Source organism: Variovorax sp. CCNWLW186 (assembly GCF_037203865.1).
Taxonomy (GTDB): Bacteria; Pseudomonadota; Gammaproteobacteria; order Burkholderiales; family Burkholderiaceae_C; genus Variovorax.
Genome location: NZ_JBBCBO010000006.1, coordinates 1 through 56,035 on the forward strand (window position 1 = coordinate 1; position 56,035 = coordinate 56,035).

Sequence of the window (56,035 nt, forward strand, 5' to 3'; positions counted from 1 at the left end):
TCGCCAGCCGCCGCAAACGTGCCGCTGTCGACGATCGCGGACAGCACGCTGATCCCGTTTGTCACCCGATCGTCAAAGCCTGCCATGCATGCCAACTTGTCACTGGTCGCCTAGTTTGCTGTAGCAAACGCCGGTGACCTTGATAGCGCTTCCATCTAAGGTGCAGCCAATGACTTGATCGAACCAATAGTCGATTGAACCTCGACCGGCCCGCGCCCGAGGGGCGAAAAGTTCGTTGAACAGGTAGCGACCCATCACGAGCTCGAGAAGTGATGGAGAGTTGAGGACTAGATCAAAGCTAGGATAGCCCGCCTTCGCCAACTCGTCCTGCGGTGCGCCACATTGTTCATCGTCCTTCTTGGAGTCAATCACCCAAGCCGCATAAATTGGATCGAGATGCGCGTCGACCTCGGCGGCTTGGAATGAAAGGACGAAGGTCCGCTTCTCCATCTGGCTTCGCGCAGAGCTGAGGCTCATCTCGGGTACCGCAAATGAGGAAGGCGCTCGCGGTACTCCGTCTATCAACAGAGTAAATCTGGGAGGCATAAGTAAACTCACATAAATGTAGACCGTGCCAATTGCTTTTTCGAGAACCTACTTCAGCCGATTTCAAGCGCGCTTTCAGCGTCCGGTCCTGGCCGCATTTTGTCCTTGCTGGCGAGGTCAGGAGAAGACGAATGTCAGAACCGCGAACATGGCCAAGATGAATATGAAAGCCAGCCCGTCGAAAAGCATGATGCTACGGGCGACAAGGCGAGGCAGGCGCGCGGCGAACGTTCGCAATCGGTCTGCGGACGGATGGCCGCGAGGATACATCGCCGCTACGACCAAGCAGCCAATGAGGACCAGTGCGCCGAGCGACAGTGCCACGGCCGCGAAGGCCAGCAGAAACCCAAACGCAGGAAAGTTGTTCATCAGTTGGTGCACCCTGAGTGCTTGCGAAGGTCCGGTTTTGGCCGTCAGCGGAAAATTCTAGTGAGTGGCGCGGTGCGCCTGCGCCTGCGCCAACTTATCCAAATGACGCCCGGTGCGCCAACCCGTCCAGGCGAGAAGCGCTATCAGCAGAGCAGCGGCTCCCAAGGCCAATCCCGTGGTAGCTCTATTGGCATTTTGATAGCTTACAAGCGCTTGAGCCGAGGCTCCGTAGGAACAAGCCACGGTGCCAGCCCTAGATACTTCGAACAGCGTCTTCTCCATTCGCAGTACGCTGATCTCTTCTCCAAGCGGCAGACGTTTCAGGTCCGAAATGCATGCCCACATGTGCAGGCGCTCGTTCTCTCCGTTGATTCGTATCAACAGGTACTCATAACTCGAATAGCGACTGTGCCGTGTCTCGAAGCCAAGCAGCGTCCCATTTTCGTTTGCGAGACTTTCCCGACGGGGGACGTCCTGTTGCCAGACGAACAGACTAGCGACGCCCCCAAATGCCAAAAGCAGGATGGCGATGGACGCGACGCCGATTACGTTTTTAATGCCGGTTTTCACGGAACGCATTCTGCCTAGCATGACGCGCGTTGGATCGACGAAGCCGTGGCGCCCGAAGCGACCAGAGACGCTGATCCAGATTTCGTGACGAATGCCAGCCTATGGTGGTCAGGCATGAGGGCGATACGGTGCGCCGCGACAGATTGGTCGAAGGTGAATCATTGCTTGGATTTTGAATGGACAGTTCTCCGAAGACGTTCTGATCTGGGTCACATTACGCCCGACGGACGGGGGACTGCTCTTGGCCGATTCTGTGGAAAAACTCGAGTGGCGCTCTCTTGGGCACATTTGCAGGGGTGGTCAAACCATTCCCTGGGCCGCGATCGTCGATCCTGGGTCGATCTGAGAGGTCGATTTTCGCCACGGTGCAGCGGTGAACGCTGCGACCGAGTTTTTCAACAGAATCGGCCGAAACCGGTCACTTAGGGGCGAGCGAAAGGTATTGGCCAGTTGCTCAGGCCGCCGCGAACGTGTCGTAGGCCTTGCCGGATCTGACCTGTGACGGCCTGTGAGCCGCGCCCGATCGGCACGCGACGCGTCATGGGGCCGGCGAACTGAAACGCCTTTGTAAAAAGGGCAATCGCCCTCGTCGCTCTCAAAAGACGCCGAATACCTTCAACAAGATGATGACGCCAATAGGCACGCCGCATAGCCAAAGGATGATGCTTTTCATGTGACTTCCTCGGTGGTGGGTATGCCGTCACGGTAGCCAGCATCACCTCGATCGGCGAAGGGAAAAAACGACCCTTGCAGTAGGAAAACGTCCGCGCCGGTGATCGCCGACGGTTTGCGCGGGATAGTGCAGATGCTTTGTCCGGATGTGTCTAGCGAGTCACGTAATGGCGCTCCGCCCGCCGCTGTTGCGGATTCGGCCAACCCCTACAAGCCTCGTCACTAGCAGACGACGCCGGAAGCCCTGAGGCGCGCGACCATAGTTCGCAAGGCTGCGCCGCGGCGGCCCCGGCGGTTTTAGTTCTGTTCCGCGTCAAGCAACACCAAGGAGCAAATCATGGCCAATGGCAGCGTTTTGGGTCGCGCCGACCAAGCTTGTGCTGATCGCGTTCCTTTTGCCGATGTGCCCGCCGATGAGCAGGCGGTCGATGTGTTGAGCGAACTGCTCGAACACGCGCGCGACAGCGAATACGGCTTTCGCACCTGCGCCCGAGAGGTGCCTTCTGCATCAAGCCTGAGGCAGTCGTTCAACCGGCGCGCTTCGCAGTACCACGAGGCCTGCGATGAGTTGGAGCGAATGATACGGCGCCACGGTGGGACGCCCATCGAGTGTGGTACGACCGGGGCGACCATCCATCGGGGGTGGGTCCGGGTGAAAGGAGCGATCGGCGCGAACAGTGAGTTGTCGCTGCTTGAAGACTGTGAACGTGGCGAAGAGGCAGCCGTCGCGCTCTACCGCGAGGCGATGCAGCGAAATCTGCCACCCGACGCCCGCGACTTGGTCGAGCGCCAGGCCGCAAGCGCGCAGCAAAGCCATGAACAGCTCCGGGTGCTGCGCGACGCAACCGCCTAGGCGCGTGACGAAGATAGTCCGTTGCCGGTCCTGCTGCCGCTACATGGCGCGGAACAGGTGCCCGAACGCCCGGCTGACCTTGAGAGATCTCTGGAGGCCCCGCACGCACAGGCTGTAGCGCCCGTTCTCGTCGCGCGTGGCGCTCACGATGCAGTGCGTGTTGACCAGCACGCCGCGATGCACCTGCGTGAAGTCGGCAGCGTCGATCCGCGACACGAGATCGCGCAGGCTCATGCGCACCAGCGCCTCGCCATCGGCCGTGACGACATTGACGTATTTCTCGGCGGCTTCCAGGCAGATCACCTCCGAGACCGGGATCATCCGCACGGTGTTGCCGACGCCGGCGCGGATGATCTTGATCTTCTCGGGCGCGTCAGCCGCATCCGTGATCGACTGGACGCGCTGCATCAGGGCCGCCATGCCACCGGCAACTGGTGTCCGGGCGCGCTCGTGCAACCTTTGCTTCAGCCGTTGCACGCAGACCTCCAAGCGTTCAAGCGTCGCCGGCTTGAGCATGTAGTCCATCGCCGCATGCTCGAATGCCGAGATCGCGAAATTGTCATATGCGGTGATGAAGACGAAGAGCGGTTCGGCCTTGTCATCGGGCCACTCGTCAGCGACAGCCTCTGCGACTTCCAGGCCTGTCTTGCCCGGCATCTTGATGTCCAGGAACATCACATCGGGCACCAGCGTCTGGGCGAGTTCGATCGCCTTCATGCCATCGTCGGCAACGCCCGCGATCTTCAGCTCGGGCCAGGCTTCGAACAGCAATCGCTGCAGCGTTCTCGACAACACCGGTTCATCTTCGGCAATCACCGCGCGCCATGCGTTCACGACGGAATCCTCACAACCGCGTGAACGCCGCATGGTGATCGAGTTTGCAGAGTCAGGGACGCACGCAAGCCATAGAGGGCCTGGAGGCGGTCACGCACATTCTTCAGTCCGGAGCCGCAAACCTCGCCCGCATCATCGCCACTCAAAGTGGGCTGTTGCGGCGGCAAGCCCAGACCGGAATCGTCTACCGCGACTTCGATGCTCCCTTCGATCGACCGTGCCCGTACTTCGATGTTCCCTGCGCCCAACTTCGGTTCCAGGCCGTGCTTGATGGCATTCTCGACCAGCGGCTGCAACAGCATCGGCGGGATGGCGCTCCGCTCCAGTTCGGCGGGCAAGTCGAGTCGATAGGCCAGCCTGGGGCCCATGCGCAAGGACATGATGTCGAGGTACGCCCTCAGCTGGGAGAACTCCGACTGCAGCGTCGTCACTTCGTCGCGCGACGCTGCATGCGTGCTGCGCAGGTAGACGATCAGCTGGTCGATCATGCGCTCGGCCTGTCGCGGGTCTTCGTCGACGAGGGAGCGCAGATTCGCCAGCGTGTTGAACAACATGTGGGGCTCGAGTTGGGCGCGCAGCAGCCGCAGTTCCGATTCGGTGGCAAGGCGCTGGGCATCGGATCGCGCGATCGCTTCTTTGGCAAGCTGGTCACGCGCCGCAGCGGCGTAGAGGACGAACGCGGCCAGCACCAGGCCGAATGCAAACGCCACCATGTAGTCGCGTCCATGACCCACAAGGCGGCTGATCGGCTCGTCCAGGATCAGGAGCGCGATCAGGTGACCTCCAAAGTACCCCGTCGGGATGGCGATCGCGCCGGTGAGAAGCCAACGGGGCAGCGCCTGCATTCGCAGCAGCCGTTCCGAGCGGCCAAGCACCGCAATGCACGCGATAAACACCATGCCGACACATTCGACGAAGACGAACAGGCGAGGCAGCGTCTCGAGTGCGGGAGCGGCCCAGAAGAGCAGCCCGGCCGCGATTGCGCACAGCAGAAACGAGCCGGCCGTCAGCCGTGCTGCGCCGAGCCAGCGGGCCGGAATCGATGAATCAACGCTGATCACTGGCGGAAGTCGGATGCATCGAGGAACTGTAAAGGTTGGAACGCCATGCCGCTACGGATGCAGGGCGTTGAGGGCGAATTTGTCCTCGAGCCGTCGGTTTGGTCGACCGAACGGCGACCGCTCGATGCCGCCTTACGACCGTTGACGCCCCCAACCGAGCGTTTGGGAGTCAAACCAGATGCGCCTGTGGCAGCGGCCGCCGAAAGTGCGGGCCTCACCACTCGGGAGTTCTTATGCAACGGTCTTTTCTTTCCAACACGCTGCTTTGCGCCGCGGCCGCCCTCTGTTCAGCCATCGTCACGACGAACGCGCAGGCCTTCGACGGCATCGTCGAAAAGCAGGTGTTCAACCTGCCTGCCTACACGACCGTGAACGGCCAGGTCATCAAGGGAGTGCGCATCGGCTATGAAACCTATGGCCGTTTGAATGCTGCCCGAGACAACGTGATCCTCATCAACCATTTCATCACCGGCACTTCGCACGCCGCCGGCCGGTATGCGGCGAGCGACGCCGCGCCGGGTTACTGGGACACGATCATCGGCGCCGGCCTGCCGATCGACACCGAGCGGTTCTTCGTCATCGCGACCGACGCGCTGGCCAATCCCAATCGTGCATCGGCCACCGCCGTCAGTACCGGCCCGGCCAGCATCGACGCCGCCACCGGCAAACCGTATGGCATGCGCTTTCCGGTGCTGGCCGCGCGGGACACGGTGGAGGTGCAGAAGGCACTGCTCGATTCGATGGGTATTCGAACCCTCTACGCCGTGGCTGGCGCTTCGGCTGGGGCCTGGATGTCGGTGGAATGGGCCTCGGCCTATCCGGAGCGTGTGCAGCGCCTGTTGTCCGTCGTGGGACCTGGCGTCGACAGCCCGGCCTACGCCGTCGCCAAGATGAGCTCGTGGGGCGCGGCCGTGAGGCTGGATCCGAACTGGGCCAACGGCGACTACCATGGCAAGGCCGAGCCGCTGGCAGGCATGACGCAGGCCATGCGGCAGGTCACGCTCGACGCCCTCAGCTTCGCCTGGGCGGACAAGGCTTTCGGACAGAAGTGGGCCGACCCGGGCAAAAACCCCGGCGATGCGACCGCCAATCAGTTTGCGGTCGATGCCACCCTCGAGAAGATCGGCGAAGCGCGCGCCAAGGGCATGGACGCCAACAGCTGGCTGTACACGCTGAAGGCCTTGCAGTTGCCGAGCGCCAAACCAGACCGCATCAAGGCCAAGTCGCTGTTCGTGGGCATCAGCTCGGATCAGATCTTTCCGCCGCACTTGTCAAAACGCGCAGTGGAGACCCTCAAGGCGCAAGGCACCCCGGCAGAGTACGTTGAGTTGAACAGTCCCAATGGTCATGCCGATGCTCTGGGTGCCACAGTCGGTCAGGCCGGGCCGGCGATTGCGTCATTTCTTGCGAAGTAGGCTCGCCGGACTCGTCTGAGTTGTTAGCACGCATCGGAAAATGTAAACAAACTGTTCAACGGATTGCTGCGGCATTACATTCTTGTGACCCCCGAGGATGCACATGAAAGTAGATGGCCGAGAGGCGAAGCGTTCGGCAATTTATCTGCCGGTGTCAGCCAAATTTTTGATCGCATTGATCGGGGCGATCGCGTGGATGGTTTTTTCGATTTGGGCCGCCGGGCCGTGGCTGGCCGATCTGAAAAGCTACGTAGGAACCGCGTTTGCCATTTTCCTGGTGTATGGCATTGCCATCATTCCGGGGTTCATGAATGCGTTCATGGCAATCAGCCTCATTCTGGATAAAAGGCCGCCGCATCGCCCGCTGTCGGTCTATCCGCCGATATCGATATTGATTGCCGCGTACAACGAAGAAGCTTCCATCGAAGAGACGCTGGTCAGCATCGACCAGCAGAAGTACCCGGGCGAGTTGCAGGTCATCGTGATCAATGACGGCTCGGCGGATGGCACTGCGCAGGTGGTTCAGCGCGCCCTGGAGCGATATAGCTGGCTCAGCTTTGTCGACCTGAAAAAGAATGGTGGCAAAGCCCGCGCCTTGAACATCGGGTTCAAGGAGGTTCTGCACGATCTGGTCGTGACCGTCGATGCGGATTCCTTTTTGTACCGCGGCGCGCTCACCAGCATTGTCGAGCGCTATCACGCCGACCCGCCCAATACGCGCGCGGTTGCGGGAAAAATCCTGGTTCGAAACTCGCGGCAGAACTGGATCACCCGTTGCCAGGAGTGGGACTACTTTCACGGTATTTCCGCGGTCAAGCGAGTTCAGTCGCTTTTCCAGGGCACCTTGGTTGCGCAAGGCGCATTTTCCGTTTACGACCGGGCCGCGCTGACCCAGGTTGGCGGATGGCCCGAGTGCGTGGGAGAAGACATCGTGCTCACATGGGCGCTCTTGAACGCCGGGTACAGGGTGGGGCACTGCGAAGACGCCTGCCTCTTCACCAATGTGCCCAGTACCCTCAAGCAGCTGGTCAAGCAGCGCCAGCGTTGGGCGCGGGGCATGACGGAGGCCTTTGTCAAACACCCCCGCATTCTTTTCAAGATGCGGCTGTCGACCTTTTTCATTCACTGGAACCTGTTGTTCCCGTGGCTGGACCTGGCATTCACCATCGGCTTCATCCCCGGAATAATATTTGCCTTGTTCGGCTATTACTGGATCGTGGGGCCAATGACCTTGGCGCTGATACCGGCGGCATTTGCGCTGAGTTTCCTGATGTTCTCGATCGAGCGCCGGATGTTCAAGAAAACCGGCTTGGTCGTGCGAAAAAATATCCAGGGCTTCTTTGTCTACGTGCTGCTGTACAGCTTGCTTTTGCAACCGGCCAGTGTGCTCGGCTATCTGGACGAACTGTTCAGAAAGCCCAAAGCCTGGGGCACCAAATGACCAGGAAGCCGGCATATGCAGCGGCCGCCATTTCGGGCCTCATGGTGTTGAGTGCCTCCTGCCATGCGCAGGAAGAAGCGGCCGAGAAAAAAACGTCCGGCACGGCTTTCGGGACGGAAGCCCTGCTGACCAGCGACAGCGACAACTTTGAATCCCGCCGGGTATCGGTCGAGTTTTTTCCCGCTTTTGAAAACGCCGACCGCTACCTCGGATTCCGGCTCGGCGACTACAAGTACCAGCAAGACAGCTGGCGAAGGGCAGGAAAAAAGATCTCGTTCCTCGCGCGTTCAATCGAAACCAGAACGGCCAATGGCGGACAGATGGAGGCCGGCGTGTTCGAGCAGGGCGGTCATACACTGCTGACGCTCGACGGCAGCTACCGCATAGCGCCGACAAAAAGCACGGCGGTGGAGTTTCTGCTTACGCGCGACTGGGTCGAAACACCGAAGTCCCTCGACCGAGGAATCGATTTTTCGTTCGTCGGTGTTGCGGTCGACCAAGGCTTGGGAAGCCATGTCACGCTGGTGGGGCTGCTGGCACAGCAGTACTTCTCCGATGGGAATCGACGGGATCACGGGCGCATCCGCTTCATCTATCAACCCTCGCTCGACCTGGGGCTGACCCTGCAAGCGCGCTACCGCACGTACCGCAGCACCCACGAAGATGTCGACAGGGCCTACTTCAATCCGAAGAGCTACAGCGAATCGATGCTGGCGGTCAGCTGGCGGCAGCGTTTCCGGGGCTGGACCGCCGCGGTAACGGCCGGGCTGGGCAACGAGAAGATCAACCACGACCTGAGCCAGCCCACGAGACTGCTGGACGTGAGCCTGCAGAGCCCTGTGAGGGGATCGCAGGTGTTCCGCTTCAATGCCGGCTACAGCCGCAGCACCACCTTTTCGGGGCCCAGCTACCAGTACCGGTACATACGCGGCGAGTGGATCATTCTTTTCTAAGGATGCCGGGGCCGCTTCTTCACCGCGCCTACTCGCGTCGGCGGTCGGCCTTGCTTTCGCGGTAGTAGCGGGCCTTCTCTTCGTACATTGCACGGTCCGCACGCTGCAGGGCCGCGTCGAGCTGGTCGCCGGCCTCGCAGGTGGCCACGCCCATCGCAAGGTTCAGCATCCGTCCGCTTTGCCCGGCGTAGAACTGGTTGTTCAGCTCAAGCATGGAAACGATGCGGTCACGCATCGCCTCCGCCCCGCGCTCGTCCGTCTTGGGGAGCACGACGGCAAATTCGTCGCCGCCGATCCGCGCCGGCCAGCCGGGCTCATCGACGGCCTTGCTCAGCACCTCGCCCACGCGCCGGAGCAGTGCGTCGCCGGCGGCATGGCCTTCCTCGTCGTTGACGGGTTTCAGGCCGTTCATGTCGATCACCAGCACCGACACCGGCCATGGCCCCTTGCGCGTCAACCGATTCACTTCTTCCGTGAAGAAGGTGCGGTTGCGCAATTGGGTCAGCACGTCGTGCTTGCCCAGGTACTCGAGGTAGGCCTCGGCTTTCTTGCGGGCCGTGATGTCGATCAGCGACACCAGCACCAGGTCCCAGGTGGCGAGCCGGTCTTCGAGCACTGCAAACTGCATGTGGATGTTCAGCAGGTCGCCCGTCAATGCGTAGTTGATCACCTCCCGCTGCTGCAGCATCTTTCCGTTCCAGAGGTCCTGCAGCTGCTCGGCGAAGGAGTCTTGCATCTCGTCGCGGAAGATGTCCGAGAGGTTGTCCAGCAGCGTTGCCTTGTCGGCCGCACCGAACATGCGCAGGGTTTCGCGGTTGACGTCGATCACGCGAATCTCGCTCATGCAGCGGGTGACGAACTCCGGGTGCACCTTGATGAAGGTCGTGAAGTCGGTGATGCCCCGTTTTCGTATGTCGTCGAGCAGGGCCTTCACCGCACTGAAGTCTTCCACCCACAACGAAACGGGTGACCGTTCGAACAGTTCGCGCGCGTAGCGTTCGCTCTCCAGGCGCAGCTCTTCGGCGCGAACGCGCGCGGTAATGTCGTCGAGCGACACCAGCACACGGTCCCAAGACTTTTCATAGCCGGGCAGCACCTGCACCCGCACGTGCACGTCGAGCCTTCGGCCGTCGAGCGCGTAGTTGACCGTCTGGTTGTCGAAGGAGAGATTTCCACGCCAGAGCTGGTCCAGCTCGTAGATCACGGGCGCGGTCATGTCGTCCCGAAAGATGCTGTCCAGCCGCGAGAGCAGCTCGGCCTGGCTTTGCGCACCAAAGAGGTTGAGCGTGCTCTGGTTGACGCTCAACACCCGCAGTTGCGCCATGCATTCGCTCACCCGGCTCGGCTCGGCATTCAGGTGGGCCACCAAATCCACCACGCCCGCATTGCGCCACGATTCGAACAGCCGGAGCAGGCCGCTGTAGTCTTCGATCCAGAGCGACATGGGTGCAAACTCGAACATCGACTCGTAGTCGGTGGAAGACGGCATGTACAGCTCCTGGGCGGGTGGGATCTTGCTCCGGATGATGCACCATTTGGCAGTAGGCGTTTTCCAGTCGTTGGACAATGGCCGGGGCACGAAACACAAGGAATTCCGCATGACCACGCTGCAGCAACTTCTAGGTACCGAACTCCCGCTGATCCAGGCGCCCATGGCGGGCATTCAAGGCAGCGCAATGGCCATTGCCGTCAGCAACGCGGGCGGGCTCGGCTCGCTGCCGTGCGCCATGCTGGGCAACGACGCCATTCGCACCGAAATAGGCGCCATCCGCGCGGGCACAGGCAAGCCCTACAACGTCAACTTCTTCTGCCACGTGTCGCCGCAGCCAAGCGCCGAACGCGAGGCGACATGGCGCAACGCGCTGGCGCCGTATTACCGCGAGCACGACATCGATGCGGCATCCATTCCCGCTGGCCCCGGGCGCAACCCCTTCAGCGAGGCGGTGGCCGAGGTGCTGGCCGAGTTCCGTCCGCCGGTGGTGAGCTTTCATTTCGGGTTGCCGCCTGAGCCGCTGCTTGCCCAAGTGCGCGGATGGGGCTCGAAGATCCTCGCCTCCGCCACCACGGTCGACGAGGCGCTGTGGCTGGAGGCGCAGGGTGTCGACGCCATCATTGCCCAGGGGCTGGAGGCCGGCGGCCATCGCGGGCACTTTCTCTCGCACGACTTGACGGCGCAGCTCGGCACCTTTGCGTTGCTGCCGCAAGTGGTGCGTGCGGTTCGCGTGCCGGTCATCGCGGCTGGCGGCATTGCCGATGCAAACGGTGTGGCCGCCGCCATGGCGCTGGGCGCCGCGGGGGTGCAGATCGGCACCGCCTACATGCTCGCGCCCGAAGCCTTCACCAGCGCCTTGCACCGTGCGGCGCTGACAAGCGATGCAGCGCGGCATACCGCGCTGACCAACCTTTTTACCGGCCGCCCGGCGCGGGGCATCATGAACCGCCTGATGCGCGACCTGGGGCCGATCACCGCGGTGGCGCCGGAGTTTCCGCTTGCCACGTCAGCCATTGCACCGCTGCGCGCCAAGGCCGAGGCACAGGGCCGCGGCGACTTTTCACCGCTGTGGTCGGGGCAGAACGCGACGGGCTGCCGCGAGCTCCCGTCCGCCGAGATCACCCGCGCGCTGGCGCAGGGCTTTCACCTCACCGCCTGAACCCTCGCCAGACCCATGCCGCAACTCCATCTGCCCTTCAAGTTTCTCGAACAGCCCTCCAACGCCGGCGTGCGCGAGCCGTGGCTGCTGGTGCTGATGCACGGTGTCGGCAGCAACGAGCAAGACCTGTTCGGCCTGGCGCGGCTCATGCCGCCGCAGTTTCACGTGCTGAGCCTGCGCGCGCCCTATGTGCTGTCGCCCGATGCCTATGCGTGGTTCGAGTTCCAGGTGCTGGCAAACGGCGAGCGCCACATCAATGAAGAGCAGGAGCGCGAAAGCCGCTTTCTCGTCGGCGAGATGATCGCCTCGGCATCGCAGCAGCTCGGCGTGCCGCCGGAGCGCGTGGTGGTCGGCGGTTTCAGCCAGGGCGGCATCATGGCGCTGTCGCTTCTGCTGACGCAGCCCGCGAAGGTGCGCGCCGCGATGGTGTGGCACAGCCGCCTGCTGCCGCAGGTGGTGCCGCACATTGCGCCGCCGGAGGCCTTCGAGGGCAAGGCGCTGTGGGTGAGCCATGGCAGCGCCGACAACGTGATTGCGCCAAGCGCGGCACAAGCCACGCGCGAATTGGCGCGTGGCTTGCCGCTGGCGCTCTCGGGTGCGGACTTTCCCGGCGGGCATGAAATCCGGCCGGCCGAGCTGCAAGGCACGCTGGCGTGGCTTCAGGCGCTCAGCACCTCAGCGGGTACGCCCCAGTCGCGGCCATAGAAGCCTTTTTTCGCTTGGCCGGCGCGTCACAGTGCGTTACGGGATGACGAGGGATGACACCGGGGAGGGCCGCAGAACTGGTGCACCATAGCCGTTCGCCTCCCACTGCAATCCTCGCAAAAGGAATATTGCCGACATGTCCGACAGCGACACCTCCGAATTCAGGCCGCGCCGCGAGAGCTCGGCCGGCACCATCATCATCGGCCTGCTGGCGATAGCGGCCGCTCTCCTGGGCTGGCGCTGGTACCAGCAGCAACAGCCGCAGCCAGTCGAGCCGGCGCCCACCGCGGCCACCGCGCCGAACGACGGGCCCGTGCCCGCACCGCCGCCAGCCCCATTGCCCGAATCGCTGGAGCCCAAGAACCCCATCGATGCGATCGCGCTGCCCGCCTCGGGCCTGCCCACGGTGGCCGATTCCGACACGCGCGTGATGTCGGCGCTGGTCGATCTGCTGGGCAGCCAGAACGTGGCGGAATTCGTGCAGTTCGACGGCGTGGTGCGCCGCTTCGTGGCCACCATCGACAACCTGTCGCGCGAGCAGGCGCCAGCGAGTGCATGGCCGGTGCAGCCCACCAAGCAGCGCTTTGCCACCGAAGGCAAGGGCGAGGCGCAGACCATCGCGGCCAACAATGCCGCGCGCTACAACCCCATTGTGCTGCTTGCGGGGTCGGTCGACCCGGCCAAGGCCGCCAAGACGTATGCGCGGCTCTATCCGCTCTTTCAGAAAGCGTATGAAGAGCTTGGCTATCCAGGCCGCTATTTCAACGACCGGCTCATTGCCGTGATCGACCATCTGCTGCAGGCGCCCGAACCCGCCGGCCCGGTGCAGGTCCGGCTCGTCGAGGTCAAGGGCAACGTGTCGTCGCAGCGGCCCTGGGTGCGCTATGAATACGCCGATCCGCAGCTCGAGTCGCTCTCGTCCGGCCAGAAGATCATGGTGCGGGTGGGGCTGGAAAACGAGCGCAAGCTCAAGGCCAGCCTGCGCGGCTTCCGCGAGCAGATTGCCACGGGCGACATGGCCAAGAAGAAGCAGCGCTGACCCATCGCGCCGTTGACGCGTGCCGATCGCGCGCCGTGTAGGCGCGGGCCGATTGCGCGCGCTGCGGATGCCGTGGATGATTTGTCCTCACGATTTCGAGGACAACCGTATGAACCTGATGAGCGTCGACCTCTACCAGAGTGCTACCGATCCCGAGAAGTTTCTGGCGCTGCCCGCCGGCACCGACCCCGCCGACCTCATGGGGCCGATGACCTTCGACCGGGACTACGCGCACATCAAGCGCTACCAGGAAGCCTTCGAATTCGATCCGTCCGTTCCTTACGCGGGCGTGAACGCCGCGAAGATCGCCGCGGACATCCTCACCGTGAAGTGGGCGATGTACCGCCGCGAAGGCTAGCGAAGCGAAGAAGGCCCCCTGATCAGGCCTCTTCGGTTTCCTGGTATTCGCCCACTGGCACGCAGCTGCAGAACAGGTTGCGGTCACCGTACACGTTGTCGACCCGGCCGATGGGCGGCCAGTACTTGGCCTGCTTGAGTTCGGCCAGCGGAAACGCGCCGAGCTCACGCGAGTAGGGGTGCGACCATTCGGTGCCGAGCAGGCTCGCGGCGGTGTGGGGCGCGTGCTTCAGCGGGTTGTCGTCCTTGGGCCAGACGCCTTCTTCCACGCGGCGGATCTCGCCGCGAATGGCGATCATCGCTTCGACGAAGCGGTCCAGCTCGGCCAGCGGCTCGCTCTCGGTGGGCTCGACCATCAGCGTGCCCGGCACCGGAAAGCTCAAGGTCGGCGCATGAAAGCCGTAGTCGATCAGGCGCTTGGCCACGTCTTCGGCGGTGACGCCGCTGGTGTCCTTGAGCGGGCGCAGGTCCAGGATGCATTCGTGCGCAACGTGGCCGTTGGGGCTTGCGTACAGCGTGGGGTAGTGGTCCTTCAGCCGCGCGCTGATGTAGTTGGCGCTCAGGATGGCGGTTTCGGTTGCGGCCTGCAGCCCCTTGGCGCCCATCATGCGGCAGTACATCCAGCTGATCGGCAGCACGGCCGCATTGCCCAGCGGCGCCGCGGAAACCGCACCGACGCCGTTCGACGCGATGCCGGCCGTCGCATGGCCCGGCAGGTACGGCACCAGGTCTTCGACCACGCACACCGGGCCCACGCCCGGCCCGCCGCCGCCGTGCGGAATGCAGAAGGTCTTGTGCAGGTTCAGGTGGCTCACGTCGCCGCCGAATTCGCCCGGCGCGGCCACGCCGACCAGCGCATTCATGTTGGCGCCATCGACATACACGCGGCCGCCGTGTTCGTGCACCAGCTCGCAGAGCTCTTTCACGCGGGTTTCGAACACGCCGTGCGTGCTGGGGTAGGTGATCATTACCGCGGCCAGCTTGTCGCTGTGCTTTTCGCAGGCGCGCTTCAGGTCGTCCATGTCGACGTTGCCCTGCGCGTCGCAGGCGGTCACCACCACCTGCAGGCCGACCATTTGCGCGCTTGCGGGGTTGGTGCCGTGCGCCGACGAGGGAATCAGGCAGATGTTGCGATGGCCCTGGCCCTTGGCCTCATGGAAGGACTTGATCGCCAGCAGGCCCGCGTACTCGCCCTGCGAGCCGGCATTGGGCTGCAGGCTGATGCCCGCGTAGCCGGTGGCTTCGCAAAGCCACGCGCGCAGCTGCGCGTCGAGCTGCGCATAGCCTTGCTGCTGCTCGGCGGGCGCGAAGGGGTGGATGTTCGCGAACTCGGGCCAGGTGATGGGGATCATCTCGCTGGTCGCGTTGAGCTTCATCGTGCAACTGCCCAGCGGAATCATGCTGCGGTCGAGCGCCAGGTCCTTGTCCGAGAGGCTGCGGATGTAGCGCAGCATCGCCGTCTCGCTCTTGTGCGTGTTGAACACCGGGTGCGTCAGAAAGGCGCTGGTGCGGCGCAGGTCTTCGGGCAGGCGCGGCGCGGTGTTGGCCAGGTCGTCGAAACGCGGCATCGGCGTGCCCGCGGGCACGAACAGGGCCCAGAGCGTTTCGATGTCGGCGCGCGTCGTGGTTTCGTCGAGCGAAATGCCCAGGTGCTGCTGCAGCCGCTGGCGCAAGTTGACGCCGGCCGCGGTGGCGCGCTCGATGATCTTCGGCGTGTCTTCGCCTGTGCGGATGGTCAGCGAATCAAAGGCGGTGCCGTTGACCGGCTCGCGGCCCATTTGCGCCAGGCCCTGCGCAAGGATGGCGGTGAGCGCCGCCACGCGCTGCGCGATGCGGGTAAGTCCGTCGGGCCCGTGGTACACGGCGTACATGCTGGCCACAACGGCCGGCAGCACCTGCGCGGTGCAGATGTTCGAAGTGGCCTTCTCACGGCGAATGTGCTGCTCGCGCGTTTGCAGCGCGAGGCGGTAGGCGGGTTGGCCGTGCGTGTCGACGCTCACGCCGACGAGACGGCCCGGCAGCGAGCGCTTGAATTCGTCGCGGCAGGCCAGGTAGGCGGCGTGCGGGCCGCCGTTGCACAGCGGCATGCCGAAGCGCTGCGTGGTGCCGCAGACGATGTCCGCGTCCCATTCGCCCGGCGGCGCGAGCAGGGTGAGCGCGAGCAGGTCGGCCGCCACGCAGAAGGCGGCGTCGCACTGGTGCGCATGGCCCGCGAGCGGGCGCAGGTCATGCACGTGGCCGGTGGTGGCGGGGTACTGCGCGAGCACGCCGAAGAATTCGCAGCTCGCCATCAAGTGCGGCAGCGTCTCCGACACGGTGCTCACTTTCACCTCGATGCCCAGCGGCGCGGCGCGCGTCTTGATGACCTCGATGGTCTGCGGGTGGCAGTCGCCCGACACCAGGAACACGTTGCTCTTGCTCTTCACGCTGCGCTTGGCGAGCGTCATCGCCTCGGCGGCGGCCGTGGCTTCGTCGAGCATCGAGGCGTTGGCAATGGCCATGCCCGTCAGGTCGCACACCATGGTCTGGAAGTTGAGCAGCGCTTCCATGCGGCCCTGCGAAATCTCGGCCTGGTAGGGCGTGTAGGCGGTGTACCAGGCGGGGTTCTCGAGCACGTTGCGCAAGATCACGCCCGGCGTGTGCGTGCCGTAGTAGCCCTGGCCGATGAAGCTCTTGAACACCTTGTTCTTCGCCGCAATGGCCTTCAGTTCGGCCAGCGCGTCCGCCTCGGTCACCGGCGCGGGCAGCCGCATCGGCCTGGCGCGTCGAATGGCCGCGGGCACGATGCCGTCGATGAGCTCCGCCCGCGTTTCCGAGCCGATCACCGGCAGCATGCGCGCCTCGTCTTCCGCATCGATGCCGATGTGGCGGGCGAGAAATTCTTCGGCGTTCTCTAGTTGTTGCAGGGAAGGCTGGGCGGGAATCGGCATGGCGGTAAAGGCTCGGGGAATGAGGAAGGGCGGCTGAAGAACCCGGCGGATCAGGATTCGGCGGCGAACTTGTCGTAGCTGGCGGCGTCGAGCAGCGCGTCGAGTTGCGACGGCTCGCTGAGCTTGACCTTGAAGAACCAGCCGGCGGCCAGCGGGTCGGTGTTGGCGAGCGAGGGATCGGCGCGCAGGGCTTCGTTCACTTCGGTGATCTCGCCCGACACGGGCATGAACACATCGGCCGCGGCCTTGACCGATTCGACGACACCGGCCACTTCACCTTGCGCAAAGGTCTTGCCCACTTCAGGCAGATCGACAAAGACCACGTCGCCCAGCGCATCCTGCGCGTGCACGGTAATGCCGACAGTGGCTGCGTCGCCTTCGGCCGAGACCCATTCGTGGTCCTTGGTGTACTTGATGCTCATGGTGAAAAACTCCTCGTGGAAAAAATGATCTGATTCAGGCAGCGCAGAGCCTAGCCGCGGTAGTAGCGCGTCGGCACGAAAGGCAGGGTCGAGACTTCCATCGGCACCGGCTTGCCGCGCACGATCGCCTGCACGCGCGTGCCAGGCTCTGAAAACGCGGTGGCCACGTAGCCCATGGCAACCGGGCGATCGGCCGTCGGGCCGAGCAGGCCGCTGGTCACAATGCCGATGTCCCGGCCTTCGAAAGATTGCAGGAGCGTGCCGTCGCGTACCGGAACGCGTTCCAGCGCCACAAGGCCGACGCGCTTGCGCTTCAGGGTGTCGTGGTCGGTGCGGCCCGCGGCGCCGGCCGTAGCGGCGGCCAGTTGCGCCAGCACCTTGGCCGCACCCGGAAAGCCGCCTTCGCGCGCGCCGCCCGTGCGGCGCACCTTCTGGATCGCCCAGTTGAGCGAGGCCTCGACTGGCGTGGTGGTGGTGTCGATGTCGTTGCCGTACAGGCAGAGCCCGGCTTCGAGCCGTAGCGAATTGCGCGCGCCCAGGCCGATGGGCTTGACCTCGGGCTGCGCCAGCAGCAAGCGGGCGAGGGCGTCGGCATCCTTGCCGGCCACCGAAATCTCGAAGCCGTCTTCGCCCGTGTAGCCGCTGCGCGTGGCAAAGGCCGGAATGCCGCCGATCTGCACCGCGCCGCCGGTCATGAACACAAAGCGCTCGATGCCGGGCGACAAGCGGGCCAGCACCGTGGCGGCCTGCGGGCCCTGCAGCGCGAGCAGCGCATGGTCGGGCATGGGCTGCACGTCGCAGCGGGCGCCGATCTTCTGCTGGATATGGGCGAGGTCGGCCACCTTGCAGGCGCCGTTCACGATCACGAAGATCGAGCCGTGCCCTTCGTTGAAGAACATCAGGTCGTCGAGGATGCCGCCTTCGTCGTTCAGCAGCAGCCCGTAGCGCTGCTTGCCGGGCGCCAGGTCGATCACGTCGACCGGCATGAGGGTCTCGAATGCGGCGGCGGCATCGGGCCCCACCAGGCGCAGCTGGCCCATGTGGGAAATGTCGAACAGGCCGGCCGCGTCGCGCGTGTGCTTGTGCTCGGCCATGAGGCCGGCCGGGTATTGCACGGGCATGGAATAGCCGGCAAACGGCACCATGCGGGCACCCAGTTCCACATGCAGGTCGTGCAGGGGCGTCTTGAGCAATGGGGCGTCGGATGATGATGAAGCGGAAGCGGCCACGGGGCACTCCAAAGGGGCAGTCGAATTCCATGGCGCAAGCCATGGGCCACCCCTGCTGTCCGCTTTACCTGAGAGATTCGCCCCACGATCGGGGTTTGCTCCTTCGGTGGGCCGCCGCATCGTCAAGATGCAACGGCCTCTCTCCAGCAAGGAAACGCCGGCATGCGCCAGCGCCTTGTCAGTCCTTTTGCCTGAGCGTTCGGGAAACCCCTGCGCCTTCGGCGGCCTCGCGTGGCGAAGCTCTCTCCTGACCCTTTGAAGTGTAGTGGATCGCGGAAGGCCTCAGTGCACGGTTTCCGAAGCGGGCGGCAGCAACCTTTCGATACGCTCGCGCAGCGATTCGGCCCGCTCGGCGCCTGCGGCTTTCTCGACTTCATTGAGCATCAGCGCGGCAATCGTCAGCATGGCGTCGCGGTCGCGGGCTTCGCGTAGCGCATCGCGCATCTGCAGCGCAAACTTGGGATCGCGCCGCACGAACATGCGCTCGCAGATGTCGAACAGGAACATGCGCGTGGTGGCCAGGGAACGTTTGCCGTCGAAGTTGTCGGTCGAGGTCTCTACACGGATGGGCTCCGCCGCAGGAGCCGGAATCGGCGTGTGTGCCGGGCCCGCCGAAACGGGTAGGGCGGCTTTGGGCTCGGCGACCTGCGCGTCGTGCAGGTACCCACGGTTCATGAGCGCCCGCAGCGTCTGTTCGGCTTCGTCGCGGCTTGCGAACAGTGGGCTGAAGTCGGTCAGCGAACGCCGGCCGTCGGCCATCAGCAGCAACGCGCGCTCGCGCTGGCTGAGCGTGCGCTGCCCGCCTTGCAGTTCGTCGCGTGCCTTGTCGGTCTTGGTGGGAAACATGGCGCCACAGCTTTCGGAATCGAAGGCTGCAGCATCGTTGGGGCTGGTGACATCTTTGTGAAACGTTTTCCTTACAGGGGCATTTGCCGCATAAAAAAGGGCAGCCCGCGAAGGCTGCCCTTTTTAAATCTGGTTTTCCCGTCGCCTGCTACTTGGCGTACACCAGGTCGCGCAGCGCGAGCGATATCCACGGCACGTAGGTAATCACCATCAGGCAGGCCAGGATCACCAGCACGAAGGGAATGAGGTACTTCACGATCCGGTCGAGCGAGATGCGGGCCACCGTGCACGCCGCGAACAGGTTCACGCCGAAGGGCGGGGTGATCATGCCGAGCGCGAGGTTCACCACCATGATGAGCCCGAAGTGCACCGGGTCGACGCCGAAATGCACCGCCACAGGCGCCAGGATGGGCGCGAGCACGATGATGGCCGCGCTGGTCTCGATGAACATGCCGATGACGAAGAGCGCAGCGTTCACGCCCAAAAGGAACATGGTCGGCGACTTCAGCACCTCCTGCAGCCAATGGCCAATGGCGTCGGGCACGCCCGCGCGCGTGATCAGGAAGGCGAACAGGCCCGCGTTGGCGATGATGAACATGATCACCGCCGACGACAGCACCGACTTGCGCAGGATGAGGTACAGGTCCTTGAGCTTGATCTCCCGGTAGATCACCATGCCGACCACCAGCGCATAGAACACCGCCACCGCCGAAGCCTCGGTGGGGGTAAAGATGCCGCCGTAGATGCCGCCCAGGATGATCACCGGCATCAGCAGTGCCCAGCCGGCCTGCCAGGTCGCCTTGCCGAAGGACATGCGGCCGTCGCCGTCGTTCTTGCCCCAGCCCTTCCACTTGCAATACACCCAGACGAACAGCATCAGCGCCAGGCTGATGAGAATGCCGGGGCCGAAGCCCGCAATGAACAGCTCGCCGATGGACACTTCGGCGCTCACGCCGTACAGAATCATCGGAATGGAAGGCGGAATGATCACGCCCAGCTCGGCGCTGGTGGCCTGAAGCGCCGCCGCGTACGCGGTGGGGTAGCCGTGCTTGATGAGCGCCGGAATCAGGATGGCGCCGATGGCAAAGGTGGTGGCCACCGAAGAGCCCGACACCGCCGCAAAGATCATGCAGGTGAGCACGCAGGTCATGGGCAAGCCGCCCTGCACGCCGCCTACGATGCTCTTGGCAAATTCGACCAGCCGGCGCGAGATGCCGCCGGTTTCCATCAGGTTGCCGGCCAGGATGAAGAACGGAATGGCCGCCAGCGGAAACTTGTTGATCGAATTGAACATCTCCTTCACGGAGATGAGCATGTTCACGTTGGCCACCTGGATACCCAGGATCGATGCGAGCCCGATGGACACCGCCACTGAAACCGACAGTGCAAAACACAGCACCATCGTTGCAACCATCACGGGGGTCATTGCGCGGTCTCCAGTTCGAGCCGCTTGGGATCGAGAAAATTACCAACGATGCCGAACAGGCAAAAAACGGAACCGACCGGCAGCGCCAGGTACGACCACATCATCGACACGCTTTCGAGCCCGGCCATCGATTGCACGCGCCCGCGCATGGCGTAATCCCAGCCCCACCACAGAATGACCAGCATCAGCGCCAGTGCCGCGATGCTGACCGCGGCGTCTAGCACGCGCTTGACGCGCGGCGGGCTCCAGCGGTAGAGCACGTCCACGCTCACCATCGCGCCTTGCCGGAATGCCATCGGAATGCCGAGGAACACCATCCAGATCAGGCTCATGCGGATCAGGATCTCGCTCCATTCGGCCGGTTGCTCGAGCACGAAGCGCGTGACGATCTGGAACACGCCCAACCCCGAGGCGATGACCAGCATCACGCAGGCGGCAATCATCGAGAAGCCGGTGGTCCAGCGCTCGATGCCGAGAAATTTTTCTTTCATCTGCAGTCGTGATGTTGAAAACAAAAAAGCCCGCCAGATGGAACTGAGCGGGCGCCCGATGCTATCTAAAAGATAGCATCATGAAAATCACTTGAAGTCGCGGATCTTGTCGAGGTTGGCCTTGCCGAAGTCCTTTTCGAACTGGGCATTCACCGGCGCCAGCGCGGCGACGAACTTGGTCTTGTCGACGTTGTCGATCACGGTCATGCCCTTGGCGCGCAGGTCGGCCACGCCCTTGGCATCGTCTTCGTCCACGCGCGCGCGGTTGGCCTTGGTGCCTTCCTTGGCGGCCTCGAGGAAGGCCTGCTTGTCGGCCGCGCTCAGCTTGTCGAACGCTGCCTTGTTCATCACGAAGATGCAAGGCGAGTAGACGTGCCCGGTAAGCGACAGGTGCTTTTGCACCTGGTCGAACTTGGCCGCGATGATGACCGACAGCGGGTTTTCCTGGCCGTCGACCGTACCCTGCTGCAAGGCGGTGAACACTTCGGGGAAAGCCATGGGCGTGGTGACGATGCCGAAGGTCTTGTAGGCCGCAATGTGCACCGGGTTTTCCATGGTGCGCATCTTCAGGCCCTTGAGGTCTTCCGGCGCCTTCACGTCGCGCTTGCTGTTGGTCATGTGGCGGAAGCCGTTCTCGGCCCATGCCAGCGCCTTGAAGCCCTTGGCGTCGAACTTGGTCAGCAGGTCCTGGCCGATGGGGCTGTCGAGCACGGCGCGCGCGTGGGCCTTGTCGCGGAACAGGAACGGCACGTCAAGGATCTTGGTCTCCGGCACGAAATTGGGCACCGGCCCGGTGGAGGAGAGCGCCAGTTCCTGGGTGCCCAGCTGCACGGCCTCGATCGACTCGCGCTCGCCGCCCAATGAGCCGTTGTAGAAGGTCTGAACCTTGTAGCGGCCCCCGGTGCGCTTTTCGACTTCCTTGGCAAAGACGTCGATCGCCACGCCCTGGTGCGAGTTCTGCGCGGTCGAAATGCTGATCTTCATGGTGGTCTGCGCGAAGGCGGCGCACGCCATGCCCATGCCCAGAACCAGGCCGGCGGCCAGTCGGGTCAATTTCATTGTGTTGTCTCCAGAGAAAAGAAGTCGCGAAGAAAAGGCGGGAACCAAGAGAACTCCGCGGGCAGCCGCCGACTATGCCGTAACAGGGAGCTTCACCGCGTCGGGATTTTCACGGACGTAGTCACGAATAACTACTTCGAAATCGGCGTCCGCCGAAAGCCCCAGGCGTTTGGCGCGGGCGGTTTCGATGCGTCCGGGCCAGGTTTTCACGATGCGCTGGATGGCCGGATCGGGTGTGCGGTCGAGCAGGGCGGTGGCTGCCTTGCCGGCCACGCGTTCGAGCGCGGCCGCCATTTCACCCACCGTGGTGGAAAGCGAAGGCAGGTTCAGTGCGGTGCGCGGGCCCCAGTCGGCGTCGCTTGCCTCCGCCGCCCGGATGATGCCTTCGACGGTGCGGGCCGGCGACGCGATGGCCACGGGTGTTTCGTCAGGCACCGGGCAGGCGGCGCGAATGCCCGCGAGCGGCTCGCGGATCATGCCGCTGAAAAAGCCCGATGCCGCGCCGTTGGGCTTGCCGGGGCGCACGCTCACGGTCATCAGGCGCACGCTGCGCCCGCGGATGAAGCCCTTGCGCGTGTAGTCGGCCACCAGCTGCTCGCCGATGAATTTCTGGATGCCGTAGCTGGTCTGCGGCGTGGGCAGCGTGTGGTCTTCGATCACCGGCGGCAGCGGCTGCTCGGGTGAATCGCCGAACACCGCGAGCGAGCTGGCAAACACCACCAGCGGCCGGGTGCTCACGGCGCGCGCCTTCTCGAGCAGCGCGTTCGTGGCGGCAAAGTTGCTGCGCATGCCCAGGTCGAAATCGGCCTCGCATTCGCCGCTGACCGCGGCGGCCAGGTGAAAGATGGCATCCGCTTCGCGCCAGAGCGCCGTGTCGGGCGATGCCAGCTGCTCGTTCAAGTCGCCAAGCGCGGCGGCAATGCGCGGGTCGGCCGCGAGGTCGGCTGGCGGCGCGACGCGGTCGACCAGGGTGATGCGGGAAATGTCGCGGGCCGGGGCACCCGCAAGCGAGAGCTGGCCCTGCTTCAGCAGCGTGCGGGCAAGGCGTGCGCCAACGAAGCCGGCACCGCCGGTAATGACGATCTGCATGGTTGTCTTGTCTCCTTCGCAATGAGCATAGCGCAGCGGAGCCCCTGCTCAGGCGACACTCGCCGCTCGCACAAACAAGAAACCGGACGATCGGAAAACGATGAACCTGCGATTCGTTGAAGCCTTTCACTGGGCCGTGGCGCTCAAGAGCGTGACCCGTGCGGCCGAGAAGCTGCACCTCACCCAATCGGCGCTCTCCAGCCGCATTGCGGCGCTCGAGCGCGAGCTGGGCGTGCTGCTGCTCGACCGGCGCGACAAGCAGTTTCGCCTCACGGTGGCGGGGCAGCGCTTTCATGCTTTCGCGCAGAAGCTGCTCGAGATGCAGATGCACATCAAGGCCGAGATGGGCTCGGGCGCCGTGCGCGAGGCCGTGCTGCGCGTGGGCGCCATCGAGTCGGTGGTGCACAGCTGGCTCACCGGTTGGCTCAAGCACATGCGGGCGACGCACCCGGACTTCGAACTGGAGCTCACCGTCGAAACCACGCCGGTGCTGGTCGACCAGCTTCAGCGCGGCAAGCAGGATCTGGTGTTTGCCGCACTGCCCGCTGCCGGCGACGGCGTGCGCACTCGCGCCGTGCCGCCGATGCCCATGTGCTTCGTCGGCCACCGGGAGCTGCACCTGAAGCGGCGCTATCGCCTGCCGGACCTGCTCTCGCTCGACCTGTTGACCTTTCAACGCGGATCGCAGCCGCACGTGGCGCTGCTCGAGCTGTTCCGCGATGCCGGCAGCCCGCCGCCGCGCGTGCATGCGATCTCTTCAATTTCGGCGATGGCGCAGTTGGTGGAAGCGGGCTTTGGCGTGGCCACGCTGCCGCGTGCGGTGGTCGAGCCGCTGGCGCGGCGCCTGCCGCTGCGCGTGCTGCCCTGCGACGACACGCTGGAGCCGCTGCCCATCTACGCGAGCTACCGCGACGATCCGTCTTCGCCGCTGCCGGAGGCCGCGCTCGGCTCCGCCGTGGTGCATGCATCGCACCGCATGGGGTCATCGAAAAAATCGATGGACTGAGCGAGAAAATTTGCGTTGGCGTTCGTGAGCGCGGATTCCCACAATCCGTCGCATCACACCACAGCGATGCATCGGGCATCGAAAACGCCAAATGTCGAACCGCCAATCCTTCGTAGAACAACCCGGCGCGGCGAGCAGCGCACTGGCCGTGCGTCAGGCCTGCCGCAGCGGCTCGCTGGCCGCCCACACCAGCGGCCTCGCCAGTGCCCATGTGCAGGGCAACCTGGTCGTCCTGCCCAAGGCGCACGCCGCCGACTTCCTGCGCTTTTGCCAGGCCAACCCCAAGCCGTGCCCGTTGCTCGGCGTATCGGAAGCCGGTGACCCGGCATTGCCGGCGCTCGGCGAGGACATCGACATTCGCACCGACCTGCCGCGCTACCGCGTGTGGCGAAACGGCGTGCTGGTGGATGAGCCCACCGACGTGCGTGCGCTGTGGAGCGACGACATGGTGAGCTTCGTCATCGGTTGCTCCTTTACCTTCGAACACGCGCTGATGGCCGAAGGCATCGTGCTGCGCCACGTGGAGCAAGGGCGCAACGTGGCGATGTACCGCACGTCGGTGGCTACCACGCCGGCAGGGGCCTTTCACGGCCCGATGGTGGTGTCGATGCGCCCGCTGCGCGCGGCCGATGCCATTCGTGCGGTGCAGATCACCTCGCGCTTTCCGGCGGTGCACGGCGCGCCGGTGCACATCGGCGATCCGGCGCTGATCGGCATCCGGTCGATTGCCGATCCCGACTACGGCGTTGCGGTCGAGGTCATGCCGGACGAGCTGCCTGTGTTCTGGGCCTGCGGCGTCACGCCGCAGGCCGCGCTGGCCGCCGCCAGGCTGCCGTTCGCCATCACGCATGCGCCGGGCTCGATGCTTGTGACCGACCTGCTGCACCACCGCCTGGCCGCGTTCTAGGCCTCCGTTCTTTTCCCCAAATCTCATACCTGGAGACAACCGATGAAGACCACCCTCGACGCCGCGCAGACGGCCGACGACGCACAAGCCGAAGGCAGTTGGCTGCGCACGCTCAACCCGAACGAAAAACGCACGCTCACCGCGTCGTTCAGCGGCTATGCGGTCGATGCGTTCGACTATTACACGCTGCCGCTGGTCACGCCCATCCTGCTGTCGCTGTGGGGCATGAGCAAGACCGAGATGGGCCTGATCGGCACGGCCACGCTCGTGGCTTCCGCCATCGGTGGCTGGGGCGCGGGCATCCTGGCCGATAAATACGGGCGGGTGCGCATCCTGCAGCTCACCATCCTGGTGTTCGCGATCTTCACCTTTGCCTGCGGCCTGGCGCAAACGCCTGAGCAGTTGCTGATTGCGCGCACGCTGCAGGGCTTGGGCTTTGGCGGCGAATGGGCGGTGGGCTCGGTGCTCATTGCCGAGATGATCCGGCCGGCCTACCGGGGCAAGGCAGTAGGGCTGGTGCAGAGCAGCTGGGCGGTAGGGTGGGGCGCGGCGGTGCTGGTGTCGATGGCGCTGTTCTCGTTCTTGCCGCCGGAGTATTCGTGGCGCGTGATGTTCATGCTGGGGCTGCTGCCGGCGGTGCTGATCGTGTTCATCCGCCGCTCGATCCGTGATCCGGAGATCTATGTGCAAAGCCGCGCGGCCGTCGAACGCGGCGAGCGCAGCGGCAACTTCCTCGCGATCTTCAAGCCGGGGATGCTGCGCACCACCGTGCTCGCGAGCCTGCTTTTCACGGGCATGCAGGGCGGCTACTACGCCATTGGCGTGTGGTTGCCGACCTTCCTGAAGAACGAGCGGCATCTCACGGTGCTGGGTTCGGGCGGCTACCAGTTCATGTTCATCGTCGGCGCCTTCATCGGCTACCTGTGCGGCGCCTATCTCTCGGACCGCCTGGGCCGGCGCCGTGCCTTCATCCTGTTCGCCATCGGGGCGGGGTCGCTGGTCTATGCGTACACGCTGCTGCCGATTACCGACAGCCTGATGCTGCTGCTCGGCTTTCCGCTCGGCTTCTTCATGTCGGGCATTTTCAGCGGCGCGGGCGCCTTCCTGTCCGAGCTGTTTCCCAATGAACTGCGCGGCTCGGGGCAAGGTTTTTGCTACAACTTCGGGCGCGGCATCGGCGCCACCTTTCCGGCCCTGGTGGGCGTGTTGAGCGACCGCATGCATCTTTCGCTCGGTACCTCCATCGGCATCTGCGCGGCGGTGGCCTATGCCATGGTGGTGATCGTGGCGCTCTGTCTTCCGGAGACGCGCGGACGCGACCTGCGCCAGAACTGATCCGAAGCATTTTTCTCTTTTCCCTGCGAAGCCCTTTCTCTCATGACCACGCATTCCCTTCTTCCGTCACGCTGGCAGTTCTGGATCGACCGCGGCGGCACATTCACCGACCTGGTGGGCCGCGACCCCGAGGGCGGCCTGCACACGCTCAAGCTGCTGTCCGAAAACCCCGAGCAGTACAAGGATGCCGCGGTCGAAGGCATCCGCCGCCTGCTGAAGCTGAAGCCCGGCGAACCCGTGACCCCCGAGCGCGTGGAGTGCGTGAAGATGGGCACCACGGTGGCCACCAATGCACTGCTGGAGCGCAAGGGCGAGCCCACGGTGCTGGTCACCACGGCGGGATTTCGCGATGCGCTGCGCATCGCCACGCAGGCGCGGCCGCGCCTGTTCGACCGCCGCATCGTGCTGCCGGAGCTGCTGTACGAGCGCGTGATCGAGGCTGGCGAGCGCATGGATGCGCAAGGCGCCGTCGTGCAACCGCTCGACGAAGGTGCGCTGCGCTCGGCGCTGCAACAGGCCTTCGATGCCGGGCTGCGGGCCTGCGCCATCGTCTTCATGCATGGCTGGCGCCACACCGCACACGAACTCGCGGCCGAGCGCATTGCCAGGGCGATCGGCTTCACGCAGGTGTCGGTGTCGCACAAGACCAGCCCGCTCATGAAGCTGGTGCCGCGCGGCGATACCACGGTGGTCGATGCCTACCTGAGCCCGATTCTTCGGCGCTACGTGGAGCAGGTGTCGCGGCAGATGCCGGGCGTGCCGCTGTTCTTCATGCAGAGTTCGGGCGGACTCACGCAGGCCGATCGCTTCCAGGGCAAGGACGCCATCCTTTCGGGCCCCGCGGGCGGCATCGTCGGCATGGTGCGCACCGCGCTCGATGCCGGCCATGCACGCGTGATCGGCTTCGACATGGGGGGCACTTCCACCGACGTGTCGCACTATGCCGGCGAGTTCGAGCGTTCGTTCGAAACCCAGGTGGCCGGCGTGCGCATGCGCGCGCCGATGATGAGCATCCACACGGTGGCAGCGGGCGGCGGCTCGGTCATCGCCTTCGACGGCGCGCGGCTGCGCGTGGGCCCGGAATCGGCCGGCGCCAACCCGGGGCCGGCCAGCTACAGGCGCGGCGGGCCGCTCACCACCACCGACGCGAACGTGCTGCTCGGCAAGATCCAACCCACGCACTTTCCGCATGTGTTCGGCCCCAATGCCGATGAACCGCTGGACCTGGTTGCCGCACGGCGAGGTTTCGACGCGATGGCGCGCCGTATGTCGGAGGCCACGGGCCGCGCAGTGAGCGCGGAAGAAGTGGCGAGCGGCGCCTTGCGCATTGCCGTGGCCAGCATGGCCAATGCCATCAAGCGGATTTCGGTGGCGCGCGGCTACGACGTCACGCAGTACACGCTGCAGTGCTTCGGCGGCGCGGGCGGGCAGCACGCCTGCCTGGTGGCCGACGCGCTGGGCATGCGCAGCGTCTACCTGCATCCGCTGGCGGGCGTGCTCTCGGCGTTCGGCATGGGGCTGGCCGACCAACTGGCCATGCGTGAATTGGCGCTGGAGCGCAGGCTCGACGCACAAGGGCTGGCTGCGGCGCGCGATGCGGCAGGCACTCTGGCGGCGCAGGCAAAAGGAGAACTGCGCGAGCAGGGCGTGGCGGATGCGGCCATTGCCGCGGTGCACCGCGTGCAGCTGCGCTACGAAGGCACCGACACCGCGATGGCCTGCGCGCTGCCCATGAAGGAGTCGGCCGAAGAAGCCATCGCCGCGATGCGTGAGGAGTTCGAGGCCGGCTATCGACGCCGCTTCGCCTTCCTGATGGCGGAACGCGCGCTCGTCATCGAGGCCGTGACGGTCGAAGCCGTAGGTGCCGGCGAGCGCCGCGCACCGCCGGCCGCCCCGGCCGATGCAGCGTCATACGCACCCGAGCCGCTGGCGGCGGTGCGCATGTACTGCGAGGCCGACGAAGAGGCCGCCGGCTGGCGCAACGCCGCGCTGTTCGACGAGGCAGCCCTCCGCCCCGGCGCGTCCGTCGACGGCCCCGCCATCCTCGCGGGCCGCAACGCCACCACGGTGATCGAACCCGGCTGGCAGGCGCGCGCCACCCCGGCCGGCATCGAGCTGCACCGCGTTCGGCCACGCGTGGCCACGCAGGCCATGGGCACCAGTGCCGACCCGGTAATGCTCGAGGTGTTCAACAACCTCTTCATGAACATCGCCGAGCAGATGGGCCTGCGGCTGCAGAACACGGCCTACTCGGTCAACATCAAGGAGCGGCTCGATTTTTCTTGCGCGCTGTTCGATGTGCAAGGCAACCTTATCGCCAATGCGCCGCACATGCCGGTGCACCTGGGCTCGATGAGCGAATCGATCAAGACCGTGATCGACGGCAACCCCGGCATGAAGCCCGGCGACGTCTTCGTGCTGAACGACCCGTACCACGGCGGCACGCACCTGCCCGACATCACGGTGGTCACGCCCGTGTATCTGGCGGCAGCCGATGCGCGGCCCTCGTTCTACGTCGCCTCGCGCGGCCACCACGCCGACGTGGGCGGCATCACACCCGGCTCGATGCCGCCGTTCTCCAGAAGCATCGAAGACGAAGGCGTACTGATCGACAACTTCAAGCTGGTAGAGGGCGGCCGCCTGCGCGAAGCCGAGCTTCGCGCGCTGCTGGGAAGCGGGCCTCATCCGTCGCGCAACATCGAGCAGAACCTCGCCGACCTGCGCGCGCAGATCGCCGCCAACGAGAAGGGCGTTCAGGAGCTGCAGGCCATGGTGGCGCAATTCGGCCGAGAAACCGTGGCCGCCTACATGGGCCACGTGCAGGACAACGCCGAGGAGTCGGTGCGACGCGTCATCACCGCACTGAAGAACGGCGAGTTCACGCTGCCGCTGGACAACGGTGCGCAGATTTGCGTGCGCGTCACGGTCGATGCGATCAAGCGCTCGGCCACCGTCGACTTCACCGGTACCAGCGCGCAACTGCCCAACAACTTCAACGCCCCGCGCGCCATCACCATGGCGGCCGTGCTCTACGTGTTCCGCACGCTGGTCGACGACGACATTCCGCTCAACGCGGGCTGCCTCAAGCCCATCGAAGTGATCGTGCCGAGCGGGTGCATGCTCAACCCGCTGCCGCCGGCCGCGGTGGTGGCGGGCAATGTCGAAACCTCGAGCTGCGTAACCAACGCGCTCTACGGTGCACTGGGCGTCATGGCGGCGAGCCAGTGCACCATGAACAACTTCACCTTCGGCGACGGCGAGCACCAGTACTACGAAACCATTTCGGGCGGCTCTGGCGCCGGCCCCGGCTTCGACGGCACGAGCGTGGTGCAGACCCACATGACCAACTCGCGGCTTACCGACCCCGAGGTGCTCGAATTCCGCTACCCGGTGCGGCTCGACAGCTACCGGCTGCGCGCCGGCTCAGGCGGGGCAGGGCGCTGGCGAGGCGGCGACGGCGGCGTGCGGCGCGTGCGCTTCCTGGCGCCCATGACGGCATCGATTCTCAGCAATGGCCGGCTCTACGGAGCGTTCGGCGGGTCGGGTGGCGAAGCCGGCGCGGTGGGTGTCAACCGCGTGGAGCGGGTCGACGGCACGGTCGAGACGCTGGACCACATCGGGCAGGTGCAGATGGCAGCGGGGGACGTGTTTGTGATCGAGACGCCTGGCGGGGGCGGTTGGGGCGAAGGCGGCCGTTGAATTGCGTGCTGTCTCGGTGGGCGCGATCCCGCCGACGGGGTACCTTGCTCCGCGAATGTCCCCCGGCCTGCGGCCTCCTCCTTTATTTCGCTGCGCAAGGCACCCCATCGACGGGATCGTTATTCGCGCCGGTCGTTGATCGAGCGGAACAAGCGCAGCGCCCGGTGGCCTTTGCACGCGCCCTGAACAAGAGCGCCTAAAGCAACAACCCGGAGGAGTTACATCCCCACGTAGTTAGGCCCGCCGCCCCCCTCAGGCGTAACCCACACGATGTTCTGCGTCGGGTCCTTGATGTCGCAGGTCTTGCAGTGCACGCAGTTCTGCGCGTTGATCTGCAGGCGCTGCTTGCCGTCATCGGTGCCCACGAACTCGTACACACCCGCCGGGCAATAGCGGCTTTCAGGACCTGCGAACTTCGAGAGGTTGATGTTCACCGGAACCGACGCATCCTTGAGCGTCAGGTGGGCCGGCTGCTGCTCCTCGTGGTTGGTGTTGCTGATGAACACGCTCGACAGCCGGTCGAACGTGAGCTTGCCGTCCGGCTTCGGGTAGACGATGGGCTTGCACTCCGCCGCCGGCTTGAGATACATGTGGTCGGGCTTGTTGCGGTGCAGGGTCCACGGAATGTTGCCCTTCAGCAGCCACTGTTCGATGCCGTTCATGAGCGTGGCAATGCCCAGCCCCTTCTTGAACCAGGCCTTGAAGTTGCGTGCCTTCTTCAGCTCCGTATAGAGCCAACTCTTCTCGAACGCGGCCGGGTAGGCCGTGAGCTCGTCGTGCTGGCGACCGGCCTGCACTGCGTCGAAAGCGGCTTCGGCCGCCAGCATGCCCGTCTTGATGGCAGCGTGGCTGCCCTTGATGCGGCTCACGTTCAGGTAGCCCGCCTCGCAGCCGACCAGCGCACCGCCCGGGAACACCGTCTTGGGCAGCGACATCAGCCCGCCGGCCGTGATGGCGCGCGCGCCGTAGCCGATGCGCTTGGCCGGCTTGATGCCCTTGGCCTCGTCGCCTTCAAGGTACCAGCGGATGTTGGGATGCAGCTTCCAGCGCTGCATTTCGTCGAACGGGCTCAGGTAGGGGTTGCTGTAGTCCAGGCCCGTGATGAAGCCCATGGAAATCTTGTTGTCCTCCATGTGATAGAGGAATGCGCCGCCGTAGGTGTCGCTCTTCATCGGCCAGCCGGCGGTGTGCAGCACAAAGCCCGGCTGGTGGCGCTTGGGGTCGATCTCCCACACTTCCTTCACGCCCAGGCCATAGGTCTGCGGATCGCGGCCTTCGTCGAGCTTGAACCTGGCGATGAGCTGGCGGCCCAGGTGGCCGCGCGCGCCTTCGGCAAACACCGTGTACTTGCCCAGCAGCTCCATGCCCAGCTGGAAGTTTTCGGTCGGCTCGCCGTCCTTGCCTACGCCCATGTTGCCGGTGGCCACGCCGCGCACCGAGCCGTTCTCGTTGTAGAGCACCTCGGCCGCCGGAAAGCCCGGAAAAATTTCGACACCCAGGTTTTCGGCCTGCTGCGCCAGCCACTTGGTGAAGGCACCCAGGCTGATGATGTAGTTGCCGTGGTTCTGGAAGCAGGCCGGCAGAAAGGCGTTGGGGGTGCGCAGGCCCGATTTTTCGCCCAGGAACACCATTGCGTCGTCGGTGACGGGTTGGTTCAGCGGGGCGCCTTGCTCCTTCCAGTCGGGCAGCAGCTCGTTCAGCGCGCGCGGGTCCATGATGGCACCCGAGAGAATGTGCGCGCCGGGCTCGGAGCCCTTTTCGAGCACCACCACCGAGATTTCCTTTTCGTGCTGCGCGGCCAGCTGCTTGAGCCGGATGGCGGTCGAGAGGCCGGCCGGGCCGCCGCCGACGACCACCACGTCATATTCCATGGATTCGCGGGGGCCGAACTGGGCGAGGATTTCGTCGTGGGTCATGTGGGTCTCGTCGATAATGATTTGAGGCTCGGACGCTTCGAGGGCGCGAAACATTTTATGTGGAGTGCAGGGCGTCACCTCGGCGACTCGGCAACGACTCAACAGGACCGCTTTTCATGGCTTACAGCATCGATCTTTCGGGCCGCGTGGCCTTCGTCACCGGCGCTTCCAGCGGGCTGGGCGCGCAGTTCGCGAAAACGCTGGCGCGCGCCGGTGCCGCCGTGGTGCTCGCGAGCCGCAGGGTCGAAAAGCTCAAGGAACTGCGCGCCCGCATCGAAGGCGAGGGCGGCGACGCCCACGTGGTCGAGCTCGACGTGACCGAAATCGGCAGCATCAAGGCCGCCGTGGCGCGCGCCGAAACCGAAGTGGGCCCCATCGACATCCTGGTCAACAACTCGGGCGTGAGCACCACCCAGCGCCTGCAGGACGTGACGCCCGACGACTACGACTACATCTTCGACACCAACGTGAAGGGCTCCTTCTTCGTTGCGCAAGAGGTCGGCAAGCGCATGCTGGCGCGCGCCAAGGGCTCGGCGCCGGGCACCTACATCGGCGGGCGCATCATCAACATCGCCTCGGTGGCGGCGCTCAAGGTCATGCCGCAGATCGGCGCCTACTGCATGAGCAAGGCTGCCGTGGTGCAGATGACCAAGGCCATGGCGCTCGAGTGGGGCCGCTTCGGCATCAACGTGAACGCACTGTGCCCCGGCTACATCACCACAGAGCTCAACGAAGACCATTGGGCCTCCGAAGGCGGCGCCAAGCTCGTGAGCATGCTGCCGCGCAAGCGCGTGGGCAAGCCCGAAGACCTGGACGGCCTCATCGTGCTGCTGGCCAGCGGGCAGAGCCATTTCGTGAACGGCGCGGTGATTGCCGCCGACGACGGGTTCGCGCTCTGACGCCGCGCGCCTGGGTTGGCATAGCCGCCGGGCTGGGGGCAGGGGCGCTCTGGGGCCTGGTGTTCGTGGCGCCGCGCATGGTCGGGCACTTCGGCATGATCGACATCACGGCCGCGCGCTTCGCGGTGTTCGGCGCCATCTCGGGCCTGGCGGTGTTCACGCGGCCCGCGTCGCTGCGCTGGCCGAACAGGCGCCAGGCGATGGCGGCGCTGGGCCTCAGCGTGCTGGGCTTCAGCGGCTACTACCTGCTGCTGGCCTTCGGCATTGCGGCGGCGGGCACCGAGGTGCCCAGCCTCATCATCGGCACCATCCCGGTCTGGATGATGCTGCTCGGCCGGCCCGCGGGGCTGCGCATGCGGGCACTGCTGCCCGGCCTGGTGCTCACGGGCGCGGGCATTGCGCTCATGGTCTACGGCGCCTGGTCGGCGCAGCACGGCACGGCCGGCAACGGCGTTCGCTTCGGCTGGGGCATTGCATTGGCGCTCTGCGCCATGGCAAGCTGGACGGTGTACGGCTTGCTCAACGCCGCCTGGCTGCAGCGCCATACCGAGCTCAACGCGACCGACTGGGCCAACTGGCTCGGCATTGCAACCGGCGTGGGCGCCTTGCTGCTGTGGGTGGTGGCCGGCAGCGACGTGGCCACGCTTCGCGCGCAGCCCCAAGGCATGCTCTTCGTCTGGCTCGCATTGGCGGGCGGGTTCGGCTCTTCATGGCTCGCTACCATTCTCTGGAACATCGCGAGCCAGCGCCTGTCGGCCAGCCTGTGCGGCCAGCTGATCGTGAGCGAGACGCTGTTCGCTCTGCTCTATTCATTTCTTTGGGACGGGCGCTGGCCGCAAGCCACCGAGCTGGCGGCCGCGCTTTTGTTCGTTCTTGGCATCCTCGCATCCATCAAGGCCCACCGATGAGAATCGAAATTCCCGAAAAGAAGAAGTTCGTGTACGAAATGTCGATCCCGATCCGCTGGGGCGACATGGACGCCATGGGGCACCTGAACAACGGCACCTACTTTCGCTACCTGGAAACCGCGCGCATCGACTGGATACATTCGCTCGGCATCCAGCCCACCCCCGGCGGCGAAGGCATGGTGATCGTCAATGCCTTCTGCAATTTCTACCGCCAGATCGAGTATCCCGGCAGTGTGCTCATCAAGATGTACGTGAGCGACCCGGCGCGAACCACCTTCGAGAGCTGGGCCACCATGGCTCGCGCCGAGGCGCCCGACGTGATCTGCGCCGCGGGCGGGGCAACCACGATCTGGGTCGACTTTCCCAAGCAGAAAGCGCTGCCCTTGCCCGACTGGCTGCGCGCGGTGGTGAGTGAGTAGGTCAGCGATGCAGCTGAAGAAGGCGCTCGCGCTTGCATGCCTAACGTTGCTGGCTGGCTGGAGCCATGCGCAGAACACCGCCGCCCCGCGCGAATGTGCCGCCGGCGCGCCTTTCCTGAGTGCCGATGCCTTGAAGAAGTCGGGCGTCGAGTTTCCGCTGTTCAAGCGGTATTGCTACACCGACAAATCCGGCAGCTACGCGCTGCTGCTCGGCGAAAAACAGGATCGCCCGTTTCCCGAAGAGCTGCTGTCCTCGGCCATCCAGGCCGCGCTCTACAAGGTGGACAGCGACAACCTGCTCACCAGGCAATGGGCGATCCGCGACTTTGCCGGGGAGCAGGCGGTGGGCGTCAACTTCCGCACCAGGCTCTTCGAGTTCGCGGACATCGACGGCGACGGCCTGGTCGACCCTGTCCTTGTCTACCGCTTCTTCGAACCGGAGGACGACGGGCACGTCAATGTCGATCCGTTTTCAGGGCGCGCAAAGATCATTGCCTTTCACCAGGGCCGCAAGGCTACCATCCATGCCGTTACCGGGCAGCTCGACGGCCAGCGCAGGACGACCGGCAACAGCGGCTACTTCGCCTTGCCGAAAACAGTGCAACGGCACCTGGTGAAGAAAATGGCCGCGATGTACAGCGCCCGCCAGTTCGGCTTCGACAACTCCTACGGCTTCGCACCGCAGAAGGAGCCCGCAGGCCGCTGACGCTCTGGCCTCAGGCCGGCGGCAGCACGATGCGCGCTTCGAAACCGCTGGCGGCACCCGCTGGGGGCGATGCCAGTTCGAGCCTTGCGTTGTGCTTCTCGACAATGGTGGCCACGATCGACAGGCCCAACCCGTAGCCCGCGCGGTCCGAGCTGTGGCGCACATGCCGCTGCTGCAAGGAGGCGAGCTGCGCCGCGCTCGCGCCGGGTCCGAAGTCGCGCACCGCGAGCGTGCAGGGCGCCATCACCTCCACCACCACGCGCGCGCACTCGCTGTAGCGCAATGCGTTTTCCACCAGGTTGCGCAGCGCGATCGCGAGCGCGTCGACGTCGCCCACTGCCACCGGGGCGGCACTGTCGGGCAGCTTGAGGCCCAACCGCTCGTTGACCTGCGGATCGTTCCAGAACTCTTGCACCACGGTGCCGGCAAGCTGGACCAGGTCGACCCGCGACCGCGCGAGCGACGCGCCCGACTCGGCCCGCGACAGTTGCAGCAGCTTTTCGGTACGGTGGCTGAGCATTTGCAGCGCATCGAGCGCGGCCTGCACATCGTTGCGCTGAAGATCGTGCTCGAGCGCCGTTTGCAGGCGCAGCCGAGCCGCGGCCAGCGGCGTTCGCAGCTCGTGCGCGGCGTTGGCGGCCAGGGCACGTTCGACATCGAGCGAATGCGACAGCCGCTCCAGCAGGCTGTTGACGTGATCGCCCACGGAGCGCAGCTCGCGCGGCAGGCCGGGCAGGGCAATGGGCCGCAGGTCGGAGCCGCTGCGCTTCTCGATCTCGCCCGCAAGCTGCTGCAGCACCCGCAGTTCGGTGCGGGCCACGTTGCGCAGCACCAGCGCCAGGAGCGGGAGCACGGCACCAAGCGGAATGATCAGGCCGAAGAGCGTGCGGTTCAGCGCCGAACGCCGCTCGTCCAGCGGATCGGCCACCTGGAAATAGAGGGTCCGCGTGGGGTGCCTCACGGTATAGATGCGCCAGGTCTGGTTGTTGGCAAAGCCCGAGGCCAGCGGAACGTCGAAGGCATTGGTGGGTGCCTCGGCCGAGCGCAGCAGCACCTGTTCGTGGATGTCGACCACCTGGTACTTCACGGCGTCCGCCGAGAACAGCTGCTTGGGCGCGATCAAAGGCGTTTCCGCGGGGGTGCCCGTCTGCTGCAGCTTGTCGAGCTCTTGCACCGCCATGTCGAACATGCGGTGCGACACCTCGACCAGTTCGTTGTCGAAGTTGTGGTTGATCTCGCGGTCCACATACCAGACCACCGCCAGCACGCACAGCAGCCACACGCCGCCGACCCAGACGATCAGGGTGCGCGTCAGCCGGCCGGCCAGCGTGTCGCGGCCGCTGTTCGGGGATGGCGCACTCATTCGTCGTCGCCCGCCGATGTCGACAGGCGGTAGCCGAGGCCGCGCAGTGTCTGGATGTGGCTCTTGCCCAGCTTGCGCCGCAGGCGGCTGATGAATACCTCGAGCGTGTTGCTGTCGGCCTCGTCGCCGAAGCCGTAGAGCGCGTCGGCCAGGTTTTCGCGGGTGTGGATGCGCTCGGGCCGGGTGGCCATCACGCGCAGCAGGGCCCACTCTTTCTGGGTCAGGACGACCGGATTGCCGTCCTTGCGGACCCGGTCTTGCGCGAGATCGATTTCCAGCGTGCCGAGATGCAGCACCGGCGAACTGCCGGCGTTGCGCCGCCGCTCGACGGCGCGCAGCCGCGCCAGCAGCTCGGCCGGGTCATAGGGCTTGATGAGGTAGTCGTCCGCGCCGGCATCGAGCCCGCGGATGCGGTCGGTCACCTGGTCGCGTGCGGTCAGCACGATGACGATGGGCGGCTCGCGCAGCGCGCGCACCTGCGGCAGCAGCGAAAGGCCGTCGCCGTCGCCCAGGTGCAGGTCGAGCAGCACGGCGGCGTATTGCACCGAAAGCAGGGCGCCGCGCGCTTGGGCAAGGCCGGGCGCCACGTCGACGACGAACGCCTTCGCGAGCAGATAGCTGCAGACGGCGTCTGCCAACGCACTGTCATCTTCGACAAGCAATATCCGCACGCGAGGGGGTCTTTCGAGAAAAAACGAAGTCTAGCGCCGCCCGAGGTGCCGCCGCAGCGGGGTCAGCTTTCGTTCAGACCGCTTCAGGAACGGTTCAGGCCGCAAACGTAGGCTCAAGGGGTGTTTTCAGACCTGCTTTTCTGCTCATGACGCGTGCGCCAAACTTTTCGAATCCGTCGATCATCCGCCTGGGGGGCTGGACCCTTCTTGCACTGGTGCTCCTGCTGGCCTGGGATGCCACGGGCGGCGATCTCGCATTGGCCCGCCTGGCCGGCACGCCCATGGGTTTTCCGTGGCGCGACAACGCCTTTCTTGTCCGCGTGATGCATGAAGCTGCAAAGAACCTGAGCTGGCTGTGCGTGATTGCGCTGTTCGCCGCCATCCGCTGGCCCGTGGGCCTCTTGCGGCGGCTGCCTGTTCGTGCACGGGCGCAATTGGCTTTCACGGTGCTGCTTTCGGTCATCGCGATCAGCCTGCTCAAGCGTGCGAGCCATACGAGCTGCCCCTGGGACCTGAAGGAATTCGGCGGAGTGGCAAGCCATGTGTCGCACTGGGCGTGGAGGGTGTACGACGGCGGCCCGGGCGGGTGCTTTCCGGCGGGCCACGCCTCCGCCGCGTTCGCCTATGCGGGCGGCTTTTTCGTGCTGCGGCGCGTCTCGCAGCGCGCGGCCATTGCTTGGCTTTGCGTTTCGCTGGCCGCGGGATTGATGCTTGGCGTGTCGCAGCAGCTGCGCGGCGCGCACTACATGAGCCACACGCTGTGGACGGCCTGGATCTGCTGGACCGTCGGTTTTGCCATCGAGCTGATCGCCGCGCCCCGCGGCTCGCCATTGCCGGCACCCGGGCCGGCTGCCTTGCATGCAGGCCCTTGATATTGCCCTGTTCGAGCTGATCAACGCGGGTGCCACGGCGCCGGCGTGGAGCATCCATTTCGCGCGCTTCGCCTCCGATGTGCTGCCGACCCTGCTGGCCCTCGCGGTCATGGGCGCGGCGGCAATCGACCGGCGCCTGCGCTATGCCTTCTTTACCGCGCTGGTCAGCGTGCTGGTCGTCTGGGTCGTGGTGAACGTGTTCCGCTCGGTCATGCCGTTCCAGCGGCCCGCGTTCTACGGGCTGGGCGTGCAGTGGGCGCCGCAGGGCGCGCGGCCGGGCTTTCCGAGCCTGCATGCCGCGGGCACCTTTGCCGCCGCGTTTGCGCTGTGGTGCCTGCCGTGGCGTGCGCCCATGATTGCGGCGCTGGTGGTGGCAGCCGTGGTCGGATGGAGCCGCGTGTTCCTGGGGCTGCACTTTCCTTTCGACGTGGTCGTCGGCGCCATGCTGGCCGCGCTCGTCGCGATCGTGGTCGAGCGCCGCGTCAGCCGCCCATTGAACCTGGCGCTCAGGGCCTATATGCGGCCCAGGTTGAGGGCGAGGCGAGCCCGCGCCTAGCCCCCAGGCGCGCCTGCGTGAGCCCATTCTGAACGCCGGCTGAACAGCGCATTCAGGCTTCCTTCAGTTGCGCTTTCTACAGTCGGCGCATGTCTTCCACGCGAATCGAATCCGCGCCAACGCGTGCCCTGCAACTGCCTGCAGCTGGCGCACCCTACCTGGCGTTTGCACATGCGCTGTGGGCGCGCATCGACCTTTGGCTTGCGCGGCCGCGCTCGGCGCAGCGGGCGGTCGTGTGGCTCGCCATCTACCTTGCCGCCGCCGCCAACTGGCCGCTGTGGGACGAACTGGCGCGCATCGGCGGCGCACCCAGCGCCTACCTGCCCACGACCGCGGCCATGGCGGTGCTCATGGTGTGCGCCACGGTGGCGCTGCTGTCCTTCACGGCATGGTCGCGCTGGATGAAGCCGCTGTGGTTTGCCGTGGTGCTGCTGGCAGCGTTCGTGCAGCACTACATGCTCGAGTACCGCGTGGTGATGGATCCGACCATGATCGCCAACGTGCTGCAGACCGACCCGAACGAAGCGCGCGACCTCATGAGCTGGCGCATGGCATTCCATGTGCTGCTGGTCGTGCTGCTGCCGGGTGTGGCCCTCTGGCGCGCTCGCATCATGCCGATGCGCTTTGTCGGCAAGCTCTGGCGCAACGCGGCGCTGCTGGTGCTGGCCGTGGTGGTGGCCTTGGCGGCGGCCGTATCGATGAACCGCCAACTCGCGCCGCTGATGCGCAACAACATCCACCTGCGCTACATGATGAACCCGGTGGCGAGCCTCTATTCGGCCGGCTCGGTGCTCATCAAGCCGCTGTTCAAGCGCAGCCGCAAGCTGATTCCCATCACCGCAGGTACGGCCCTGGGCGCGAGCTATGCCGGGCAGGCCCGGCCGCCGATGTTCGTGCTGGTGGTGGGCGAGACAGCCCGTGCCGACCACTTCGGCCTGAACGGCTACGCGCGCGACACCACGCCCGGGCTGGCCGCGCGGGGCGTGCTGAGCTACCGCGATGTGCATTCGTGCGGCACCAACACGCTCGCTTCGGTGCCGTGCATGTTCTCGCCGCTGGGCAAGCAAGGCTACGAATCGCGCAAGGACGACTACGAGAACCTGGTCGACGTGCTGCAGGCCGCCGGCCTGGCCGTGCTGTGGCTCGACAACCAGGCGGGCTGCAAGGATGTCTGCACGCGCATTCCGAATGCATCGGCCTTCGACAGCCTTTCACCGACGCAGAAGAGCGCGCTGTGCGACGGCGAGGAGTGCCTGGACGACGTCATGCTCAAGGGCCTGGATGCACGCATCGCGGCGCTGCCGGCCGAGCGCCGCGCAAAGGGCGTGGTGCTGGTCATGCACCAGATGGGCAGCCACGGGCCGGCCTACTACAAGCGTTCGGCGCCGGAGGTGAAGCGCTTCCTGCCCGAATGCAAGACCAACGCGCTGGCGGAGTGCGGCCATGCGGAGCTGCAGAACGTGTACGACAACTCCATCGCCCAGACCGACCAGTTCTTGAGCCAGACCATCGACTGGCTCAAGGCTCAGTCGGGGAGCTACGACCCGGCGCTGCTGTACGTGAGCGACCATGGAGAGTCGCTCGGCGAGTACGGCCTGTTCCTGCATGGCGTGCCCTACAGCTTTGCGCCGGAAGCGCAGAAGCACGTGCCCATGGTCACCTGGTTCAGCCCCGGCATGAGCGAGCGCCGCAAACTCTCGCTGCCGTGCATGGAAGCGGGGCTCGACACGCCGCTCACGCACGACAACCTCTATCACACGGTGCTAGGTTTGATGGACGTGAGCAACTCCACCTACAAGCCCGCCTTGGACGCGCTCGCGTCCTGCCGAAACAAGGCTTGAAGGATCGCTATTTCTTTTCGCGAGGCAGCCGCCCCATCAGGAAGAACTCGGGGTTCGGCTGCATGCCGCTGAAGCTCGCAAGCCGGTTGCTCAGGCCGAAGAAGGCGGTGATGGAGGCGATGTCCCAGATGTCTTCATCGTCGAAGCCGTGGGCATGCAATGCGCTGAAGTCCGCTTCGTCGATTTCATGCGAGCGCTCGCAGACCTTCATCGCAAAGTCGAGCATCGCGCGCTGGCGCGGCGTGATGTCGGCCTTGCGGTAGTTCACGGCCACCTGGTCGGCCACCAGCGGCTTCTTCTCGTAGATGCGCAGCAGCGCGCCGTGCGCCACCACGCAGTAAAGGCACTGGTTGGCCGCGCTCGTGGTGGTGACGATCATCTCGCGGTCGCCCTTGGTGAGCGAGCCTTCTTCCTTCAGCATCAGCGCGTCGTGGTACGCGAAGAAGGCGCGCCACTCGGCCGGGCGGCGCGCCAGCGCGAGGAAAACGTTGGGCACGAAGCCGGCTTTTTCCTGCACCGCAAGAACGGCGGTGCGGATGTCTTCGGGCAGGTCTTTCAGCTCGGCAAGGGGGTAGCGGTCGGCCATGTTTTGTCTCCTGAGGGCAGTGCCACGATCATAGGCAAGTCCCTCATGAGCAGCTACCGTCCGCCGCGCCCGTGCGCCTATTTCAGCGCCTTGCCTTGCGTGGCACCCAGCGGCGTGTGCAACTGCGAAGCCACCCACTGGCCCGTGTTGTCGTCACGGCCCTGCAGCAGGTAGCGCGTGTCCGGCTTGCCGTAGCTCTGCACCGCCATGGCCGAGAACTTGCCGATGTCGGTCTTCGGGTCGCGCAGGCGGTTCACGATCAGCACCTTCTTCGTGTCGGCAAAGTCGGCCATCATGTTCTGGTCGCCCTCGCTGTCGCCGGCAATGAAGCACGGGCCGTAGCCATACTTGCTCACCAGAAAGCGCTGGATGTTCTTTGTCTTGCCGGGGCCCTGCGTCTGGTCGTAGCCGCGGCGGAATTCCGGCTGGATGACGCCGTTGGCATCGCGCTCCAGCTCCATCGCCAGCACGCGCTCGGGCGGGTTGTTGTAGCCGAAGGCCGGGTTGGACGAAATCTCCTTGATCACGTCGACGAAGGACGCGGAACACACCCACACATCGAAGCCCGCATTGCGAAAGGCGGCGTACAGCTCCTGCATTTCGGGCTGCAGCCGAAGGCCGTTCTTCCAGCTGACCGAAACCACGCCCGCCTGGCCGGGCAGAGCCGTGGGCGAGGTCCACTTCACCTTGGCCACCGGCTCCTTCAACTGCCACGCCACCGTTTCCGCCGTGAGCTTGCGCACCTGCGCTTCGGTCATGCCGACGAAGAGGTAGGTCACCCAGGGGTAGGCCGTGTCGTGGTCGAAGGTGTCGCCAATGGCTTCGTAGAGATAGCGAACCTTGGTGGTGAACGCAATGTAGTGCGGGCTCAGCTTGACCGCCACGAGCGGCTGGGTGCCCTTGAGGCCGCTGTAGTTCTGGTAGAGCCACGTGTAGCTCGCCACGATGTCCGGCACCAGCAGATCGATGTTGACCGGCTTGCCCGCTGCATTGTTGTGCGCCGGAAGAAAGTCTTTCTTGGGAATGTTCTTGCGCAAGGCCACTTCGAGTTGCGCGGGCGTGGCGCCGAACACCAGGTTTTCGAGCTGGTAGATCAGCGAGGCTTCTTCGATGTCGAGGAACACGCTGGTGTTGTCCCAGTCGAAGACCACATAAGGCGGCTTGGCGGCGCTGTAGCCCGGGCTTCCCTTGCCGAGGCTCGCGATCAGGTCTTCGATCTGCGACCGGTTGAATGCGTCCCAGCGGCCCGGCGACAGGCCTTTGGCGGGCGAGAGACTGGCGCAGCCGGTAGCGGCGAGCGCGGCGGCAAGCGGAGTGAGGAGGACGAGGCGGCGTTGCATGCGTTCCTTGTTGTTGTGCGGTTGTCGATGGGAAGCGCCGGGCGTATGCCGCGCCCGTGACACTTCCGCATTGACCTACGCATCAGCCGTGCCAGCTACGCGTGCATGCGTGCGTGCTGCTGCTCGATGAACGCCGCCACCCGGCGCACGAGAGCGCGCTTTCCCCCTGCCGCCTCGACGCTCGCCGCGGCCTGCACAGCAACGGTTTCTTCGGTGGTGCGGATGATCTCGTCCGCCTGCGCCATCGACAGTCCGAAATGGGAGGACGCGGCGCGTGCCAGTTCGAGACTCGATGCGTGCTGCCCCGGAAGAATGGCCAGCTCCTGATAACCCGTGTGCCCGCCCAACTGCATGACGAGGTCGAAAGCCGGGGCCAGTCGCCAGAGGCCGTCTTCGCTTCGCAACGCGCCATGGTTCTTGACGTGATCGTCACTGTTACCCACCGCCAGGTTGAACACCAGGCGGCGAAAAAGCTCGGCCAGGTCTGCTTGCGGCTGCGCGGAAATGCGCCGCAGCAACTGCGCCAGCTCGACATAGCTGCCCCGGCTGGATTCGTAGGGCACGTCGAGCAGTGCCGAAGCCGAGAGGTAGTGAAAGCGGCGTTCGTCGCCCACCGGCCCCGCCCGGTCGAAGCGCTCGACCAGCAAGGCATGTCCTGCCGCAAGGGGTTGCAGCAGAAAAGGCGGAACTTCGATGCCGCAGGCATGGGCCAGCCAGAGCGTTGCCGCCTCGATCACTTCCACGTCGTGGTCGTCCCCACGCGATGCGAACTTGGCGATGCAGCGCCGGCCCTGGTGCACAAAGGCAGCCTTGGGGCGGGCGCCTCCCAGGCTGCCGCCGCGCAACAGCCTGTGCATGTCGGGGCCGATCTCGATTCCCGCTTCGATGCGGTGGGATGCTTCGGCGAGTTCCTCCAGCGAAAGCAGTGTCGATGGCGGTTCTTCACTTTCGATGGGCAGCGATTCGGCGAACACCATCGCGCCGATGCGGTCCTCGTTGGTGAGCAGCAACGCGTCGATGTCCGACAGCGGTTTGCCCTGGCGTATTTCGAGCACCTTGCGGCCCCAGCTGTCCGGCAGCGCATCGCGCAGCGTGAGCGGCATGGCGCCACCGTCGCGAATGCGGCGCTCGGGCAGCACAAAGGTCGCATCGCGCAGCGGCAGATGCTCGGGGTTGAGCGGTGCGGACGCCGGGGCTTCAAGATAACGCCGCCCGTAGGCGAACTCGCCGGACTCCACCACGCCGCGGCGCACCACCTTCATCAGGCCGGCCGGTTGCACCCGTTCACCGGTGCGGTGCGCAAGGCCGACGTAGATGCTTCGCTCGTCGACGGCGCTGTCAGAAGTCACGTTCGTCTTCCGCGATCTTGCCTGCTGGGCCTTCCGCCGCCGACCTGCGCACGCGGCGCTTCGCGGCCAGCGCTGCGGGGGCGGGGGCCACGTTGTCCATCGAATCGATTTCGCCGAAGAGCCACAACGCGTGGGCGAGCAGGCCGATGCTGGTGCCCGGTTTGCCGGATTCGAGCGCGCGCAGGGTGTTTGGCGAGCACAGCAGCCGCTCGGCCATTTCGGCGATCGTCCATTCGCGATGGACCCTGTGCGCGCGAAGGCGCAGGCCGAGCCTTTCAAGGGGCTGGATGGTCTGCGAGGGCAGGGCGGAAAGGCTGTGGCTGCTTCTTGGCATCAATAAAATGACTATTAAACCGGTTAAAAGTCATTTTAATGCGTTTTCTCGCAGATGGTGGAGTGCGTGTTATCCGGGCAGTTCGGGCCTATGGGCGTCTTGCTGAAGCACCGCCAGATCGCTCTCGTCCTTGAGGCCGACGCCGGTCAGCCCTCTCTGCTGCGCCTCTTGCATCAGCCATGCCAGCTTGAACGCGGCGGCTTCGCAGGGCAGGCCTTCGGGGCGCACGTTCGAGATGCAGTTGCGCTCGGCGTCGTGCCGGCCGCGCTTGGGCGAATGGGTCAGGTAGATGCCGAGGCTGTCGGGCGAGCTGAGGCCCGGGCGTTCGCCGATCAGCATGACCGAGAGCGTGGCCCCGAACAATTCGCCCACCTCGTCGGCCAGCGCAACGCGCGCCTGCGTGGCGATGACGACGGGGGAGAAGCGCGTTTCCGCCGGCAGATGCGAGCGCAACGCAGCCAGCAGCGGCGCGGCATGGCGTGCCACTGCGAGCGAGGAAAGGCCATCGCCGATGACCAGGCACACGTCGCATTCGCGCTTTGCCGCAGCACGCAGCCGCTCCGCATCGGTGGGGTCGAGTTGCCGGCCCAAGTCGGGACGGCGCAGGTACGTGGTGCGGTCTTCCGCACGGCTGCGGGCGTGCAGCGTTTCCCAGTTCTGTAGGCGCAGCGTTGCTTCGAGCGCATCGACGTCGAGTGCCGCATGAATGGCGTCGCGCGCCATGGCATGGGCCCAGCCGAAGCGCAGCGTCTCGTCGGTCGGCATGCCGGCGCCGGCGCGGCCGAGCGCCAAGCGCGCGGGAGTGGCCGAGCGCCACTGTGCCCAAGGGTGGGGCGTGACGGGTTCGTCGCTCATGGTGCCAGCGCGGCCAGCCCGCTCATGTCCGCCAGCAGGCGGTTGGCCGACGGCGGTGCGAGTTGCCCCGCGGCATCGGTGATCTGCATGCGCTGCAGCCAGGCCTCGAATTCGGGCGCGCGCTTCAGGCCCAGCGTCTGCCGCAGGAATAGCGCGTCGTGGAACGAGGTGCTCTGGTAGTTGAGCATCACGTCGTCGGCGCCCGGAATGCCCATGATGAAGTTGATGCCCGCCGTGCCCAGCAACACGAGGAGGTTGTCCATGTCGTCCTGGTCGGCCTCGGCATGGTTGGTGTAGCAGATGTCGCAGCCGATGGGCAGGCCCAGCAGCTTGCCGCAGCAATGATCTTCCAGCCCGGCGCGGATGATCTGCTTGCCGTCGTACAGGTATTCGGGCCCGATGAAACCGACCACCGTGTTGATGAGCAGCGGCTTGTAGCGCCGCGCCAATGCGTAGGCGCGCACCTCGCAGGTCTGCTGGTCGACGCCGAAATTGGCGTTGGCCGACAGTGCGCTGCCCTGGCCGGTCTCGAAGTACATGACGTTGTTGCCGACCGTGCCCCGGTTCAGTGCCAGCGCCGCCGCGTAGGCTTCGTCGAGCAACTCGGGCGTGATGCCGAAAGACAGGTTCGCCTTCTCCGTGCCCGCGATCGACTGGAACACCAGGTCCACCGGCGCGCCGGCTTCCGCCAGCTTGAGCGTGTTGGTCACATGCGTGAGCACGCAGCTTTGCGTGGGAATCTCGAAGCGCTGGATGACCTCGTCGAGCATGTGCAACAGCCGGCCGAGCACCTGCATGCTGTCGGACACCGGGTTGAGCCCGATCACCGCATCGCCCGCGCCATAAAGCAATCCGTCGAGCGTGGAAGCCGCCACGCCGCGCAGGTCGTCTGTCGGATGGTTGGGTTGCAGCCGCACGGCCAAGTGGCCGGGCAGGCCGATGGTGTCGCGGAACCGGGTGACCACGCTGCACTTTTTGGCAACCGAGACCAGGTCCTGGTTGCGCATGAGCTTGGACACGGCCGCCACCATCTCGGGCGTGAGGCCGGACGCCAGCGCGGTCAGTGCCTCGGTGGTGGCCTGTTCCGACAGCAGCCAGTTGCGGAAGTCGCCCACCGTGAAATGCGACACCGGCGCAAAAGCCTGTGCGTCGTGGCTGTCGACGATCAGGCGCGTGATGTTGTCGCTTTCGTAGGGAATCAGCGCCTCGTTCAGGAACTGCTTGAGCGGCGTTTCGGCCAGCACGTGGCGCGCCGCCATGCGCTGCTGCGCGGTGGCCGCGCCAATGCCCGCGAGATAGTCGCCCGAGCGCGCCGGGCTGGCCGTAGCCATGACTTGCTTCAGGTCGTTGAATGCGAAGACCTGGCCGGCGATGGTGGTGCGGTAGCGCATCTTTCCTTCAGGCGGCCGGAGGCGATGAAAGCATCTCGTCGGGCGCCGCCGCCTTGCGTTGTGCAGAGGTCAAGAGAAAGTAGCCGTAGGCCGCGGCCATCAGCACCAGGAACAGCAGCGTGAGCATGGCGTTGAACCACACCATGGCGCCGAGGCACACCACGCCAAGCCCGAGCGCAATGGCCGGAAACACGGGGTAGAAGGGCGCGCGGTAGGTGCGCAGCAGGTCGGGCTCGCTCTTGCGCAGCTTGAAGAGCGCGGCCATCGAGATCAGGTACATCACGATGGCGCCGAGCACTGCCATGGTCACGATGTTGGCGGTGAGCGTCTGGCCGCCGAACTGCACCCACTCGTCGCTGAAGATGGCCACCACGCCGATGACGCCGCCAGCCAGCAGCGCGCGGTGCGGCGTGTCGAAGCGCGGGCTCAGGCCGGCGAAGTAGCGCGGCAGGTAGCCTGCTCGCGCCAGCGCGAAGATCTGGCGCGAGTAGCCCATGATGATGCCGTGGAACGAGGCAACCAGCCCGAAGAGGCCGATCCACACCAGCATGTGCAGCCAGCCGCTGTTGTCGCCCACCACCGCCTTCATGGCTTGCGGCAACGGGTCGTTGATGTTGGCGAGCTTGCGCCAGTCGCCCACGCCGCCCGCGAAGATCATCACGCCGAAGGCCAGCACCACCAGCGTGACGATGCCCGTGGTATAGGCGATGGGAATGGTGCGGTGCGGGTCGCGCGCTTCTTCGGCCGCCATGGCTGCACCTTCGATCGCCAGGAAGAACCAGATTGCGAATGGGATGGACGCAAAGATGCCCGAGATGGCCGCGCCGTTGAGCACGTTGCCGCCGGCCCAGCCGTTGGCAACGAAATTCGCCATCGACCAGCCCGGCGTGACCACGCCCATGAACACGAACAGCTCGAAGATCGCCAGCACCGTCACGAAGAGTTCGAAGGCCGCCGCAATGCCGATGCCGATCCAGTTGAGCCCGATGAAGATCACATAGGCGCCCAGTGCAAACCACTTCGGGTTGATGCCGGGGAACTGCACATTGAGGTAGGCGCCGATGGCCAGCGCAATGGCCGGCGGTGCAAAGACGAATTCGACCAGCGTGGCGAAGCCGGCGACAAAGCCACCTGTCGGCCCGAAGGCTCGCCTGGCATAGGCAAAGGGGCCGCCGGCGTGCGGAATGGCGGTCGAGAGCTCGGTAAAACTGAAGATGAACGTGGTGTACATGGTGGCCACCAGCACCGTGGCAACCAGAAAGCCGAGCGTGCCGGCGGTGTTCCAGCCGTAGCTCCAACCAAAGTATTCGCCCGAAATGACGAGGCCCACCGCAATGCCCCAGAGCTGGATGGGGCCGAGCACCTTCTTCAGGTGGCCGGTGCCGGCCGGAACAGAGACGGCGACCGGGGTGGCTTCGATGGACTGCATGGAGCGTTCCTCTCTTTTTGCGGATGTTGACAGTGCGCATCCAGCAAAGCAAGGGCTGTTCCACCGCTCGCCATAATCATGCTTTTCCCATCCTTCCGAGGTATTCCGTGAAGTCCTTTTCTTCTTCGTCGCTCGTCTGTGCTGCTTTTCTTTCCGTGTGCGCCGTGTCCACCGCCTGGGCGCAGTCGGCCCCCGTCACCACGCCGAGCGGCCTGGTCTATCAATCGCTGAAGGAAGGCACCGGCGCCTCGCCGGCCGTAACCGATGTGGTCAAGGTGCACTACCGCGGCACCTTTCCCGACAGCGGCAAGGAATTCGACAGCTCCTACAGCCGCGGCGAGCCCACCGAGTTTCCGCTCAACGGCGTGATCCCGTGCTGGACCGAAGGCGTGCAGAAGATGAAGCCGGGCGGCAAGGCCAAGCTCACCTGCCCGCCGGCCATTGCCTACGGCACGCGCGGCGCGGGCGGCGTGATTCCGCCCAATGCCACGCTCAATTTCGAAGTCGAGCTGGTATCCGTCAAGAAACGCTGATTGCCTAGATCTGCGCCATGCCGCCGTCGACGAACAGCTCGGCGCCGTGCACGAAGCTGCTGTCGTCGGAGGCCAGGAACACCACGGCCTTGGCGATCTCGTCGGGCGCGCCCACGCGGCCAAGCGGGATGTTCTGCGCCTGTGAGTCGATGAAGCCCGTCACCTGTTCCGGCGTGAGGCCCAGCAGGTCATAGGCCGGAGTCGGCACCACGCCGGGACTCACGGCGTTGACGCGAATGCCGGCATCCTTCAGGTCCACCGCCCAGCTGCGCGCAAAGCTGCGCACCGCCGCCTTGGTTGCGCTGTAGACGCTGAAGGCGGGCGTGCCCTTGATGCTGGTGATCGATGCGTTGAGGACGATCGACGCGCCTTTGGGCATGAGCGGCAACGCCTTCTGCACGGTGAAGAGCAGGCCGCGCACGTTGGTGCCGAAGATCTTGTCGAAGTGCTCCTCGGTGATCTGCCCCAGCGGCAGCAGGCTGCCGCCGCCCGCATTGGCAAACAGCACGTCGAGGCGGCCTTTCTGTTCCTTGATGGTTGCGTAGAGCTTGTCGAGATCGGCGAGCTTCGACACGTCGCCGAGCACGCCCGTCACGTTGCGGCCGATGGTTTTTACGGCCGCATCGAGTTCGGCCTGGCGGCGGCCCGTGATGAATACGTAGGCGCCTTCGGCCACGAAGCGTTGGGCGGTGGCCAGGCCGATGCCGCTGGTGCCGCCGGTGACGAGGGCGATCTTGTCGTTGAGCTTGGGTTGGGACAATGGGATTCTTCCTTTGATTGCTTGCTGCGAGGCAGCGTTGAACAGGCAAGGAAGTTTGGGCGCCATCCCCCCGCCGACCAAGACGCTGCGGCGGATTTGTTTATTCACGAATCACTAATAATCCGGCAATGGATCAGATCGCCGCCATGCGCGTCTTCGCCCGTGTGGTCGAGGCCGGCACTTTCACTCGCGCAGCCGATTCGCTGCAGATGCCCAAGCCCTCGGTGACGAAGCTGGTGCAGCAACTCGAGACGCATCTGCGCGTGAAGCTGTTGCAGCGCACGACCCGGCGCGTGACGGTCACGCCAGAGGGTGCCGCCTACTACGAGCGAACGGCGCGCGTGCTGGCCGAGTTGGAAGAGATCGAATCGGATCTCAGCAACGCGCAGGCGAATCCACGCGGGCGGCTGAGGGTGGATGTCGGCTCGTCGTTTGCCAACATGATCCTGATTCCGCAACTGCCAACATTTCACGCGCGGTACCCGGAGATCGAACTCGAGATCGGCGTGGGCGACCGGCCGGTGAACCTGATCGGCGATGCGGTCGACTGCGTGATCCGCGCCGGCGAACTGAGCGACCAGTCGCTGGTGGCGCGCCGCATCGCGACCTTGCCCTTCGTGACCTGCGCCACCCCGGCCTACCTGAAGCGCCATGGCATCCCCAAGACGCCGGCGGACCTCGGCGACGGCGCGCACCGCGTGGTGGGCTACTTCTCATCGCTGAGCAACCGCCCGATTCCGCTGCGCTATGCGCATGGCGAAGAGCGCATCGAGATTCACGGCCGCACCGTGGTGGGCGTGAACGAAAGCACCGCGCAGATCACGGCCGTGCTTACCGGCATGGGCGTGTCCCAGGTCTTTTATCCAATGGCCGCGCCGCACCTCGCAAGCGGCGCGCTGGTGGAGGTGCTGCAAGACTGGGCGCCTCCGCCGTACCCGCTGCACGTGGTGTACCCCGCCAACCGCCACCTGAGCGCCAAGCTGCGCGTGTTCGTCGACTGGGCCGTGGAGCTCTTCGCGCCCTACAACCCACGCGCAGCGCGCTGATGACGATCAACTTGGCTGGAATTGGTACAGCCAGGTTTCGGTGAGCGTCTTGTCGCCGGTCTTCAGGTAGAGCCGCATGTCGACGGGTTCGTTGCCTTCGGGCGTGTAGTCGAACTGCGCTCGCCAGTGGCCGGGCACGCCATTGGGCACGGCCTCGGCAAACACATAGGAGAACTTGCCGCGCGGCGCGGTCAGCACCAACTCTGGCTTTACGCCGAAGGGCACGGTGGTGAGCGGCTCGCCGACGAACTCGACCATGAACTTGCGCACGCCCGGCGGCCGCGGCTGGCCCGGCTGTCCGCCGCGGCCGATGCGCGTTGCCACGCAGCGCGCGAGCGGGGAGGGAAAGGGTTCCTGGTCGGTCCAGTGCAGCCGGTACTGCAGGCTGTAGCTCGCGCCCGCCTTCGCGTCGGCCTTGGGCACCCAGAAGGCGACGATGTTGTCGTGGATTTCGTCGTCGGTGGGAATCTCGATCAGCTGCACCGAGCCTTCACCCCAGTCGCCCTGCGGCTCGATCCAGAGGCTTGGGCGCTTTTCGTAGTTGACGCCGTCCTGGTAGTTGTCGAACACGCGGTCGCGCTGCAGCAGCCCGAAGCCGCGCGGCCGGGTGTCGGCGAACGCCGAGGCCCGGGTTTGCGTCGGGTTGTTGAGAGGGCGCCAGATGCGCTCGCCCGCGCCGTTCCAGATGGCAAGGCCGTCGGAGTCGTGCACCTCGGGGCGCCAGTCGATGGCGGTGGGCTTGATGGTTTCGGAGTACCAATACATCGAGGTGAGCGGCACCAGCCCGAGGCGCGAGACGTCGCGGCGCAGGAACAGGCGCGAATCGATGTCCATGATGACGGCCTTGCCGCGCTGCATGACGAACTTGAACACCCCCGTGACGCTCGGCCCTTCGAGCAGCGCGTAGACCGTCATCGAGGTGGTGTTGTTGGCGGCGGGCGTCTCGAAGTAGTAGCGCGTGAAGGTCGGAAACTCTTCCGGCTTGTCGGGCACGGCCACATCGAGCGCAAGGCCGCGTGCCGACAGGCCGTACTGGTAGAGCTCGCCGATCGCGCGGAAGTACGAGGCGCCTAGAAACGCGACCCAGTCGTTCTTCTGCCAGTCGAGCTTGCTCTGGTCGCCCAGGCGGCTTTCCTGGAGGCGGAAGCCAGCAAAGCCCGCGCCGGCCGGCAGCGCGCGGGCCGGGCTGTCGGGCGGCATCGAAAAGTAGCTGGGGCTGTAGAGCACCTCGCGTGCAAACACATCGCCGCCCGCGTTTTCGAGCACGTGCATGCGCACCGGCGTCTGGAAGAAACGGCCCAGGTGAAAGAAGGTGACGGGAAAGGCGCCGGGCCCGTCGCGGAAGAGGGCGTTGGCGGGGTCGAACTTGATCTTGCCGTGGGCGTCGTAGTCGATCTTCTCGAGCACATCGGGTGCCAGTGGTGCGGCTGCCGCATAGGGCTGCGCGGCCAGGCGCCTGGCCTGCGCGACGAGGCGGTCGAACGAAAACGGCGAGGGCTGGCTCAGTTTCAGGCCGTTGGCGGCCATTGCCTCTTCGGGCAGTCCAAGGGCGGCGAGTGCGGCGGCGGCACCACCAGCGGCAAGGAAGGATCGGCGATCAAGCATGTGTTTCTTGAGGGTTGCGAGTCTTGGAGGTACGGAAGCGTTCACGAAGAAGACGCGGCCAGCGGGTGTGCCGGCCGGCTGCGGAAGAACCATCCTAATGCAGCACGCGTCAGGATTTTCCGCGACGGGAGGAACGGCGAGCATGCCTTGAAGCAGCTGCGCCCCGCGTCAGCCAAGCCGCGCAATGCAGGCCAGACAAGGCCGGCGATTGGAAAAATTGTGCGTTTATGTATCGGCGGGGTCCGTGGCGCTCAACGCGTAGACGGCATAGAGCGACACGCCCAGCATCATCAGCACCAGCGGCGCGAACAGCGTGTAGGGCAGGCCGAAGCCTTCCAGCACCCGATAGGCGGAATCGAGCCGCAACCGCGGATGAGGTTCGGTCAGCTCGGAGGCCCGGCGCAGCCCCCACCGAAACTCCGCGCCGGTGGCGCGCACCGAGGGGTGCTGCGCCGCCCGCCCGACGGCAAGCCAGCACATGGCGTCGAACGCCAGCACCGAGCCCGCGGGCGCTCGCTCGCCGAAGGTTGCGAACACGGCCCGCACCTGTTGCGGCTCCAGGTACATCAGCACGCCCTCGGTAAAGAGAAAAACCGGCTCCCCCTTGCGATTGCGCGGCAGCGCCAGCTGGTCCCACCATCCGTCGGAGGTGAGGTCGAGCGGGCACACGTCGTGCCGCGGATCGGTTTCGGGAATCAGTTCGCGGCGCAGTTCGAGCACTTCGGGCAGGTCGGCATCCGTCAGGCGGCACTGCCCGTCGTCCAGCCACTGGAAGTAGTGGCTCAGGCCGCAGCCCATGTTCACCACGCGGCCGCCCGGATGCTGCTTGAGAAATTCCTGTGCAAGGCTGCGGAAGCGGCGCGTGCGGTTCAGGATGCCGTAGATGGTGGCCCTGTCTTCCGGCAGGGCATGCCCGTCGTCACGTATCTGCTCGAGCACCGATGCGGCGTAGGCGTCGCGCACCCCGAGCTGCGGAAACATCGCGTCGCCGGAGGCGCGCGCCGCAAGCGAAATCCGCAGGGTCGAAGGCACGGCCGACAGGCTCCGCGCGGCTTGGCTCGTTGTCGTCATGGGCGCTGGACCAGGGTCATGCCCAAAGTCTGGCTGCTACCGCACAGCGGGGCAAGTCAGCCTTTGGTTAGCCCTGGCAGGCCGCCGATGCGCCCGCGCCTATAACTTATTGCTTCGATTGCTTCGGATCGCGCCTTCGATCACTTGGCAGTCGGCATCACGAACTCGGCGCCCTTGCCGATGCTCTCGGGCCAGCGCTGCATGACGGACTTCTGCTTGGTGTAGAAGCGCACGCCTTCTTCGCCGTAGGCATGCATGTCGCCGAAGAGCGAGCGCTTCCAGCCGCCGAAGCCGTGCCACGCCATTGGCACCGGAATCGGCACGTTGATGCCGACCATGCCCACCTGGATGCGGCGGCTGAATTCGCGCGCCACATTGCCGTCGCGCGTGAAGCAGCTCACGCCGTTGCCGAATTCATGGTCGTTGACCAGGTCCACCGCGTCCTTGAAGTTGGCCACGCGCACGCAGGAGAGCACCGGGCCGAAGATTTCTTCCTTGTAGATGCGCATTTCGGGCGTGACGTGGTCGAACAGCGTGCCGCCCATCCAGAAGCCGTCGCCGCAGCCTTCGCCGGCCTTGCTGCCGTCGAACTGGCGGCCGTCGACCAGCAGCTTCGCGCCTTCTTTTTCGCCCTGGGCGATGTAGCCCGTGATGCGCTCGTGCGCCGCGCGGGTGACGATCGGGCCCATCTCGGCCGCGAGGTTCTCGCCGTCGAGCACCTTGAGCGTCTTCGTGCGCTCGACGAGCTTCGGAATGATCTTGTCGGCCACGTCGCCCACCAGCACCGCCACGCTGATCGCCATGCAGCGCTCGCCGGCCGAACCGTATCCGGCGCCGATCAGCGCATCCACCGTCTGGTCGATGTCGGCGTCGGGCATCACCACCATGTGGTTCTTCGCGCCGCCCAGCGCCTGCACGCGCTTGCCGTTGCGCGCGCCGGTTTCATAGATGTAGTTGGCAATGGGCGTGGAGCCCACAAAGCTGACGGCCTTGACGTCCGGGTGCTCGAGCAGCGCATCGACCGCGGCCTTGTCGCCCTGCACCACGTTGAACACGCCGTCGGGCAGGCCCGCTTCCTTCAGCAGCTCGGCCATGCGCAGCGACGGGGTCGGGTCGGTCGGGCTGGGCTTGAGAATGAAGGTGTTGCCCGCGGCAATGGCCACCGGGAACATCCACATCGGCACCATCACCGGAAAGTTGAAAGGCGTGATGCCCGCCACCACGCCCAGCGGCTGGCGCAGCGTCCAGTTGTCGATGCCGGTGCTCACCTGGTCGGTGAAGTCGCCCTTGAGCAGCTGCGGAATACCGCATGCGAACTCGACGATGTCGATGCCGCGCGAGACCTCGCCCTGCGCGTCGGTGAACACCTTGCCGTGCTCGGCGGTGATCATGTGGGCGAGCTCGTCCTTGTGCAGGTTCAGCAGCTCCAGAAACTTGAACATCACGCGGGCACGGCGAATCGGTGGCGTGTCGGCCCACTTGGGAAAGGCGGCCTGGGCGGCGGCCACGGCGGCGTCGACATCGGCCGCGGCGGCAAGCACCACCTTGCCAGTGACCTTGCCGGAGGCCGGATTGGTGACGTCCTGCGTGCGGCTGGAACCGCCGGCGGTGTGCTGGCCGGCGATGAAATGCGCGATCTGTGTGGTCATGGAGAGTCCCAGGGTCAAATGATTTGCGCCAGTCTAGAAAAGGGAAGGGCGCCTGCCTAGGCGCTAAAGTTGAACTGTTTGTTCGCCATGGTGAACAATGCAGCCATGGATACGCAAAAAGCCGAATCGCTCTGGACGCACCTGCACTGGCTGATCGTGCTCGGCCAGCAGGGCAGCTACACCGCCGCCGCGGCCCGGCTGGGCGTGAGCAAGGCCGCCATGAGCCAGCGCATTGCCGAACTGGAGCGCGCCGCGGGCGTGCCCCTGGTGCGCCGTACCACGCGCAGCATGCGGCTCACCGAGGCCGGCCAGCAGCTCGTCGACCAGACCCGGGAGCCCTTCGAGCAGATCGCCCACAGTTTTTTGAAGGCCCAGGACCATGCGGGCGAACCGCGCGGCCTGGTGCGCGTGACGGCGCCGGTAGCCTTGGGGCGGCAGCAGCTGTTACCGCGGCTGGCCGACTTCCTGCTTGCGCATCCATCGATCCGCATCGAGATGGAGCTTTCCGATCGTCTCAGCTCGCTTGCGACGGAAGGCTTCGACCTGGCGGTGCGGCACGCCGCTTCGCCGCCCGATACGCATGTGGCCTGGCGGCTGTGCGAGACCCGATCCGTGCTGGTGGCCAGCCGGGCCTATCTGCGCCGCAAGGGAACGCCGCTGTCGCCGTCCATGCTGGCCGAGCACGATTGCCTGCACTATCCGCGCGGGCAAGAAACGAATGTGTGGTCGTTCGAGCGCCGGAACGTCCGGGCGCGCCAGGCCGAGCGCATGACCGTGCCCATTGCCGGCCCGCTCGCCGCCAACAACAGCGAAGCGCTTCGCGATGCCGCGCAGGCCGGGCTTGGCATTGCCCTGCTGCCCGACTTCAGTGCGCAGTCGGCCTTGCAAGCGGGCAAGCTGGTGGAGGTGCTGCCCGACTGGCAGCCCACCGGCGCATTCGCGGACCACATCTACGCCATTCGGCCGTACTCGCTGCACATACCGCGCGCGGTCAATCTGTTTGTGAGCCACCTGCGCGAAACCCTCAAGGCAGGGTTCCGCTTGCCGCAGGCCTGAGGTTTCGGCCCGCTGGTCCGGCCTGGTTTCAGGTGGACGATGCAAGCAGCTGCTTGACCAGCAACTGTGCCGCGGGCGACAGGGTCTCGCCGGTCTTCGTTGCCATCAGCAGCCGCCGAACGGCCCAGGCGTCCTTCAGCCGCACCACCTTGAGATCGAGCGCGCTCACCTGCGCCTTGCAGGCCGCGAGCGGCACCACGCCGATGCCGAGGTTGGCGGCGATCATGTGGCACATCGCATCGAAGCTGCGCACCTGCACGCGCAACCGCATCGGAATGGCGGCCTGCTCGGCCGCGCGGGAGGTCAGCTCGAGCAGCGAGCTGCTGCGGTTCAGGCCCACGAACTCGTGGGCGAGGCAGGTCTTGAAGTCCGTTCTCCGGGTGCGCGCAAGCGGATGCTGCCGGGCGCACAGCACCACCAGCTCGTCGGTCTGGAACTGCGCCACGTCGAGCCCGTAGGCGGGCGTGTTTTCCGCGAACACGCCCACGTCGGCCAGGCCGTCGACCAAGGCGCGGACGATGTCGCCGCTCAGTTGTTCTTCCACTTCGACGCGGATGTCCGGATGCTGGCCGAGAAACGCCGCCAGCGTGGCCGGCAGGAACTCGGTGAGCGCCGACATGTTGGCCCACAGCCGCACATGGCCGCGCACGCCGCTCGAGTAGTCGCCGAGTTCGTTGCTGAACTGCTCGAAGCCCTGAAAGAGCCGCATCGCATGCTGCATGGCCACATGGCCGGCGGGGGTGAGGGCTATGCCTTGCGAACTGCGCTCCAGCAGCTTCGACCCGGTGGCGGCCTCGAAATCAGAAAGCCGCCGGCTGGCCGCCGAAAGGGCGAGGTGACAGGCCTCCGCACCCTTGGTGATGCTGCCCGACTGGGCCACCGCGCAGAACAGGCGCAGCGTCACGAAATCGACACGCGCGGGATTGATGGGGCTGGCCATCGCCGGATTCTAGGGATGGCGCCGTCATGTAAACG

At 65.4% G+C, this 56,035-nt stretch carries 51 protein-coding genes and 2 riboswitches; of the genes, 22 read left to right on the forward strand and 29 right to left on the reverse strand.

The window, feature by feature from the left end:
• Positions 1-99: 99 nt before the first annotated feature.
• The 3 genes from V9K97_RS09220 to V9K97_RS09230 all read right to left on the reverse strand — a co-directional run bounded on the left by V9K97_RS09220 (position 100) and on the right by V9K97_RS09230 (position 1,485).
• Positions 100-477 (reverse strand): hypothetical protein, encoded by a 378-nt coding sequence (locus V9K97_RS09220; protein ID WP_337317604.1) that lies wholly within the window; start codon positions 475-477, stop codon positions 100-102.
• 186 nt (positions 478-663) lie between these two features.
• A complete protein-coding gene (locus tag V9K97_RS09225; RefSeq protein WP_337317605.1) occupies positions 664-915 on the reverse strand; it encodes a hypothetical protein in 252 nt (83 codons plus the stop codon).
• A gap of 57 nt (positions 916-972) precedes the next feature.
• Positions 973-1,485 carry a hypothetical protein gene (locus V9K97_RS09230; protein WP_337317607.1) on the reverse strand — a complete coding sequence of 171 codons (513 nt, stop codon included), beginning with the start codon at positions 1,483-1,485 and terminating at the stop codon, positions 973-975.
• Between the two features lie 1,009 nt (positions 1,486-2,494).
• Here V9K97_RS09230 and V9K97_RS09235 point away from each other — a divergent pair.
• Positions 2,495-3,010 carry a ferritin-like domain-containing protein gene (locus V9K97_RS09235; RefSeq protein ID WP_258507601.1) on the forward strand — a complete coding sequence of 172 codons (516 nt, stop codon included), beginning with the start codon at positions 2,495-2,497 and terminating at the stop codon, positions 3,008-3,010.
• Between the two features lie 39 nt (positions 3,011-3,049).
• Here the strand turns inward: V9K97_RS09235 and V9K97_RS09240 are convergent, their stop codons facing one another.
• Both V9K97_RS09240 and V9K97_RS09245 read right to left on the reverse strand, forming a co-directional pair.
• Positions 3,050-3,844, reverse strand: coding sequence for a LytR/AlgR family response regulator transcription factor (locus V9K97_RS09240; RefSeq protein WP_337317608.1), 795 nt, complete (start codon positions 3,842-3,844; stop codon positions 3,050-3,052).
• Positions 3,841-4,905 carry a sensor histidine kinase gene (locus V9K97_RS09245; protein ID WP_337317610.1) on the reverse strand — a complete coding sequence of 355 codons (1,065 nt, stop codon included), beginning with the start codon at positions 4,903-4,905 and terminating at the stop codon, positions 3,841-3,843. Before V9K97_RS09245 ends, V9K97_RS09240 begins: the two co-directional genes overlap by 4 nt.
• A 341-nt stretch (positions 4,906-5,246) precedes the next feature.
• Here V9K97_RS09245 and V9K97_RS09250 point away from each other — a divergent pair, with 341 nt between their 5' ends.
• From V9K97_RS09250 to V9K97_RS09260, 3 genes are all read left to right on the forward strand, one after another.
• Positions 5,247-6,320 carry an alpha/beta fold hydrolase gene (locus V9K97_RS09250; protein ID WP_443302974.1) on the forward strand — a complete coding sequence of 358 codons (1,074 nt, stop codon included), beginning with the start codon at positions 5,247-5,249 and terminating at the stop codon, positions 6,318-6,320.
• A gap of 103 nt (positions 6,321-6,423) precedes the next feature.
• Entirely contained in the window at positions 6,424-7,761 is a 1,338-nt protein-coding gene (locus V9K97_RS09255; RefSeq protein ID WP_337317613.1) for a glycosyltransferase, read from the forward strand.
• 41 nt (positions 7,762-7,802) lie between these two features.
• On the forward strand, positions 7,803-8,714 hold the full coding sequence (locus tag V9K97_RS09260) for a hypothetical protein (protein ID WP_337317614.1): 912 nt from the start codon (positions 7,803-7,805) through the stop codon (positions 8,712-8,714).
• Between the two features lie 28 nt (positions 8,715-8,742).
• On the opposite strand, the gene V9K97_RS09265 is transcribed toward V9K97_RS09260, so the two are convergent.
• Positions 8,743-10,203, reverse strand: coding sequence for a sensor domain-containing diguanylate cyclase (locus tag V9K97_RS09265; protein ID WP_258507591.1), 1,461 nt, complete (start codon positions 10,201-10,203; stop codon positions 8,743-8,745).
• Between the two features lie 109 nt (positions 10,204-10,312).
• Here V9K97_RS09265 and V9K97_RS09270 point away from each other — a divergent pair, with 109 nt between their 5' ends.
• From V9K97_RS09270 to V9K97_RS09285, 4 genes are all read left to right on the forward strand, one after another.
• On the forward strand, positions 10,313-11,365 hold the full coding sequence (locus V9K97_RS09270; RefSeq protein WP_337317616.1) for an NAD(P)H-dependent flavin oxidoreductase: 1,053 nt from the start codon (positions 10,313-10,315) through the stop codon (positions 11,363-11,365).
• A 15-nt stretch (positions 11,366-11,380) separates the two neighbouring features.
• Positions 11,381-12,070, forward strand: a complete 690-nt coding sequence (locus V9K97_RS09275) for an alpha/beta hydrolase (protein ID WP_258507588.1) — start codon at positions 11,381-11,383, stop codon at positions 12,068-12,070.
• A gap of 136 nt (positions 12,071-12,206) precedes the next feature.
• Positions 12,207-13,109, forward strand: a complete 903-nt coding sequence (locus V9K97_RS09280) for a DUF3014 domain-containing protein (RefSeq protein WP_337317619.1) — start codon at positions 12,207-12,209, stop codon at positions 13,107-13,109.
• A gap of 109 nt (positions 13,110-13,218) precedes the next feature.
• Positions 13,219-13,467: a hypothetical protein gene (locus V9K97_RS09285; RefSeq protein ID WP_258507585.1), complete on the forward strand. Its 249-nt coding sequence runs from the start codon at positions 13,219-13,221 to the stop codon at positions 13,465-13,467.
• 22 nt (positions 13,468-13,489) lie between these two features.
• On the opposite strand, the gene gcvP is transcribed toward V9K97_RS09285, so the two are convergent.
• From gcvP to denD, 8 genes are all read right to left on the reverse strand, one after another.
• Positions 13,490-16,396, reverse strand: a complete 2,907-nt coding sequence (gene gcvP, locus V9K97_RS09290; protein ID WP_337317621.1) for an aminomethyl-transferring glycine dehydrogenase — start codon at positions 16,394-16,396, stop codon at positions 13,490-13,492.
• 50 nt (positions 16,397-16,446) lie between these two features.
• Positions 16,447-16,818, reverse strand: a complete 372-nt coding sequence (gene gcvH / locus V9K97_RS09295) for a glycine cleavage system protein GcvH (protein ID WP_126746785.1) — start codon at positions 16,816-16,818, stop codon at positions 16,447-16,449.
• Between the two features lie 50 nt (positions 16,819-16,868).
• A complete protein-coding gene (gene gcvT, locus V9K97_RS09300; RefSeq protein ID WP_337317623.1) occupies positions 16,869-18,047 on the reverse strand; it encodes a glycine cleavage system aminomethyltransferase GcvT in 1,179 nt (392 codons plus the stop codon).
• Positions 18,048-18,092: 45 nt separating this feature from the next.
• A riboswitch (glycine riboswitch) is annotated at positions 18,093-18,204 on the reverse strand.
• 12 nt (positions 18,205-18,216) lie between these two features.
• Positions 18,217-18,307, reverse strand: a riboswitch (glycine riboswitch).
• A 22-nt stretch (positions 18,308-18,329) separates the two neighbouring features.
• Positions 18,330-18,893, reverse strand: a complete 564-nt coding sequence (locus V9K97_RS09305) for a hypothetical protein (RefSeq protein ID WP_337317625.1) — start codon at positions 18,891-18,893, stop codon at positions 18,330-18,332.
• A gap of 148 nt (positions 18,894-19,041) precedes the next feature.
• Positions 19,042-20,319 carry a TRAP transporter large permease gene (locus tag V9K97_RS09310; protein ID WP_337317626.1) on the reverse strand — a complete coding sequence of 426 codons (1,278 nt, stop codon included), beginning with the start codon at positions 20,317-20,319 and terminating at the stop codon, positions 19,042-19,044.
• Positions 20,316-20,810: a TRAP transporter small permease gene (locus V9K97_RS09315; RefSeq protein WP_258507572.1), complete on the reverse strand. Its 495-nt coding sequence runs from the start codon at positions 20,808-20,810 to the stop codon at positions 20,316-20,318. Before V9K97_RS09315 ends, V9K97_RS09310 begins: the two co-directional genes overlap by 4 nt.
• Before the next feature lie 87 nt (positions 20,811-20,897).
• Positions 20,898-21,869 carry a TRAP transporter substrate-binding protein gene (locus V9K97_RS09320; protein ID WP_337317628.1) on the reverse strand — a complete coding sequence of 324 codons (972 nt, stop codon included), beginning with the start codon at positions 21,867-21,869 and terminating at the stop codon, positions 20,898-20,900.
• A 72-nt stretch (positions 21,870-21,941) separates the two neighbouring features.
• The gene (gene denD / locus V9K97_RS09325; RefSeq protein ID WP_337317630.1) at positions 21,942-22,958 is read right to left on the reverse strand and encodes a D-erythronate dehydrogenase; all 1,017 of its coding nucleotides are present in this window, start codon (positions 22,956-22,958) and stop codon (positions 21,942-21,944) included.
• A gap of 100 nt (positions 22,959-23,058) precedes the next feature.
• Here denD and V9K97_RS09330 point away from each other — a divergent pair, with 100 nt between their 5' ends.
• The 4 genes from V9K97_RS09330 (at position 23,059) to V9K97_RS09345 (ending at position 29,905) form a co-directional block, all read left to right on the forward strand.
• Positions 23,059-23,964 (forward strand): LysR family transcriptional regulator, encoded by a 906-nt coding sequence (locus tag V9K97_RS09330; RefSeq protein ID WP_337317632.1) that lies wholly within the window; start codon positions 23,059-23,061, stop codon positions 23,962-23,964.
• Positions 23,965-24,055: 91 nt separating this feature from the next.
• Positions 24,056-24,871, forward strand: coding sequence for a putative hydro-lyase (locus tag V9K97_RS09335; RefSeq protein ID WP_337317634.1), 816 nt, complete (start codon positions 24,056-24,058; stop codon positions 24,869-24,871).
• Between the two features lie 42 nt (positions 24,872-24,913).
• Entirely contained in the window at positions 24,914-26,206 is a 1,293-nt protein-coding gene (locus V9K97_RS09340) for an MFS transporter (protein WP_337317636.1), read from the forward strand.
• Positions 26,207-26,248: 42 nt separating this feature from the next.
• Positions 26,249-29,905, forward strand: coding sequence for a hydantoinase B/oxoprolinase family protein (locus V9K97_RS09345; RefSeq protein WP_337317637.1), 3,657 nt, complete (start codon positions 26,249-26,251; stop codon positions 29,903-29,905).
• A gap of 218 nt (positions 29,906-30,123) precedes the next feature.
• Here the strand turns inward: V9K97_RS09345 and V9K97_RS09350 are convergent, their stop codons facing one another.
• A complete protein-coding gene (locus V9K97_RS09350) occupies positions 30,124-31,821 on the reverse strand; it encodes an electron transfer flavoprotein-ubiquinone oxidoreductase (protein WP_337317639.1) in 1,698 nt (565 codons plus the stop codon).
• A 116-nt stretch (positions 31,822-31,937) separates the two neighbouring features.
• Here V9K97_RS09350 and V9K97_RS09355 point away from each other — a divergent pair, with 116 nt between their 5' ends.
• The 4 genes from V9K97_RS09355 to V9K97_RS09370 all read left to right on the forward strand — a co-directional run bounded on the left by V9K97_RS09355 (position 31,938) and on the right by V9K97_RS09370 (position 34,753).
• Positions 31,938-32,720 (forward strand): SDR family oxidoreductase, encoded by a 783-nt coding sequence (locus V9K97_RS09355; RefSeq protein ID WP_157614560.1) that lies wholly within the window; start codon positions 31,938-31,940, stop codon positions 32,718-32,720.
• Between the two features lie 77 nt (positions 32,721-32,797).
• Positions 32,798-33,628 carry a DMT family transporter gene (locus tag V9K97_RS09360; protein ID WP_443098557.1) on the forward strand — a complete coding sequence of 277 codons (831 nt, stop codon included), beginning with the start codon at positions 32,798-32,800 and terminating at the stop codon, positions 33,626-33,628.
• Entirely contained in the window at positions 33,625-34,047 is a 423-nt protein-coding gene (locus tag V9K97_RS09365) for an acyl-CoA thioesterase (protein WP_337317641.1), read from the forward strand. The genes V9K97_RS09360 and V9K97_RS09365 overlap by 4 nt, the downstream gene beginning before the upstream one ends.
• Positions 34,048-34,054: 7 nt before the next feature.
• Positions 34,055-34,753 carry a M949_RS01915 family surface polysaccharide biosynthesis protein gene (locus V9K97_RS09370; RefSeq protein WP_337317642.1) on the forward strand — a complete coding sequence of 233 codons (699 nt, stop codon included), beginning with the start codon at positions 34,055-34,057 and terminating at the stop codon, positions 34,751-34,753.
• Positions 34,754-34,763: 10 nt separating this feature from the next.
• On the opposite strand, the gene V9K97_RS09375 is transcribed toward V9K97_RS09370, so the two are convergent.
• Together V9K97_RS09375 and V9K97_RS09380 are read right to left on the reverse strand one after the other, a co-directional pair.
• On the reverse strand, positions 34,764-36,116 hold the full coding sequence (locus V9K97_RS09375; protein WP_337317644.1) for an ATP-binding protein: 1,353 nt from the start codon (positions 36,114-36,116) through the stop codon (positions 34,764-34,766).
• Positions 36,113-36,787, reverse strand: a complete 675-nt coding sequence (locus V9K97_RS09380; RefSeq protein WP_258507546.1) for a winged helix-turn-helix domain-containing protein — start codon at positions 36,785-36,787, stop codon at positions 36,113-36,115. Before V9K97_RS09380 ends, V9K97_RS09375 begins: the two co-directional genes overlap by 4 nt.
• 146 nt (positions 36,788-36,933) lie before the next feature.
• Between V9K97_RS09380 and V9K97_RS09385 the strand changes: the two genes are divergently transcribed.
• From V9K97_RS09385 to V9K97_RS09395, 3 genes are all read left to right on the forward strand, one after another.
• Positions 36,934-37,659 (forward strand): phosphatase PAP2 family protein, encoded by a 726-nt coding sequence (locus V9K97_RS09385; RefSeq protein ID WP_337317646.1) that lies wholly within the window; start codon positions 36,934-36,936, stop codon positions 37,657-37,659.
• Positions 37,646-38,215: a phosphatase PAP2 family protein gene (locus tag V9K97_RS09390; protein ID WP_258507544.1), complete on the forward strand. Its 570-nt coding sequence runs from the start codon at positions 37,646-37,648 to the stop codon at positions 38,213-38,215. Before V9K97_RS09385 ends, V9K97_RS09390 begins: the two co-directional genes overlap by 14 nt.
• 89 nt (positions 38,216-38,304) lie before the next feature.
• On the forward strand, positions 38,305-40,056 hold the full coding sequence (locus V9K97_RS09395; protein ID WP_258507536.1) for a phosphoethanolamine transferase: 1,752 nt from the start codon (positions 38,305-38,307) through the stop codon (positions 40,054-40,056).
• Between the two features lie 7 nt (positions 40,057-40,063).
• On the opposite strand, the gene V9K97_RS09400 is transcribed toward V9K97_RS09395, so the two are convergent.
• The 7 genes from V9K97_RS09400 to eat form a co-directional block, all read right to left on the reverse strand.
• Positions 40,064-40,642: a peroxidase-related enzyme gene (locus V9K97_RS09400; RefSeq protein ID WP_258507534.1), complete on the reverse strand. Its 579-nt coding sequence runs from the start codon at positions 40,640-40,642 to the stop codon at positions 40,064-40,066.
• A 77-nt stretch (positions 40,643-40,719) separates the two neighbouring features.
• Positions 40,720-41,982, reverse strand: coding sequence for an HAD family hydrolase (locus V9K97_RS09405; protein WP_337317648.1), 1,263 nt, complete (start codon positions 41,980-41,982; stop codon positions 40,720-40,722).
• A 95-nt stretch (positions 41,983-42,077) separates the two neighbouring features.
• A complete protein-coding gene (locus V9K97_RS09410; protein ID WP_337317650.1) occupies positions 42,078-43,331 on the reverse strand; it encodes a type II toxin-antitoxin system HipA family toxin in 1,254 nt (417 codons plus the stop codon).
• The gene (locus V9K97_RS09415) at positions 43,321-43,665 is read right to left on the reverse strand and encodes a helix-turn-helix domain-containing protein (protein ID WP_337296319.1); all 345 of its coding nucleotides are present in this window, start codon (positions 43,663-43,665) and stop codon (positions 43,321-43,323) included. The genes V9K97_RS09410 and V9K97_RS09415 overlap by 11 nt, the downstream gene beginning before the upstream one ends.
• 69 nt (positions 43,666-43,734) lie before the next feature.
• Positions 43,735-44,520, reverse strand: coding sequence for an ethanolamine ammonia-lyase subunit EutC (gene eutC, locus V9K97_RS09420; RefSeq protein ID WP_337317651.1), 786 nt, complete (start codon positions 44,518-44,520; stop codon positions 43,735-43,737).
• Positions 44,517-45,911 (reverse strand): ethanolamine ammonia-lyase subunit EutB, encoded by a 1,395-nt coding sequence (locus V9K97_RS09425; RefSeq protein WP_337317653.1) that lies wholly within the window; start codon positions 45,909-45,911, stop codon positions 44,517-44,519. Before V9K97_RS09425 ends, eutC begins: the two co-directional genes overlap by 4 nt.
• Positions 45,912-45,918: 7 nt before the next feature.
• On the reverse strand, positions 45,919-47,340 hold the full coding sequence (gene eat / locus V9K97_RS09430) for an ethanolamine permease (RefSeq protein ID WP_337317654.1): 1,422 nt from the start codon (positions 47,338-47,340) through the stop codon (positions 45,919-45,921).
• Between the two features lie 107 nt (positions 47,341-47,447).
• On the opposite strand from eat, the gene V9K97_RS09435 reads away from it, so the two are divergent.
• Positions 47,448-47,873 carry an FKBP-type peptidyl-prolyl cis-trans isomerase gene (locus tag V9K97_RS09435; RefSeq protein WP_337317656.1) on the forward strand — a complete coding sequence of 142 codons (426 nt, stop codon included), beginning with the start codon at positions 47,448-47,450 and terminating at the stop codon, positions 47,871-47,873.
• Positions 47,874-47,877: 4 nt separating this feature from the next.
• Here the strand turns inward: V9K97_RS09435 and V9K97_RS09440 are convergent, their stop codons facing one another.
• Entirely contained in the window at positions 47,878-48,633 is a 756-nt protein-coding gene (locus V9K97_RS09440; protein WP_337317658.1) for a glucose 1-dehydrogenase, read from the reverse strand.
• A 128-nt stretch (positions 48,634-48,761) separates the two neighbouring features.
• Between V9K97_RS09440 and V9K97_RS09445 the strand changes: the two genes are divergently transcribed.
• Positions 48,762-49,679, forward strand: a complete 918-nt coding sequence (locus V9K97_RS09445) for a LysR family transcriptional regulator (protein ID WP_337317659.1) — start codon at positions 48,762-48,764, stop codon at positions 49,677-49,679.
• A 6-nt stretch (positions 49,680-49,685) separates the two neighbouring features.
• On the opposite strand, the gene V9K97_RS09450 is transcribed toward V9K97_RS09445, so the two are convergent.
• The 3 genes from V9K97_RS09450 to V9K97_RS09460 all read right to left on the reverse strand — a co-directional run bounded on the left by V9K97_RS09450 (position 49,686) and on the right by V9K97_RS09460 (position 54,004).
• Positions 49,686-51,284 (reverse strand): glucan biosynthesis protein, encoded by a 1,599-nt coding sequence (locus V9K97_RS09450; protein WP_337296326.1) that lies wholly within the window; start codon positions 51,282-51,284, stop codon positions 49,686-49,688.
• Positions 51,285-51,509: 225 nt separating this feature from the next.
• Positions 51,510-52,355, reverse strand: coding sequence for a class I SAM-dependent methyltransferase (locus V9K97_RS09455; protein WP_337317661.1), 846 nt, complete (start codon positions 52,353-52,355; stop codon positions 51,510-51,512).
• A 140-nt stretch (positions 52,356-52,495) separates the two neighbouring features.
• On the reverse strand, positions 52,496-54,004 hold the full coding sequence (locus tag V9K97_RS09460) for a CoA-acylating methylmalonate-semialdehyde dehydrogenase (protein ID WP_337317662.1): 1,509 nt from the start codon (positions 54,002-54,004) through the stop codon (positions 52,496-52,498).
• A gap of 105 nt (positions 54,005-54,109) precedes the next feature.
• Between V9K97_RS09460 and V9K97_RS09465 the strand changes: the two genes are divergently transcribed.
• Positions 54,110-55,060, forward strand: coding sequence for a LysR family transcriptional regulator (locus tag V9K97_RS09465; protein ID WP_337317664.1), 951 nt, complete (start codon positions 54,110-54,112; stop codon positions 55,058-55,060).
• 28 nt (positions 55,061-55,088) lie between these two features.
• On the opposite strand, the gene V9K97_RS09470 is transcribed toward V9K97_RS09465, so the two are convergent.
• Entirely contained in the window at positions 55,089-56,000 is a 912-nt protein-coding gene (locus V9K97_RS09470; RefSeq protein ID WP_337317665.1) for a LysR family transcriptional regulator, read from the reverse strand.
• Positions 56,001-56,035 lie beyond the last annotated feature (35 nt).

Coding starts and splice junctions, on each gene's coding strand:
- V9K97_RS09220 (WP_337317604.1), bottom strand. CDS start 477: ATGAGCCTCAGCTCTGCGCGAAGCCAGATGGAGAAGCGGACCTTCGTC.
- V9K97_RS09225 (WP_337317605.1), bottom strand. CDS start 915: ATGAACAACTTTCCTGCGTTTGGGTTTCTGCTGGCCTTCGCGGCCGTG.
- V9K97_RS09235 (WP_258507601.1), top strand. CDS start 2,495: ATGGCCAATGGCAGCGTTTTGGGTCGCGCCGACCAAGCTTGTGCTGAT.
- V9K97_RS09255 (WP_337317613.1), top strand. CDS start 6,424: ATGAAAGTAGATGGCCGAGAGGCGAAGCGTTCGGCAATTTATCTGCCG.
- V9K97_RS09260 (WP_337317614.1), top strand. CDS start 7,803: ATGGTGTTGAGTGCCTCCTGCCATGCGCAGGAAGAAGCGGCCGAGAAA.
- V9K97_RS09265 (WP_258507591.1), bottom strand. CDS start 10,203: ATGCCGTCTTCCACCGACTACGAGTCGATGTTCGAGTTTGCACCCATG.
- V9K97_RS09270 (WP_337317616.1), top strand. CDS start 10,313: ATGACCACGCTGCAGCAACTTCTAGGTACCGAACTCCCGCTGATCCAG.
- V9K97_RS09275 (WP_258507588.1), top strand. CDS start 11,381: ATGCCGCAACTCCATCTGCCCTTCAAGTTTCTCGAACAGCCCTCCAAC.
- V9K97_RS09280 (WP_337317619.1), top strand. CDS start 12,207: ATGTCCGACAGCGACACCTCCGAATTCAGGCCGCGCCGCGAGAGCTCG.
- V9K97_RS09285 (WP_258507585.1), top strand. CDS start 13,219: ATGAACCTGATGAGCGTCGACCTCTACCAGAGTGCTACCGATCCCGAG.
- gcvP (WP_337317621.1), bottom strand. CDS start 16,396: ATGCCGATTCCCGCCCAGCCTTCCCTGCAACAACTAGAGAACGCCGAA.
- gcvH (WP_126746785.1), bottom strand. CDS start 16,818: ATGAGCATCAAGTACACCAAGGACCACGAATGGGTCTCGGCCGAAGGC.
- V9K97_RS09305 (WP_337317625.1), bottom strand. CDS start 18,893: ATGTTTCCCACCAAGACCGACAAGGCACGCGACGAACTGCAAGGCGGG.
- V9K97_RS09310 (WP_337317626.1), bottom strand. CDS start 20,319: ATGACCCCCGTGATGGTTGCAACGATGGTGCTGTGTTTTGCACTGTCG.
- V9K97_RS09315 (WP_258507572.1), bottom strand. CDS start 20,810: ATGAAAGAAAAATTTCTCGGCATCGAGCGCTGGACCACCGGCTTCTCG.
- V9K97_RS09320 (WP_337317628.1), bottom strand. CDS start 21,869: ATGAAATTGACCCGACTGGCCGCCGGCCTGGTTCTGGGCATGGGCATG.
- denD (WP_337317630.1), bottom strand. CDS start 22,958: ATGCAGATCGTCATTACCGGCGGTGCCGGCTTCGTTGGCGCACGCCTT.
- V9K97_RS09330 (WP_337317632.1), top strand. CDS start 23,059: ATGAACCTGCGATTCGTTGAAGCCTTTCACTGGGCCGTGGCGCTCAAG.
- V9K97_RS09335 (WP_337317634.1), top strand. CDS start 24,056: ATGTCGAACCGCCAATCCTTCGTAGAACAACCCGGCGCGGCGAGCAGC.
- V9K97_RS09340 (WP_337317636.1), top strand. CDS start 24,914: ATGAAGACCACCCTCGACGCCGCGCAGACGGCCGACGACGCACAAGCC.
- V9K97_RS09345 (WP_337317637.1), top strand. CDS start 26,249: ATGACCACGCATTCCCTTCTTCCGTCACGCTGGCAGTTCTGGATCGAC.
- V9K97_RS09350 (WP_337317639.1), bottom strand. CDS start 31,821: ATGACCCACGACGAAATCCTCGCCCAGTTCGGCCCCCGCGAATCCATG.
- V9K97_RS09355 (WP_157614560.1), top strand. CDS start 31,938: ATGGCTTACAGCATCGATCTTTCGGGCCGCGTGGCCTTCGTCACCGGC.
- V9K97_RS09360 (WP_443098557.1), top strand. CDS start 32,798: ATGGTCGGGCACTTCGGCATGATCGACATCACGGCCGCGCGCTTCGCG.
- V9K97_RS09365 (WP_337317641.1), top strand. CDS start 33,625: ATGAGAATCGAAATTCCCGAAAAGAAGAAGTTCGTGTACGAAATGTCG.
- V9K97_RS09370 (WP_337317642.1), top strand. CDS start 34,055: ATGCAGCTGAAGAAGGCGCTCGCGCTTGCATGCCTAACGTTGCTGGCT.
- V9K97_RS09375 (WP_337317644.1), bottom strand. CDS start 36,116: ATGAGTGCGCCATCCCCGAACAGCGGCCGCGACACGCTGGCCGGCCGG.
- V9K97_RS09385 (WP_337317646.1), top strand. CDS start 36,934: ATGACGCGTGCGCCAAACTTTTCGAATCCGTCGATCATCCGCCTGGGG.
- V9K97_RS09390 (WP_258507544.1), top strand. CDS start 37,646: ATGCAGGCCCTTGATATTGCCCTGTTCGAGCTGATCAACGCGGGTGCC.
- V9K97_RS09395 (WP_258507536.1), top strand. CDS start 38,305: ATGTCTTCCACGCGAATCGAATCCGCGCCAACGCGTGCCCTGCAACTG.
- V9K97_RS09400 (WP_258507534.1), bottom strand. CDS start 40,642: ATGGCCGACCGCTACCCCCTTGCCGAGCTGAAAGACCTGCCCGAAGAC.
- V9K97_RS09405 (WP_337317648.1), bottom strand. CDS start 41,982: ATGCAACGCCGCCTCGTCCTCCTCACTCCGCTTGCCGCCGCGCTCGCC.
- V9K97_RS09415 (WP_337296319.1), bottom strand. CDS start 43,665: ATGCCAAGAAGCAGCCACAGCCTTTCCGCCCTGCCCTCGCAGACCATC.
- eutC (WP_337317651.1), bottom strand. CDS start 44,520: ATGAGCGACGAACCCGTCACGCCCCACCCTTGGGCACAGTGGCGCTCG.
- V9K97_RS09425 (WP_337317653.1), bottom strand. CDS start 45,911: ATGCGCTACCGCACCACCATCGCCGGCCAGGTCTTCGCATTCAACGAC.
- eat (WP_337317654.1), bottom strand. CDS start 47,340: ATGCAGTCCATCGAAGCCACCCCGGTCGCCGTCTCTGTTCCGGCCGGC.
- V9K97_RS09445 (WP_337317659.1), top strand. CDS start 48,762: ATGGATCAGATCGCCGCCATGCGCGTCTTCGCCCGTGTGGTCGAGGCC.
- V9K97_RS09450 (WP_337296326.1), bottom strand. CDS start 51,284: ATGCTTGATCGCCGATCCTTCCTTGCCGCTGGTGGTGCCGCCGCCGCA.
- V9K97_RS09455 (WP_337317661.1), bottom strand. CDS start 52,355: ATGACGACAACGAGCCAAGCCGCGCGGAGCCTGTCGGCCGTGCCTTCG.
- V9K97_RS09460 (WP_337317662.1), bottom strand. CDS start 54,004: ATGACCACACAGATCGCGCATTTCATCGCCGGCCAGCACACCGCCGGC.
- V9K97_RS09465 (WP_337317664.1), top strand. CDS start 54,110: ATGGATACGCAAAAAGCCGAATCGCTCTGGACGCACCTGCACTGGCTG.
- V9K97_RS09470 (WP_337317665.1), bottom strand. CDS start 56,000: ATGGCCAGCCCCATCAATCCCGCGCGTGTCGATTTCGTGACGCTGCGC.